We start from the raw sequence: 56,380 nt of genomic DNA, 5'->3' as shown, positions 1-56,380 counted from the left end.
TTGATGCTGGCGCGATGCACGTCCACCGTCTTCACGCTGATGTCGAGGTCCGACGCGATGCGCTTGCTGCCCTTGCCGTCGATCACGCCGCGTAGCACTTCCCGCTCGCGCGCCGTGAGCGATTCGAGGCGCTTGCGCAAATCACGCCGTTTCTGGTCGGCGGCATGACGCTGCGTGGCGAGCTTCATCGCGCGCTGCACGCGATCGAGCATTTGCTGCGAGTTGTACGGCTTTTCCACGAAATCGATCGCGCCGTTTTGCAGCGCGCGCACGGACATGGGTATATCGCCGTGTCCGCTCACGAAAATGATAGGCAACGTCGCGCCGCGCCGGTTCAGTTCCGACTGCACGTCGAAGCCGCTCGTCTCCGGCATGCGCACGTCGAGCACCAGACACGCAGGGATGTCCGGGTCGAATGCGCGCAGAAAATCGGCTGCGTTGGCAAACCCTTCCGACTTCACGCCGACCGATTCCAGCAGCCACGCGAGCGAGGTGCGCATGCCGTTGTCGTCGTCGACGATATAGATGACCGGAGCAGGTAAAGTCATCTGCTCTCTCCGCTATTGTTCGTTGCGAAGCGCTGCGAGACGCGCCCAGTGCCGCCTCGTTTCAATCTCGCGCTTTTGCAGTTGCATTACCGATCATAACCAGCCAATAAAGCCGTGAAAATGCGCATTACCCCGTAATTCTCCAATGCAATTGGAACGCACGCACGCCCGTTACGGCGATACCTGGTGAAATCTTTAGCAGGCTCGGGAACGACGCTATTACACAGGCGATTCGCGACAGTATTTTTCGCGCATTGCTTGCCGTACGCTGTGAATCACCGGCTCGCATCACACGATCAGCCATTGCACGGAAAACACACATCATGTCCGATACATCCAGCACGCTCCCCACGAACGACGCTCGCAAGGATTTTCGCCAGGCAATGGCGCATCTGTCTGCCGCCGTCAACGTGATCACCACGGCCGGTCCGTTCGGCCGCTGCGGCATTACCGCCAGCGCCGTGTGCTCCGTTACCGACGCGCCGCCCACGCTGCTCGTGTGCCTGAACCGTTCGAGCGCGATGCACGCCGCCTTCGCGGGCAACGGCCGCGTCTGCGTGAACGTGCTGCCTGGCGAGCACGAATTGCTGGCAAAGCACTTCGCCGGCCTCACGCAACTGCCCATGGACGACCGCTTCAACCTGCCGTTCTGGGACGAAGGCGAGCACGGCGTGCCCGTACTGCGCGATGCGCTGGCGAGCCTGCAAGGCGAGATCGTCGAACTCAAGGACGTTGGATCTCACTCGGTCATGTTCGTGAAGGCGACCCATATCCGCGTGCGCAGCGACGGCGACGGCCTCGTCTACTTCGACCGCAATTTCCACCGCCTGGCTCGCCCGTGCGCGGCGGCGTAACGCTCGCACCCTGGTGAAACCTTTAGGCCACTGAGGAAAGCCACCAGGGGCCCTGCCGCTCGCACGCATTTTTTTCCGGCTAAGCGGCGCGTACCCTGTTTCCATACGCAAAGGCTGGCCAGATTGCCTCGCGAAGCGACCGCAAGCGAATTCATCAGACAAAAAATATTCAAGGGCACAAGAGCGATCGCGGCACCCCGTGACAGCCGAAACACAGAAAGGAGACAAGTCAACCAAACAAGCCAGGGCCGACCCGGGCTTGCGAGAAAGCGTTCCGCCCGTCATCCTGACACCGCTTTTACCGACCAGGCGGTCAGTGAATGGTGTCCAGAATGGCCGCCAACCCGATCGGTACCGCGTTTTATTCGCAACCAACATGCAGCTCGAGAATCACACCTTTACCGACGCCGGCGAACACGCTGCGTTGCTTTCCGGCTGGGAACAGCAATATTTCCAGCTCGATTGTGGACAATTCCACGGTCGGCTTCAGCAAATCGGCGCGGACGGCATACACGTCTTCTACGAATCCGTGAATCGCCGCATCGTGCAGCAGGGCAGCACGCCCAGCGACATGCTCGTGTTCGGAATCGTGCTCGACGCGAACTCGCCGGTGACCTTCGCGGACCGCGCCGTCACCGACAACTCCTTGATCTGCGCGCGTGCGAACCGCGAGTTCGTCCTGCATTTTCCGGGCGAAGCGGAAATTGTCGGCATTGGTGTGAAGCTGTCGAATCTGCGCGATCACCCGGAGCTGGCCGCGCGCCTCGAAAGCCGCATTTCCAGCAAGACCTCCGTGATTCCGCTCACGTCCGGCGCGCGTGAGCAGTTCATCGCCTTGTGGCGTTACGTCACTGACGAGGCATTCGCACTGAACGCGTTCGCAGAGTCGGAACTGGCCCAGCGCACCGTAACCGCGCAGATCTTCGAGATGCTCGATGCCCTCGTCGAGAGCGGGATTCAGGACGACAAAGCCGATATCACGTGGATGTCGCATAGCGACGTCGTCGCCCGCGCGCACGAGATGATCATTGCGCGCCCTCTCGAACCCGTGACCGTGCATGAGCTTTGCGAATCGCTGCGGATCAGCCGGCGTACGGTGCAAACGAGCTTTCGTCTCGTGACCGGCAAATCGCCGGTGGAATACATGCGCGCGATACGCCTGAACTACGTGCGCCAGTTGCTGCGTAAATCGCCGGCCGGCGAGCTCACAGTGCGTGACGCAGCGCAGCGCTGGGGCTTTTTCCATTCGGGTCATTTCACGCAGGATTATCGCGAGCTTTTCGACGCGATGCCTTCGGATAATCGTCCGAGATAAATCGCGCCGGAGCATGCCCCGGCGCTGCCCTTCCCTGCTTACCTGTCGCGCAGATATTCCTCTACAGCCGAAGTCGCATAGTCGATCAGCACCGGCGTGAGCGTCTTTGCTGTTTCCGTATGCTTTTTCTCGTGCACCCAGCCGAGGTAGGTCGTGCTGCGCGCCGCCATGAAGAGCGGCAGTTGGCGCAACTGTGCGTCGACTAGCGGGCGATGCGCGCGATAACCCGTGACGAAGGCTTCCATCGCCGTATCGAAGTACGGCTCGCCGCGGATGAAGTAGAGCGACGTCGCCACGTCGAACAAATGCCAGCCGAAACCCGCGTCGTCGAAATCGATCACACGCACGCGCTCGCCGTCCACGAGCACGTTCTCGGGTACGAGGTCAGCGTGGATCAGGCCGAACTTCCCCGCGTCCTTGCCATAGGCGCTCAGGTCCGACCAGAGTGCCTCCCGCGCGCGCTCGAAGAGCCGCCGCTCGGGTGCATTCAATTGCTCCAGTTCCCAGAAGCGGCCCCAGAGCGGCACGCTGCCCGCGAGCCCTTCCTCGCACCAGCTATGCCGCTTGAAGCCCGCAGGGGCCCGCCACGCGCTCGTATGGTTGTGCATGCGCGCCGCGGTGCCGCCGAGCGTGTAATAACGGCCCGCCACATCGTCCTCGCCGCCGTCGAGGCCCGATTCGAGCGCGCCGAGCTGGCGACCGTCGACCCATTCGAGCACGTCGATCTGGCGACCCACCGGCAGTTCATCGCTATGCACGCGCTCGAACGGTCGCCCTGCGCGCGATTTCACCACGCGCGGCACCTCTACGCCCGCGTTCGCGAGCGCCTGCATCCACTCGAACTCCGAGTGCAGCGCAGCGTCGTCGTGATAGCCGAGCCGGTGAATGCGCAGCACCGCGCGCCGGCCATCGCGGCTGTCCACGCGAAACACCGCGTTCTCGCGGATCTTGATCGGCGCGATCACGCAGTCGCCGAGGTCCCAAAGCGCGAGCGCGTGCACGGCGAGACGTTGCAGCGCGAACGCGTCCTCCGACGCGCGCGCGTCTTCTGTACGGGTCATTGCGATCCCCTCAAAGGGCGTTGAGCACGGCGTCGAGCGCGTCGATCAGGTGGTCGGCGTTGGCCGTCGTGAAGGGCATGGGCGGCCGGATCTTGAGGATGTTGTCGTGCAGGCCGATGCGGCTGATGAGCACGCCACGTTCGCGCAGCGCGTTGACGACGCGGCGCGCCACACTGCCGGCCGGCGACTTGTCCGCACGGTCTTCGACCATTTCCACGGCGAAGAAGAGTCCGCTGCCGCGCACGTCGCCGATTGCCGCGTGGTTTTGCGCAAGCGCACGCAGACGCCCCAGCACGTATTGCCCCACGGTTTGGGCGTTCTGCTGCAGGCCTTCGTCTGCGATCACGTCGAGGACCGCCATGCCTGCCGCGCATGAGACGGGGTTGCCTGCAAACGTGTTGAAGTACATCGGATTACGCTCGGCGAAGTCTTCGATCAGCTCGCGGCGCGCCACGACTCCCGCGAGCGGATGTCCGTTGCCCATGGGCTTGCCCATCGTGACGATGTCGGGTGTCACGCCAAGCTTCTGATGTCCCCAGAAATGCGATCCGAAGCGGCCAAAGCCGCCCTGCACTTCGTCGGAGATATAGACGCCGCCCGCGCGGCGCACCTTCTCCACGGCGCGCGCGAGATAGCCCGCGGGCACGTTCGGCAAGCCCTCGCAGGAAAGGCCCGAGCACATCAACAGGCCCGCGACGCGCACGCCGTCGGCTTCGAATGCGTCGATGGCGGCCTGTACGTCTTCGGCGTAGCGATTCGCGAGTTCGTCCTCGCTCATGTTTGCGCGCTCGCGATACGGGTCGATCACGGGAATCGTGCGCACATAGCGACCGCGCTGCTGCTCCGTGGAGAGAAACGAACTGACCTGCACCACCGCCGCCGTATTGCCGTGATACGAGTGCGCCGTGCAGATAATGCCCATGTTGCCGGTGCATTCGCGCGCCATGCGCAGCGCCAGTTCGTTCGCCTCGCTGCCCGTGCAGCAGAACATCACCATCGGCAAGGAGGCATCGAAGGTCGAAACGAGGCGCTCGCCGTACGCCACGATGTTCTCGTGCAGATAGCGCGTGCTCGTGTTCAGCATCGACGCTTGCTTTGCGATGGCCTCGCTCACGCGCGGATGGCAGTGCCCCACGTGCGGCACGTTGTTATAGGCGTCGAGATAGCGCCGGCCTTCGGCGTCATAGAGCCAGACGCCTTCGCCGCGCACGAGATGCAAGGGCGTGTCGTAGAAGAGCGGCGCGCGTTTGCCGAGCACGCGGTAGCGGCGCTGCAACAGGTCTTGGTCAAGCATCGGAAGTCTCCGTGTCCGTGGCGGCGCGGCGCAGCATGCGCGCATGCGAGCGCACCGGGAAATAGATGAGGAACCAGCTCGCGACGAACAGCGCAACGCCGGACGCGATCACCTGCGCGTAAGCGCCTGACGTCATGACCCAGGCGGCGAGCGCGGGCCCCGCTGCGAGGCCGATCATCTGCATCGCCGTGGCCGCGAGCACCATGCGTCCGCTGCGGTCGAACACGGCCATCGACGAAAGCAAGGCAGGCTGCGCGACGTTCCAGAAGAAGTTGTAAATGCAAACGACCAACGCGAAGATTGCGAACGTCGTGTGCGTGGTGAGAAAGAGCAGACACAGCGAGCCGCCGAGCACGCTCACCGTGAGCGCGCGCGAGCGGCCGATGCGCGCGCCGCAAACACCGAACGCCCACGCGCCGAGCACGCCCATGAACTGCGAGAGCGTGAGCGCGTTGGCCACTTGCTGTTCGCTCAGGCCGTCGTCGGTGCCGATGAGGAAGAGATACGCCCAGACGATGCCCTGTGCCACGAAGTACAACAGCATGGCGAGCAGCGCGGAGGCTTTTGCGGGCCTGGGCAGTTCGATCGCGTTCGCATCGGTTTGCGGCGCGCTCTCCCCGCCGCGCGGCAGGTAGCGCACGAACGGCAGCACGAGGAGCGGAAACGCGGCGAAGAAGAACAGCAGCAGCTTCATGCCGCCAATCTCGAACGCGCTCGGCACGAGCCACAACCCCAGCGCGCCATAGATCATCACCCACATGACCATGTAGCCGAAGTTGCGGTCCGGGTTGGCCGTCAACCCGACCGCCGCGAAGCTGAGCGAAATGAGACCGCCCGCGCCGATTCCCACGAGGAATCGCAGCACCAGAAATACGCCGTGATCGGGCGTGAACGCCGACGCCGCATTGCCGAACGCCATCAGCAAAATCGACAGCACGATCACCGTGCGCCAGTTCACCCGCTTCGCGAAGAGCGGCAGCAGGATGGCGCTCAACGCAATGCCCCACACCTCCACCGAAGCTGCGTAACCCGCCGCGACGGCGTCGAAGCCGAGAAACTTCACGAAGCCCTCTACGACTGCGGGCTGAACGATGAACACCTCCGGCCCGACCACGCCCGCGAGTATCGCGACCCACAGGCGCGCGCGTGAGTTTGCATTCGTCTCTTCGCGCATGGCGAGGCCTTGCAGATCGGCTGGTGACGTATTCATTGTGCCTTGATCCTTGAATGGGGTTCAGTAGGCGAAGCAGACGGATTTCGTCTCGGTGTAGGCGTCGATGATCGCGCGGCCATGCTCGCGCCCCACGCCCGACGACTTGAAGCCGCCGAACGGCAGCGCGGGATCGACCATGTTGTGCGAGTTGACCCAGACGGTGCCCGCTTCCATGCGGTCGACCACACGCAGTGCCTTGTCGAGCTGATTAGTCCACACACTCCCGCCAAGGCCGTACTCGCTCGAATTCGCGGCGTTGATCGCCTCTTCGAGATCGTCGTAAGGCATGGCTACGAGCACCGGGCCGAACACCTCTTCGTTCACGAGCGAAAGCGCCTTGCGCCCTTCGTTCGCAACCACGGTCGGGCGCACGAAATAGCCCGCGCCGTCATGCGCCGCGCCGCCCGCCATGATTTCGCCACCCTGCGCGCGGCCTTCGGCGATCATGCCGACGACCTTGTCGCGATGGCGCGACGACACGAGCGGACCCATCTGCGTCTTTTCGTCGAAGCCCGAGCCGAGCACGAGGCTGTTGGCCACTTGCGCAACGCCTTCCACGATCTGCGCGTACATCTTGCGGGGCACATACAGACGCGAACCCGCCGTGCACACCTGGCCGTGGTTGAAGAAAATCGCACCGGCCGCGCCTTCAATGGCTTTGCGCGGATCGCAGTCGTCCAGCACGATCACGGGGCTCTTGCCGCCCAGTTCGAGCGACACGCGGCGGATATCGCGACCGCACTGCGCGCCGATCAGGCGGCCCACTTCGGTGGAACCCGTGAACGTCACCTTGTCGATGTCGGGATGGCGCACGAGCGCCGCGCCTGCCGTTTCGCCACGGCCGGTCACGACATTGAGCACGCCGGGCGGGAAGCCCGCTTCGAGCGCCAGCTCGGCGAGGCGGATCGCGGTGAGCGGCGTTTCCTCGGCGGGCTTGAGCACCACCGTGCAGCCGCACGCGAGCGCGGGCGCGATCTTCCACACGGCCATCAGCAACGGGAAGTTCCACGGTACGATGGCCGCGACCACGCCGACCGGCACGCGCTGGGTGGATGCGCGGTACTGCACGCCCGGAGGAAAGCTCAACGACAGATCGACCGTGCTACCTTCGATCTTCGTCGCCCAACCCGCCATATAGCGCAGCCACTGCGCGCTGCCGCCCACTTCGAGCATGCGCGAAAAGCCGAGCAGCTTGCCCTGGTTGAGCGTCTCCAGCGCCGCGAGTTCGTCGCCGTGCTGTTCGACGAGATCGGCGAGCTTGAGCAGCAGGTGCTCGCGCGCGGCGGGCGGCATGCGCCGCCATTCGTTCGATTCGAATGCGGTCTTTGCAACGGCCACTGCCGCCGAGACGTCTTCGGCATCGCCGTCGGGCACCTGAGCGATTTCGCGGCCGCTGGCCGGATCGTACACGGCGAATGTCTTGCCACTGCGTGCGGGCACGGCGCGGCCACCCACGATCATCTGGGTATGGAGGTTCGCAAGCAATTCCTCGATCTGCATCTCAGCTCCTAAGTGGTTCATTTGGCAACTACGCCATCTTTGGAAAACAGGACGGGCGAGCCGTCGTTCTTCAATACCAATGCGGTGAGCGCATCGCGGCCCGGCAATTGCTTTGCCACGAAGCCGCTCGCGCCCGCTTGTTTCACTGTCACGTAGCCGTCGAGCGCCACGCCTGCAACACTCGTTGCGCTAGCAACAAGACTGGTGATCGAGTTGCTTGCGCCGGAGGGCACGGACTGCCACGTCGCGCCGCCGTCCTGGCTCGCAAATAGATTGCCGCGCAGGCCGCCCACGTAGACCGTGTGGTCAGGCGCAACCACGCCGCTCCAGAGCGTGCCCTTGTAGCCGGTGTGCAGCGTTTGCCAGTTCGCGCCGTCGTCCGTCGACTTGAGCACGGTGCCTTGCTCGGCGGCGATATAAACGTCCTTCTCCGGTCCAGCGAACACGGAGAAGAAGTTCAGCCCGCTCTTGCCCGCGGCCGCGCTCTCGCCTGGCTGCTGCGTTTTCCAGGTGGCGCCGCCGTCGTCGGTCGTGATCAGCAGCGACCAGAGGCCCACGGCCCAGCCGTGCTTCTCGTCGCGGAACGCAATGGAAAAGAGCGGCTGGTCCACGCTGGTATCCGCGCGTTGCTCGCGCCAGTGCTCGCCGCCGTCGTCGGTGTGCAGCACGACGCCCCAATGTCCCACCGCCCAGCCGTGTTGCGCGTCGGCGAATGCCACCGAGGTGAGCGTTGCGTTGGCGGGCACGTCCTGCGCCTGGCGGAAATGCTCGCCGTTGTCGTCGGAAAGCAGGATCACGCCGCGCTCCCCGACCGCAACGATGCGCTTGCCCGCGAGCGCCGCGCCGAGCACCATCGAATGCTCCGCGTCGGCACGATGCTTCGCGGCGACAACCTTGACCGCGTTATCCGGCGCCGCGCCCGCGAACGCAGCGTGCGTGTAGTGCAGGCCTGCAAGCAATGCAAGCGTTGCGCAGGCGATCTTCGATCTCTTTGTTTGTTGCATGACGAATCGTCCTCGAGGCGGCTTAGTGACTGAAAAAACTCGAGCTCTTGACCGCCGAGCGGCGCGGAAAGAGCCGTGCGAGCCAGACCGCGAGCGCGGGCAGCGCCGTCATCGCCATCACGAGATTCACGATGAACATGAACGCGAGCAGCTTGCCCATGTCCGCCTGGAACTTGAGCGCGGAGAAACTCCATGTCGCGACGCCAACGGCAAGCGTGATGGCTGTGAAAATCGTTGCCACGCCCACCTCGAGAATCGACTGTTCGACCGCCTTCACCACGGGCATGTCATGCGAGAGATGCAGTTGCAGCCGGTTGTAGATGTAGAACGCGTAATCCACGCCGATACCGACCGCCAGCACCATGACGGGCAAGGTCGCGACCGTGAGACCAATCTGCAGTTGCTTCATGAACCAATAGCCGATGAAGGTCGCCACGGTCAAAGGCAGGCAGCACGCGACCACCGCACGCAAGTCGCGATACGCGAGCAGCACGAGCACGACGATCGCCGCGTAGACGTAGAGCATCATCGGCAGTTCGCTGCGCGCCACTTCGTCGTTGGTCGCCGCGAGCACGCCTGCGTTACCGGCTGCGAGGCGAATCGTCACGCCTTCCAGATGGTTTTCCGCGCGGTAGGCCTTCACCGCATCGATCACGCGGTTGATCGTCGAAGCCTTGTGGTCGGCCAGGAACAGGTGTACCGCGGACATCTTGCAGTCCTTCGTCATGTAGCCGCGCACCCGGTTGATTTCGGCGCTCAGCGCCGCATAGTTGGTCGGGTCGATCGGCACGACGAACATCTTCGGATTGCCTTCGTTATAGCCCTCGTTGTAAGTGCGCAGCATCTGCGGATACGAACTGACCGACACGACACCGGGCACGCGATTCATCGAGCCGACGAAGTCGTCTTCGAATATGCCGAGCCGCGGGTCGGTGCAGTCGGCCACGCGCGGGGCTTCGAACACAACCGTGAGCCAGTCGAGACCCACGTCGTAACTCGTTGCAATCGCAACGGCATCCGTATTGAAGCGCGAGTCGGCGCGCAGTTCGGGAGCGCCAGGCTGCAGCGTGCCGACCACGCGGTCGCGGCTTTGCCAAACCGCCACACCGAAAATCAACGCCGTCACGGCGAGCGTGATCGCGGCGTTACGCGGCTCCGCCACGCGAGCGAGCAGCCTCAGCCAATGCGCGCGCCGCTCGCGTGCGGCCAGCGCACGGTCCGCGTATTCCTTGGTGAAATGCAGGCAGGAAGCCACGACCGGCAGCATGACGAGGTTCGTCACGATCTTGTAGCCAACGCCGAGCGACGCCGTGATCGCCAGTTCCCGCACCATCGGAATGGGAATGAGCAGCAGCGTAATGAACGACACGAGCGCTGTGACGAGCGCGAGCGTGCCCGGAATCAGGAGGCCGCTGAAGCTGTGGCGCGCGGCCTCCATCGGGCTGCGTCCGTGCGAAAGCTCGCGCACGATGAAGTTGATCTGCTGGATGCCGTGCGAGACGCCAATCGCGAAGACAAGAAACGGCACGAGCACCGCGAGCGGATCGAGCCCGAAGCCGAGAATACGCAGCGTGCCGAACTGCCACACGAGCGAGGTGAGCGAGCACGCGATCGGCAGGATCGTGAAGCGCAGCGAACGGCTGTACCAGTACACGGCGGCGGCAGTCAGCACCAGCGCGAGCGCGCAGAAGACCAGCACGCCCGAAGCGCCGTCGGCAATGTCGCCGATCTGCTTCGCGAAGCCGATGATTTGCACCTCGTACGCGCCGTTTTCATACGGCGTGCGCAGCTTCTCTTCGAGGATGTGATTGAAGGCCACGTAGTCGAGCGCCTTGCCGTTTGCGTCGCGCTCGTTCAACTCGGCCGTCACCATCGCGCTCGTCTGGTCGCGCGAGACGAGCACGCCAACGTAGCCGCCCGCCGAGGTCGACTGGCGAATCGCGGCGATCTTCTCCGGCGTGAGGCTTTCCGGCGTGATCGTGCCGTCGATCAGCGGATCGGCGCGAAAGCCGTCTTCGGTGATCTCGTTCACGAACGAGTTAGGCGTCCAGAGTGACTGCACGCCGCCGCGATCCACGTTCGGCAGATAGCCCACGGCCTGCGTGATTTCGTAGAGCCGCGTGAGGCCCTCGCGCGTCCAGATCGTGCCGTTGCGCGCCTTGAGCACGACGGTGATGCGGTTCGCGCCCAGAAGGTCGTTCCGATATTGCTGGAAGGTCTTGACGTATTCGTGTTCGGTCGGGATCTGCTTTTCGAACCCCGCGTCCATGCGCAACTGCAGCGCGAACACGGCCATCACGACCGTGAATACGGCGATCACGCCCAGCGTGATCGCGCGATGCCCGAACAGGAACCCCTCGAGCTTGCCAACCAGACGATTCAACACATTGCGCCCCTCAAAGACTGCTGCCGATTTAGGGCGCGCGCCAACAGGGCGCGCGCGCCTGCCTGCTTAAAAATTGCGTGTTGCGAACATACCGACGAAATTGCGGTCGGCATAAGGCTGACCGACGGTGTTGTGACCACCGAAGAACGCCGTGAAGTTGATACCGGCCTGCCAGACGGTTGGGTTCTGGTTGAAGAGCAGATAGACGTTGACCGACTTCGCGCCCTGCAGGTAGTTCGCGGTGAACGTGGGCGTGTAGCCATACAGTGCGTCGGTGAACGTCACGCCCGGCGTGACCTGCCAGCCCGGAATGACCGTGCCGTCATAGGTCCAGTTGAAGTCGATCGTCGCGCCAACCGAACTCGCCGTGCCCTTCGCTGCGGTGATCGGGTAGCCGAGGCCCGAGCCATTGTTCAGCCACGTGAAGTAGCCGGCGGCGGGCGCCTGTGTGACCTGCTGGCCGTCTACCGTGCGCGTCACACCGTTCGAATTGAGGCCCGGATAGTAGATCCACGCGAGTTCCATCGTGAGCACCGCCATGTCGGCGTGCAGCAGCTTCAGGAACGGATATTCGCTTTGCGTGAGATTGAGCTGACCATTGATCAAATACTGGAGCTTCTTGCGGTCTTCCCACTGCTGGCACGTAACGCCCGACACGCCATTCGTGTTGAAGTCGAACGGGCCGCCCGCGCCAAAGCAGCCAGACAGCGCGACCGCATCGTGCGGACGATACGAAAGCTCGGTGCCGATGGCCCAATCGCCAACGCCAAAGTTCGCGCTCGCGCCGAACAACTGCCGGTTCACGAGATACTGGAACTGCTCGGTGCCATTCGCCAGCGCCGAGGCAACCGGCGCCTTGTCGGTATAGTTCTCGTAATAGAAACCGAAATTGACGTCGACGCTCTTAGGCTTGTAGTTGAACTTCACGCCGAACTGCGGGCGGTATTTGTTCGGCAGTTGCGTCGAAGTCGGAATGCCGATCGAGTTGAACGGCGGGCCCGCGTACACGCCGTTGACGAGACCCGAGTTGATACCCGCGATCGTCTGCGAATTGCCCGCATTCGGACCGGCGATCGTGCCCGCGTCGGGGCCGTTCACGTTGCCGTTGATCGTGCTGATCGTCAACGGGCCCGCGCCGCGCCCGAAAATATCGCCGGCCGACCAGTATGAGCCCACCGGCGGATAACGGTTGCTTTCCCAGTTGAACTGGTAGTAGGCCTCGGTGCTGAGTCCGGACGTGATGCCCGCCGCGAAACTGATCATCGGCTCGGGCAGCAGCGCTTGCTTGAGCTGCGTGCCGGGAATCAGCAGTTTCTGGATATCGACCGCATTCGTGGCGTTGATGCCGTTGGTCGCAAAGAAGCTTTCGCCCCAGTTGATCACCTGATTGCCGAGCCGCACGTGCGCCGAGCGGTCGTTGAGCGTGAAATCCTTCTGCACCCAGAGATCGAGCAGATCGACCGGATAGACGATCTGCGCGGCAGCGGTGCTCGACAGCGGCGTTCTGTTCGTGTCGTTCGCCACGAAGTCGTACATGGCGGTGCCGCGCACCATGAACTTGACGCCCTGGCTCGGCATCGTGAGCAGCAGCTCGCTAGTCGCGCTGACATACGTGCTGAACGGCTGCCCCTTGCGATAGTTGAGATTGCCGTCGTCGCCCGCCGCCCATTGCGCCGTGTTCGCACCCGCGCCGCAGCCGAATGCGTTCGGGTCGCCCGTGAGCGAGCAGCTCGGGTTCTTGACCCGAATGCCGCCGCCCGCCGTGAGGTTCGAAACCCACGACCCGTTGACGGCGCCGTCATCGAGCGTGAACTCGTAAGCCGCGGCCCCCTGTGACGCCATAAGCATTACTAACGAAACTGCTGCGCTGATCTTTGTTTTCGATATCACGCTTTTCCCCTGCCTGCTTTCTGCCAGGTCGAATTTGAAGGGTGACGGCGCGCTGGTGCCTGCGCGCCGTCACTGCTGGACGCTACCTTATCGCTCGCTCACGGCGCGCAGGTTCTCGGACGAGTAGAAGTCGTCCTTGAAGCGCGCATCGTTCGAGTCTTCGTACCAGCGGATGTCGGTATTCGTGCCGATGGTCGACTGGTCGGTCACGTAGCGGCCGTTGCTGAGGTCGTATTGCACGAACGGCTCGACGTCGCATGCGCCGTGCAGCTCGTACACGGGAATCGGATACGCCTCCTTGACCTTCCAGAGCTTGCCCTGGGCATCGTAGTCTTCGCCCGCCACTGCAAGGCCGCTGTCTTCGTCGATATAAAAGACCTTCTTCGTCGCCACGTGACGCACGCCGGACTTCAGCGTCGCCTCGACGACGTAGACGCGATGCAGTTCATAGCGGCGCGCTTCGGGGCTCACGCCATCGGGTTTGAAGACGTCGTCGAACTTCGCCTTGAAGTTGAACATGCCGAAGTCGTCGTACGGAATATAGATTTCCTTCTTGCCGGCCAGCTTCCAGTTGAAGCGATCGAGCTGACCGTTGAAGAGCCACGGTTCATCGACCGTATACTGGTTTTCGAAACCGATCTGCGGCGCGTCGTATGAATACGCCGGCATGCGGCGCACGCGGCGCTGACCCGTGAAGTAGTAGAACGTGTCGCTCGCCTTGTCGAAGTAATCGCGCTGCACGAGACCCTGCCCCGCAAGCGCGGCGGGCGTTTCATAGGCGAAGTAGATCGCGTAGAGCATGCCGGCCTGCTGCGGCGTCGCAGTGCCCTTCTTGCCCCACGGGAAGAACAGCGTCTGCTTCGATTCGGCCTTGATCCAGTCCGTGCTGCCCGGTCGCGGCGAGGCCGCAGTCACCGACTTCTGCCACTCCGCGCCAATGCCGCGATAGCGCGCGAGGTGGTCCCACATGGCTTCGGCACCGGTCTTCGGCGCGGGGAACGGCATGCCCGGGAGACTCGCGTTCTGCAGATCCTCGCCCGTCGAATCGAGCTTCGCCTGGGTCGCGTTGAGCGCGGTATTGGCCTGCACGAAGTCCGGCGCGCCGCATTCGCGGTGCGTCGGGTACACGTCCATGCGATAGCCCTTCTTCTGCTTGATCAACTGCACCTGGCCGGGCGTAAGGTTGTCCGCGTACTTGTCGACGTTGCTCGCGTCGATCGAGTAAAGCGGCTTCTCGCCCTTGTGCTTCCAGTAGTCGCCGCGCAGCTTGCCGTACGACCAGTCGGCGGGCGAGGCCTGCGGACCCGCGTAGGCGGGAATCCGGCCATCGGCGCTCGCACCCTTTTCCATGCCGGACGTGTCCGCCAGCGCCCCACTTGCGAGCGTGCCCAGGATGGCTGCCAGCACGGCTGCCGAACACGCTGCTCCTACCTGTGTCTTGCCTTTCATTGTCTCGATCTCCGATACCTGTTGAATCGCACGGCCACCGCGTCGCGGCTCGCCTTCTCTTTCGTTAGTACTGTTTAGCCACGGCTGTATCGCCGCTTTCGTGCATACGCTCGACGATCGCTGCGCGATGCTTCGCGACGTCGGTGAGCGCCGGCCTGCGCCGGGCTGCAATTTCATGCGCGGTATAGGGCCTGAAATCTGCGGGCCGCGTGTCCGCGTTCTTCGTATCGATCAGCCAGTTCAGAACGTTCGCCAGATCCGCGTCGCTAAGCGACGAATTCGACGCGCCCGGTACGCGCATCACGAACTCGCGCCCTTCGGGCAAGCGCACGAAATGCCCGAGTTCGTTGGCGAGCGGCGGCACCTTGCCAGGAATGGCATGAGCGTCGCCCGTGTGGCAGCCCATGCAGTTGAGCGTCCACGCCTCGCGCGCCCTGGCCGCGTCGTAGCCGGGCTCCTGCGCATGTGCGCTCGCGCCGAGCACGAGTGCACACACGGCAAGCCATGTATGGGCGCGCCGCGTCTTCATAGCCCGAGGCTCTTGAGCGTGGCTTCGCGATGCTCGCGCACCTGAGCGCCGTCCATCTGCGTGACGCGCAGCGCCTTCACCTCCGCAGCCGTGAACGGCTTGGCGCCCGCATGCTTCGCGTTCGCATCGAACACGAGGTAATTGAGCACGTTCGCGATATCCTCGTCGGATTCGCCCCGGAAGCTCGGCATCTTGAAGTTGTAGGTTTTGTCCTTGATCGCGATCTGGCCGAACATGCCGTTGAGCACCGTGAGACCAAGCTGCTTGCGCCCTTCTGCATTCGCGGCGTAGCGACCCGGCAACTCCGTGAGCGGCGGCGCGAGACCGTCCTGCCCCCTGCCGCCTGCCTGGTGGCACACGGCGCACTTCGTGTCGAAGAAGGCCTTGCCAGGCGCGAACTGCACGTTCTGCGCGAACGCTTCACCCGCCATCAGCGCGGCACCCGCCGCGCACAGCGTCATGGCCCACTTCGCGAGGCGCCGGTTGGAAATCGTCGATGTCATTGCTGCGCCACTCCGAGCAAGGCAGATACAGAGCAGTGATAGTTCGCGTTGCCGCTTGCCATGCACCAGTTGATGTCGTTGTTCAGCGAGAGCTTGTAGAGCGGCTTCTCGCGCTCGTTGCGATTGCAGAAGCAGCGCCCGCACGAGGTCTTTCCGCAGCAGTCGTTGTACGACACGATGTAATCGGTGTTGTCGTGCGGATTGCGGCAAGTGCCGATCCACGTAATGGGCGAAGGCGTCGTGCCGGGCGGGCAACTGCTCGAGGTGCCGCCGCAGCAGCTGCAAAGCCAGCCGTCGATCGCGCAGTAGCGCCAGTAGTCGCAGCTATACGGATCGTCGTTTTTACCCGCCGCCGGTGCGCTAGCTCCGCTCGCCGCGGCTGCGTTCTCCGCCGCGAACGTGCGGTCCACCGGCAACAGCGGCACGAGCGCCGAGCCGACCAGCGCACGGCCAAGCGTCGCCATGGCGCTGCGCCGCGAGCTGCGCTGTGCGACGGTACGCGCTCTCAGCTCGAAGAAGTTGTCGAACCATTTCATGCTTGTCGTCCTGTCGTTCTGTTCTTTGATGACGTGCTTCAGGCGTGCTGCTCAGCGTGGTTCGCGTGATCGTGACCAGCGTGATCCGCGTGGACGAACTCCTGCAGCGAAGCCACTCCGCGCTCCTTCGCTTCGAAGAGGCTTTCCAGGTGCTCGCGCGAATTCACGAGACCCTTTGCGCGGACCTTGCCCGACTCATCGATCAGGAGTGCATAGGGCAGCTTGCCGATCTGGTAGGCCATGCCCAGTTCCTGCGAGAGCACGTAGGGGAACTGGCTCAGGCCGAGCTTCTTGTAGAAGGCCGCGTGTTCCGTGGTGTCGCCGTCGCTGGCGAGCACGATGTCGGTGGCCGTTTCGCGTGCCTGGATCGACGGCAGCAGCGGCAGCAGTTTCTTGCACACCGGGCAGCTCGGCGAGAGGAAGAACACGAGCGTGCTGCGCCCTGCCGCCGAAATTCCGCCCACCTTGACCTGGCGGCCGTCGAGCGCGCCCAGTTCGAACGACGGACCCACGGTGCCGACCGCCGGCCCCTTGTCGATCATCAGCGCGCCGACCGGCATCATGCGTTCGTACAGAATGCCGACCTGGCGCACGAGCGCGAGCGAGATGGCGCCGAGCGCGAGCACACCGGCCCACAGCAAAGCGTTGGAGATCAACAGTGCGTTTTCCATTACGAGTTCCTCAGGTGATTCAGCTTCGGACGGTTGGCAAGCAGCACGTCCAGGGTAAAAAATGCGGCAACGGCGAAGAGCGTCGCGCTCAGCACGCTCAGGTAGTCGAACCAGACGACCACGCGAGCGCTTTGCGGCACGCAGACGAGTGCGGCAAGCACCGCCAGCAGCAGCGTGCGCGCCACGTGCGCCCAGCTGATCGAGTGGGCGTCGGGGCGATCCGACTGGCGAAAGCCATTGCAGCCGCAGTCGATATTGGTGCGCCCGCGGGCCACGTTGATGCCCAGTGCGAGCGCGAACAGCACGAAGAGCGCGGCGAGCGACGCGGCGCCGAAGCTTCGCGTAGCGGGCGCGAGGCTCGCGAGTGTTCCGCCAATTTCGAGGATCGGCAACGCGAGTGCGAACGGCGTGACGAGTGCGTCCGGCAGCAACTGGAAGCCCGCCACGGCTTGCCGCAGGTCGGACTGTCGCGTGACCTTGGGCAGCGCGAGCGTCAGGGTGATGATCGACGTGGTTGCGAGCGCAACGGTTGAGACGACCGGATCGATAACGAGACTTGAAATCATGATTCGCGCCTCGTCACGGATTGACCAGCAGCGACGATGTCGCCCCGACCTGCTTCTGAACGTGCTTGAGCTTGCCCGTTGCCGCGTCGGCCACGACCACGTCGGAAGTCGTCGTGATGCCGTAAAAGAGCGGATGCGCGTCTTCGCTGACCTGGATCGAGAGCAGCGGATCGATCTTCTGGTCCGCGAGCTTCCAGCGCGCAATACGCTTATGCGTCTTCAGGTCGAACACCCACACTTCGCTTGCCGGGTCCTTGTGCGAGCCATCCGCGCCCTGGTGCATCGCCACGAAAAGGCGCTGCGTCGGCACGTGCAGCGCGGTTTGCTGCAGGCCGCCGGGACGCCAGCCGGCCTTCGCTTCATCGGGCGTCACGAGCGCCCACGGCGTGCCGAACACGGGCGCCGGGCCGCTAAAGTCCGCAGTGCGCACCTTGCCGTTGAAGGTCGCGAACCAGTACGTATCGCCGCTGCGCGACGCGTTCACGAATGCCGGGTCTTTCGCGACATCGATGAACGGGTCCGACAATTTGCGGCTCTTTTCCTTTCCGTTCGCGAGCACGATGGTCAGCGCCTTGCCGCTTTCGCACAGCGACGTGAAGCGGTCGTTGCCCGACGGATAGGCGAGCACGCAGCCGTCCGTATCGATTTCCGAGGCGACCTGGTGCGTGGCCGTGTTGACCACCGTGACCGACGTCGCCGGCGTGATGTTCGAGACGTAAAGCCACTTGCCGTCTTTGGAAAGCGACGTGTTATACGGTGACGGTACGCTTTGTGCGTGCTTCGGCGGAATCACGACTTCGCCCGTGATTTGCAGCGTCGTGTTGTCCGTCGTTTCGACGACATCGGTACGCGTGCCATGTGAGCCGCGCGCGAAGTACGTGGTGGCGACGTAGCTCGTCTTGTGATCGGGACTGATCGCGAAGCCCGGCGCGAAGCCAGTATTGATCTGCCCAAGCAAGCGGTTGCCGTCGGCGTCGAGGACATACGTGCGCGCGTCCGTCATCGAGCTGAAGTTGACGTCCACTACGTACACCTGATGCGGGCTGTATGCCGGCATCTTCGCGATCGTCAGGTCCTCTGCCTTCTCGGCTGCGAGGACGTGAACCGCATGGGCTGCTATTGCGGCGCCGCCCGCCACAAGTAGCGCCCGTCTCCAATTTCGTAGCATCTTTTCTCCGCAAGAACATTCGTTTTGGCCTTGCAGAAAATTAGCTTTAGATAATTTTTGAAACAGCTCCCAAATCGGCAAACGATCGGCATAATTATTACGCAATTCTTACGATGCCAATGATCGGCTTACAAAATGACGTGGGGCATTTTCTTGAGGCGCTGCCTAGCAGGGATCACCCGTACACGTGCGCCGTGGCTCACGCGCTTTGATAAGTGAATTCGACAGGGGCCGCTTCCACGCCCGGCACGCAGAGTTCGAACCGCTCGCGCGCACCGTAAATGCGGGTAGGCAACAGCACGGCTTCCGCAGCGTTGATCAAGAGGAGAGCGATGTTGAGGCGCCGGTCGGTATGGCGAACGACCGCGAAGTGGTGATGCGGGAGCGCGCCGTTGAAGCGCGGGTCGGCGGCGGTGATGTCCTCGTCGTCATGCAACCCTTCGAGCCGGGCGCCAGGAACAACGCGCCAGCATTCAGGCAGACGCATAAGCACATCGGGAACGTCTCCGAAGTCGGAGATGACTGCCGCGTGCGAATTGGGCGCGCGGCGAAACCAGAGCGGTTCGCCGGTCGCTTCGACATGCAGCGCCGCGACCGGAAAAAGTAGAAGCCCGTTTTCCATGGGTAGTGAATAGCGTGAGATCCCGCAGCCTGGAGGGCCGGATGATCCCGCAAAAACACGCGCACGGCTATATCACCACGAACGGTTTGCCGATATTGGAGGTTGCCGGGCGTTGTGACGCGCGCTGCGAGGCTATGTTCGTCGTCGGAAATGACCAGGCGGGGACCGTTTTCTGCACGTATTTAAAGGCGGCGCTACACTCGCACGGTTGTCGAAAGGCCGTGCCCACGGGCCTGCGCTTTAGCCTATTCATTAGCCTCTAAAACGGAACAGCCAGCGCGCGCACGCTTCGATTGCACGATCAAGAACGACAAATCCCCACTCTCGGAGAGCCGCTCCCCATGACGACGCTAACCATCAACGGAGAAACTCACACGGTCGACGCGCCGCCCGACATGCCGCTGCTCTGGGTCCTGCGCGACATCGTCGGCCTCACCGGCACGAAGTTCGGCTGCGGCATTGCGCAGTGCGGCGCATGCACCGTGCATCTCGACGGCGAGGCCACGCGCTCGTGCGTGCTGCCGGTCGCGGCCGTTGCGGGCCGCAAGATCACCACCATCGAGGCCATCGGCGCGACCCCTGCGGGACAGAAGGTGCAGAAGGCCTGGCGCGCGATCGACGTCGTGCAGTGCGGCTACTGTCAATCGGGGCAGGTGATGTCGGCGGCGGCGCTCATCGCCGCGAATCCCAACCCGAGCGACGCGGACATCGACGCCGCCATGGCGGGGAACATCTGCCGCTGTGGCACCTATGTGCGGATTCGCGCCGCCATCAAGCAAGCCGCCAAGGAGGCCTGATATGTCACAGGGTCTCCTCGATGCGCAAAACGGCGCGCCGCAACGCAAGCAGCAAAACGCTGCAAGCGGCCAACTCTCGCGCCGCACCTTTCTCAAGCTCGGCGCGGCAGCGGGCGGCGGCCTGCTGCTTGGCATCAGCTTTTCGGCCGGCGCCCAGGGCGACAGCCAGACGCGCAAGTCGGTCGTCGGCGGCGATGCCAACGAAGCCCCGCAAGACGGCGTGTTCGAGCCGAACGCGTTCGTGCAGATCGACCGCTCGGGCAAGGTCACGCTCATCGTCCCGAAGGTAGAGATGGGGCAAGGCGTGTACACGTCCATTCCCATGCTGATCGCGGAAGAACTCGAGGTGCCGCTCGACAGCGTCACGATCGATCACGCGCCGCCCAACGAGAAACTCTTCATGGACCCGCTGCTGGGCGGCCAGCTCACGGGCGGCTCGACGTCGATCCGCTTTGCCTGGCAACCCATGCGCGAAGCGGGCGCGGCGGCGCGCAGCGTTCTGATCCAGGCGGCGGCGCAGCAGTGGCAGGTCGATCCCGCCACCTGCCACGCCAAGGCGGGCGAGGTGCTGCACGATGCGAGCGGCCGGCGCCTGGCCTACGGCCAGCTCGTCGATGCGGCCGCGCACCTGCCTGTGCCGCAGAAAGTGGCGCTCAAAGACCCGAAAGACTTCACGCTGGTCGGCAAGCCCACAAAGCGTCTCGACTCGCCGGAGAAGGTGGACGGCTCGGCGCTCTTCGGCCTCGATGTGCGCCTGCCCGACATGGTCTACGCCGCCATCGTGAACTGCCCTGTGTTCGGCGGCACGCTCGCGAAGGTCGACGACACGCACGCGAAGCAGGTTCCCGGCGTCACGCAGATTGTGAAGATCGACAACGCCGTGGCCGTGATCGGCGCGCACACGTGGGCCGCGAAACGGGGCGCGGCGGCGCTCGTCGTCGAGTGGAACGAAGGCGCGGGTGCGAACGTGTCGATGCAGCAGATCGTCGGCGATCTCGCGAGCGCCTCGCAACGCGAAGGCGCCGTGGCGCGCAAGGATGGCGACGTGCAGCAGGGGTTCGGCAACGCGAAGACGCGCATCGACGCCGTTTATCAGCAGCCGTTCCTTGCGCACGCAACGATGGAGCCGATCAACTGCACGGTCCACGTGCAGGCGAATAGCTGCGAAATATGGGTGGGCACCCAGGTGCCCACGCGCGCCGTGGATGCGGCCGTGGCCGTCACCGGCCTCAAGCCCGAGCAGGTCACGCTGCACAACCACCTGCTCGGCGGCGGCTTCGGGCGGCGGCTCGAAGTCGATGCGATCACCCAGGCGCTCAAGATCGGCAAGCAGCTCAATGTGCCGGTGAAGGTCTTCTACACGCGCGAGGAGGACATTCAGCACGACATGTACCGGCCGTACTACTACGACCGCATCTCGGCCGGGCTCGATGCGAACGGCAAGCCCGTGGCCTGGCAGCACCGCATTTCGGGTTCGTCGATCATGGCGCGCTTCGCGCCGCCCGCCTTCCAGCACGGCGTGGACCCCGACGCCGTGGAAGTCGCCGCCGACCTGCCCTACGACCTGCCGAACCAGTTGATCGAATACGTGCGCCAGGAACCGCATGCGGTGCCCACCGCGTTCTGGCGCGGCGTGGGGCCCACGCGCGGCACGTTCGTGGTGGAAAGCTTCATCGACGAACTGGCCGTGGCTGCGAAAACCGATCCGGTCACCTACCGCCGCAATCTGCTCGGCAAGTCGCCGCGTGCGCTCGGCGTGCTCGACGTGGCCACGCGCGCCGCGAACTGGGGACCGCCCATGCCCAAGGGCCAGGGGCGCGGTGTCGCGGTGATGCACGCGTTCGGCAGCTTCCTGAGCATGGTCGCGGACGTCACCGTCGACAACGGCGAGGTGCGCGTGAACCGCGTGGTGTGCGCCGTGGATTGCGGCATGGCCGTGAATCCCGAGACCATCGAGGCGCAGATCCAGGGCGGCATCGTGTTCGGCATCACCGCGACGCTGTGGGGCGAGATCACGATCGAGCGCGGGCGCGTCACGCAAACCAACTTCACCGACTACCGCATCCTGCGCATCGACCAGATGCCGGTGATCGAAGTGCACATGGTGAAGAGTGCCGAAGCGCCTGGCGGGATCGGCGAGCCCGGCACCTCGGCGGTCATACCGGCCGTGATGAACGCGATCTATGCGGCTACCGGCAAGCGTCTGCGGCATTTGCCCGTGGGCCGCCAGCTCGTGAACGCGGGCGCGTCCACGAATCAGGCTTGAGGGAGCGAACCATGACGAAAACGATCGACGCCTCCCAACGCGCCCGCGGCCCGCGCCGCGCCGCCGGCAACGGTGCAAAGCTCGCACTCGCGGCCGCCGTGACGTTCGCGTGCGTGAGCGCGCGCCCCGCCCTCGCAGCGGACGCCGCCACGATCCAGCGCGGCGCCTACCTCGCCGCCGTGGGCGACTGCGCGGCGTGCCACACGGCGCCGCACGGCAAGCCGTTCGCGGGCGGGCTGCCCATGAACACGCCGATGGGCCGCATCTACACGACCAACATCACGCCCGACCCGGACACTGGCATTGGCGGCTACACGCAGGCGGACTTCGCGCGCGCCATGCGTGAGGGCGTCGCGAAAGACGGCCACAACCTCTATCCGGCGATGCCTTACCCCTCGTACGCGAAGGTGCGCGACGAAGACGTCGCCGCGCTCTACGCGTACTTCATGCAGGGCGTGCAGCCGGTCAAGCAGAGCAACCGCGACTCCGACATCAAGTGGCCGATGAACATGCGCTGGCCGCTGAAGATCTGGAACGCCGTCTTCCTCGAGAAGGGCGCGTACCAGGACAAAGCGGGCAAGGACGTGGCATGGAATCGCGGCGCGTACCTCGTGCAGGGTCTCGGGCACTGCAGTTCGTGTCACACGCCGCGCGGCATCGGCTTCAATGAGAAGGCGCTCGACGAAAGCGGCGACGCCTGGCTCACGGGCGCTGCGCTCGACGGCTGGTTCGCCTCGAACCTGACGGGAGACCACAACACGGGCCTCGGGCGCTGGAGCGAAGCGGACCTCGCGCAGTTCCTGAAGACGGGCGCGAACCAGCACGCCTCGGCGTTCGGCGCGATGACCGATGTCGTCAACAAAAGCACCCAGGCCATGAACGACACGGACGTCAACGCGATCGCGGTGTATCTGAAGTCGCTGCCGGCCAAGGGTGGCGATGGCGGACCGGCCTATGCGTACGACGGGCAGGCAACGAAAGTGTCGCTCTCGCGCCCGGCGAACGATGCGGGCGCGCGCGTCTACACGGCGTACTGCATGCATTGCCACGGCGCCGACGGGCGCGGCTTCGCGCCGATGTTCGCGCCGCTCGCGGGCAATCCGAACGTGCTGGAGAAGGACGCGTCGTCGCTCATCAACGTCACGCTCAACGGCACCGGCGATCTCGTGATCCAGGGCATGCCCGCGCCGTACCCCATGCCCGCTTATGCAGATGTCCTAAGCGACAAGCAGATCGCCGACGTGCTCACGTTCGTTCGCGCGGGCTGGAACAACAAGGCGGGGGAAGTGGGCGCGGCAGAGGTCGCGAAGATGCGCACGAGGACGCAGGCTGCGCGCTAGGAAAGGCGTGTTGAAACGATCGCGCCGGCCATGAATGCGGCCGGCGCGATTGTCGTGAAACGATGTAGCGTTAGTGAGTGAGCGGTTGCGTCACGTCCTGGCCGAACCACTGCATGGAGATTTTCTTGAGCGTGCCGTCCTGCTTGAGCGAGGTGAGCGCGTCGTTGATCGCCTTCTCGAACTTCGGATTGCCCTTGCGGAACGGAATGGCCATTTGCTGATCGGCGCCCGGCAACACGGCGCCCGGACGCAGCGGCAGATTCGACGTCTTGATGATGTACGGCAGCATCAGGCGGTCGTCCATCGTCGCGTCGATGCGCTTCGCGGCCAGATCGCGCAGCTTCTCGGGCGCGCCGGGATACGTTTGCACGTTGATGCCCGGCACGGCGCGCGCCATCTGGTCATAGTTGGTGCCGAGCGTCACGCCGAGCTTCTTGTCGCCCTTGAATTCGTCGAGCGTCTTGAACTCGCGTTTGTCGTCGGAGCGCTGGATCAACTGCGCCGCCGAATACGTGTACGGCTGGCTGAAGTCGAGCGCCTGCTGGCGTTGCGGCGTGACGGTCACCTGATTGACGATCACATCGAACTTGCCGGCCTGCAGCGCCGCGATAATGCCGCTCCACTCGGTGGGAATGAACTCGGGCTTAACCCCAAGCTTGGCCGCCACGGCCTTCGCGACATCGACGTCGAAGCCAACGAGATCGCCCTTGCTGTCACGAGAATCGAACGGGGGATAGGTGCCTTCCAGGCCGATCTTGAGCACCCCGGCCTGTTTGACGGAATCCAGCAGGTCTTCCGCATGGGCGGAAACGGCGGTGAATCCCAGTGCCGATACGGCTAGCGCGCTAGTGAACAGGAGCTTCGTTAACTTCATTCAACTTCTCCTCTTTATGTGGATATCTGGACTGCTTCGCGATGGCACATCAGCGCCCCCCGAGGCCGCGTCGCTAGAGAATACTACGATCGGCTACGCGATCGTAGCCCGCGCAACTGAGTACTTTCCCGCGCTGTGCGGCGCCCAGAACGGGGCAAACCCGAATGCGCCTGGCACCGCGCTATCATCGGCTTTTGGCATGACTGGGTCGCGCCGGAAACCCGACTAATGGGCGTCCGGCGGTCCCCACCGATGCCTTGCGCGCGCTTCTGGTAATGTCACGCACATGCAAACGATCCTCTCCATCGAGAATCTCTCGAAAGTCTACGCATCGGGACTCCGGGCGCTCACCGACATCAATCTGGACATCCAGCGCGGCGAGATCTTCGCCCTGTTGGGGCCGAATGGCGCGGGCAAGACGACACTCATCAGCATCATCTGCGGCATCGTCAATGCGAGCGAAGGCCGCGTGCGCGTGGCCGGTCACGATATCCTCGCCGACTACCGCGCCGCGCGCTCGCTGATCGGCCTCGTGCCGCAAGAGCTGACGACCGACGCGTTCGAAACGGTCTGGGCCACCGTGTCTTTCAGCCGCGGCCTGTTCGGCAAGCCGGCCAACCCCGCCTATGTCGAGCGCGTACTGCGCGACCTCTCGCTGTGGGAGAAGCGGAACAACAAGATCATGACGCTCTCGGGCGGCATGAAGCGCCGCGTGCTGATAGCGAAGGCGCTCGCGCACGAGCCGCAAGTGCTGTTTCTGGACGAACCGACTGCGGGCGTGGACGTGGAGCTTCGCCGCGACATGTGGGAACTCGTGCGCGGGCTCAAGGCGAGCGGCGTGACGATCATCCTCACCACCCACTACATCGACGAGGCGGAAGAGATGGCGGACCGCATCGGCGTCATCAACGCGGGCAAGATCATGCTCGTCGAGCACAAGGACGTGCTCATGCGCGAGCTGGGCCGCAAGCAACTGACGTTGCAACTCGACGCTCCGCTGAGCGCCATTCCGGACGGTCTCATCGCCTGGGGGCTCGAACTGGCCCACGGCGGCACCGAACTCATCTACACCTACGACAGCGAAAACGAACGCAACGACATCATCACGTTGCTCAAGAACCTGAGCGACGCCGGCATTGGCTTCACGGACCTGCAAACGAGCCAGAGTTCGCTGGAAGACATCTTCGTGAGTCTCGTCCATAAGGACCCGGCAGCCGCTTCAGAGCCCGACTCACAGTCCACGATGGCCTCCGTCGCGGAAAACGGCAAAGGACAGGTAACCTCCCGATGAACCACTACGCAATTCGCGCCATCTACCGGTTCGAAATGGCGCGCACGCGGCGCACGCTGATGCAGAGCATTGTCGCGCCCGTCATTTCGACCTCGCTCTACTTCATCGTATTCGGCTCCGCGATCGGTTCGCGCATCAAGGAAGTGAACGGTGTGAGCTACGGCGCGTTCATCGTGCCGGGCCTCATCATGCTGTCGCTCCTGTCGCAGAGCATTTCGAACGCGTCGTTCGGCATCTACTTCCCGCGCTTCACGGGCACGATCTACGAACTGCTCTCGGCGCCCGTTTCGTACCTCGAGATCGTGATCAGCTATGTCGGCGCCGCGGCGACCAAGTCGGTCGTGCTCGGGCTCATCATCCTCGCAACCGCGGGGCTCTTCGTGCCGATCGAGATCCAGCATCCGGTGTGGATGGTGTTGTTCCTGCTGCTGACGGCCATCACGTTCAGCCTGCTCGGCTTCATCATCGGCATCTGGGCAGACAACTTCGAAAAACTGCAGATCGTGCCGCTCCTGATCATCACGCCGCTCACCTTCCTCGGCGGCGCCTTCTACTCGGTCGACATGCTGCCTACCGCCTGGAAGGTGATCACGCTGTTCAACCCGATCGTCTACCTGATCAGCGGATTTCGCTGGAGCTTCTACGGGCTCGCGGACGTCGACGTTGGCGTGAGTCTCGGCATGACCGCCGCCTTTCTCGTGGTGTTCCTCGCGATCACTGCGTGGATCTTCAAGACGGGCTACCGGCTGAAAACCTGACGTTAGCAACTGACGTTGGCTAACTCGCCGGGTGCCCGCCTCGAACTTCAGGCCGGCACCTGCCCCGGTGCGCTGTCGAGCGGGCCTTCCTGTGGGCGGTTCAGCGGGCCGTCGAACGAGCCGTCCAGAATCCGAAGCTTGTCGGTCATATCGGGAAAGCTGTGACCTGCCGCGCGAAGCTCATTGACAATCCGATGCCCAACGGCCCTGCAATGAGCGAGCGTCTCATGCAAGCGCGGTTCGGACTGAAGGCCCGTCACCGCCCGCTCCAACTCTGATGGGGATTCGCTCAGCAACGCGGGAACGACTTCCTCCGGTGGGATCAGCGAGCCGTGACTCAACAGTTGCGCGGTCCAGTCGCAACCGTACAGCAGAGTGCGCCGTTCGGCCCTGCGCGCTTCGTCCTGCTCGAGCGCGGCGAGGCTGTTGCGATTCTTCTGTATCTCGGCACGCCACGGCGCCAGAATGTCGGCGCGCAGCGCCGCTATCGCTTCGCCAAGTGCTGCGTTCTGCCCGCCCGCGACCAGGCGGCGTTCATCGAGCCGATCCACTTCGTCCCGATAGCTTTCGAGGTACGCGAGCCAGTTCAACGGCAACTCCGGCTTTTCGAAGAATGCGCGGCGCACCTCGTTGAGTTCGTTGCGAATATCCTGAAGCGCCTGGTTGTCGGCGAGTCGCGCTTCGTGAACGTCGTGGGCCGTCACCATCTGCCGGTGCAGCGGGAAAAGCGGATTGCTGTAGCGCCGCTGTAGATGCCTCTCAGCCGCGCCCGGCCGTGCGCTCCATTTCCAGTTTGGCAGCGATTTCGCGTCGAATTCGACCGCCTGGATCATCGGCCGGAAAACAGCAAGCGCTTCGTCAGTGGCGTGGCGAAAGCAGTCCGCGAGTTTGTAATCGTTGCCTTGCAGGGAGACGCCCGCATCCCCTGCATAAGGCGAGTCGGGTCGAAGCCTGAGGGTGCCCGTGGCCAGAAAGAATTCCATCGGCAATTCGACGGGAACACCTTCCAGTCTGAACGCGCGTTGATCGGCAGAAATGGCCTCGACGGAATGCGCCAGGCGATTTTCCTGATCGAGGAGCGCGTCGATCGCGTCTCCCGACGAAAGCTGCGCGGCATCGGCAAGCAGGCAAAAAGTTTCGCGCGCCATTCTCGCCGCGATGGTGCCGTGCTTCTCGGCAAACAGCCAGAACCAGAGGGCGAGCTGATAGCCCTTGACCCCATTTTGTGCGGTCGCTTCGACCTCGGGTGTGAACGCGATGCCGGGCGCTGCCCAGTTCGCGAACGGCGGTGTGCCAACGCCCTGGTACATGCTCAGGAGTTGGCGTATCGATTCATGCGTATCGGTGGGCCAGTTGCGCGCCTGTTCTTCGCGCTTCTCTGTTTTCCAGAACCTCCAGTCCATTCTGCACCTCGCAAGAGAGCAAGTATCGGTGCTACTCGCTGCGAGCGATACTTGCACACTCCGCCGAGGGCGTAAACCGGTGATGTCCGCTCTTGCCCTTTATGCTCCGCTGAGTTCGTGATGGAGAGCGACGAATTCGCGCGTGAGTTTGTGCGCGGGGTCGAGGTGAACGACGGGCTTGGCCTGCTGGTGCGATTCGCGAATCTTCACCGACGACGACAGCCGCGACGACAGCACCGGCAAGCCTTCATCCACGAGTTCGTCGACGAGCTTCTGCGGCAGGCTCGCGCGCGGCTGAAACTGGTTGATGACGATGCCTTCCACCGTGAGCGCGGCATTGTGATCCTGCTGAATCTCCTTCACGTTTTCGAGCAGCGTATAGAGCGCGCGGCGCGAGAAGTCATCGCAGTCGAATGGAATGAGACAGCGCTCGACCGCAATCAGCGCGGAGCGCGTGTAGAAGTTCAGTGCGGGCGGCGTGTCGATGTAAATCGCATCGTACATGTCGAGCTCTTTGAGCGCGTCGCGCAGCTTGTAGATCTTGTAGCGCGACTCGAGCTTGCCATGCAGCGTGTCGAGATCGGGATGCGCGGGCATCACGTCCAGATTCTCGAAGGGTGTGGAATGAATGAACGACGTGACGTCGATCGGCCTGAAGCTGAAAGTGAGCGCGGTTTCGAAGAAGTCGGCGACGTTGGGCTTCGCATCGGTGGAAGCCGCGCCGAGCAGGTACTGGCTCGAATTTGCCTGCGCGTCGAGGTCGATGACGAGCGTACGCTGGCCCTCATTCGCGCTGATGGCAGCGAGATTACAAACGATCGTTGATTTGCCTACGCCACCCTTCTGATTGAACACCACACGCCGCATGTCTTCGCTCCCCTGTTTCTCGTCAATTCAATGAGACGGATGGGGATGAGCATACCCGATGCGGCGCTGCAAAAAGATGTTTGGAGCAGGTTTTGTCGGTGCGTTGCTAGTTACGCAACCGCTTCATTTACCCTGGGCTGGCGGGTTATAACCACCACCGTCGCATGCGTAACTCGCGGTTGCTGGCAGCGCCAGGACAAGCGATACGGCCAACAGGGCTGCAAAGATGCGTCGAGCTTTCATGTGCTTGTCTCCATGGGGTCGATCATGACCCGCAGTAAGCGGTTGACGAAATCTCACTTGCGAAATCCGGTCGGCGGCGGACCGGCGTAGCCATCCCCTTTACCGTGCGCATAGCCCGCGGTCGGGCACCCTATTGTCGTCACCACCGCAACGACGACCATGAACGCGACCAGATAGGGTCTCATGGCACACCTCTGCCTGCGCACTTGATGCATTGAGGATAGATCAAGTGACTTACAGAGTGATTTCGTGTGATTACGACCTGAAATCCGCGCATACACGAGGAGGAGCGCACTCGCATCGCCAAAAAGCAAAGCGCCATTGAATGATCCGGACGCCTGAACAAGCGCGTCGGTCACCCATGGCGCACAGACTTCGAAGGTAGATGAGGAAACCCGCTTTCGCTCAGCCGAGTTTCAGTCGGCGCACGCGCAGCAGCGATCCCGCCACACACACCGCCGCGAGCACGAACAGCGCGAAGCCCCAGGCCTGTACGACTGCAAAACGCGATCCCCAGTTCATGACCATGCCCATGACGATGATCGGGCTGCAGAAGTAGCCGATGAATTGCGCAGCCGTGAACGCGCCCGTGCCGAATCCGCGCCGCGAGAACGGCATCGAGCGCAGGCCCCAGCTCACCAGCGCGGGCAGTGCGATGCCGCAGCCCAGACCGTTGATCGCGCCGCCCACCGTAAGCATGGTCTCGTCGTGCGCCGTGCCCATAGAGACGAAGCCGAGCCCGCACACGATCATCCCCAGCACGAACTGCTGAAGCACCGAGCAGCGGCTCGCGATGAACCAGCCGAAGCCAAGCGTACCCACGATGATCCCGGCGCTGTTTACCGCGTAGGCAAAGCCGATTGCGCTCGTCGAGTGCACGCCGAGTTGAACGAGCATGAACGAAAGATGCACCGGCACGATCATGAACACGAGACCGACGCCAAATGCCGCGAGGCAGATCAGCGCGAGCAGCCAAGGCCGGAATTCGGGCTCGTCAGCATCGGCGCGCGTATGGGCTTCGGGCGCAGCACCTTGCGTGTCCCAGATGAAAATCTGCACGAGCGGCGCGAGCAGCAGCGGCAGCGCATACGCGGCGAACGGCGTACGCCAGCCGTAGGCGCCCAGCATGCCGCCCATCAGGTTGAAGACGAAGGCCGAGGTCGAGGCCACGGTGACCTGCAGTGCAGCGTAACGGTCACGCTTGGCGCCCGTGAAGTAGTCGCCGATGAACGACGTACTCACGGTCATCGCGGCGGCTTCGGCGAAGCCGACCAGCGCGCGGCTCGCGAGTATCGAATGAATCGAGTCGAGATAGAGCGGCGCGGTGCCGGCGATCGCATAGAGCACCAGCGAGCCGACCAGCACGCGCTTGCGGCCGATCTTGTCGCTGACGGCGCCGATCACCATGGCCAGCGCGCCGAGCACGAGCATCGGCATGGTCACCACCACGGGCACCAGCGTTTCGATGCCGGGCACGCTCGCGAAATGCTGCTGCATTGCGGGCAGCACCGGGCCGATCACTGTGGGCGCCAGCGTGCCGCAAATCACGGTGCTGAGCAAAATGAGCGCGTGAAGTACGTTCGCTTCGCGATGCGCCGGCGCGCCGGCGCGCCTTTCCACCTGGACATGCATGAGGTCGTCTCCGATTTATTTGAAGTGGGGCACGCAGCGCTGCAATGCAGAACTGCCTGCTTCCCGTTTGTGTGTGAGACGAATGATTCCGCCCGCGACGTTACGACACAATCAGATTGCGTCGACAAGACCATTTGATGTCGTCGAATCGATGCGCCCGGCTTCGCGCCGCGCGGGCTTTAACCGCGTTGCTGGAGCGCCGCGCCGGGTGCATGGGCGCTGGCCTGTGCCTGCTCCAGCAGTACACGGCGCAACCACGCATGCGCCGGGTCGCCGTCGTTGATCGCGTGCCACTGCATCATTTCGACGAGCGGCGGCAGATCCATCGGCAGCGGCAGCACGCGCAGCGGCAGAAAATGCGCGTAAATCTTCGCGAGGCGCGTGAGCACGGTCGCAATGCGCGTCGTGCCGATGACCAGTTGCGGCAGTGTGCTGAAATTGGTGGTCGTCACCTCGATATTGCGCGAGATGCCGCGGCTCGCCAGCAGAAAGCCCTCTACGCTCGCGCTGCGGCTGTCGCCGAAGGTCGCGGCGACGTGACCCAGTTCGCCGTACTGTTCGGCCGTAAGCGTCTCGCCTACGAGCGGGTTGCCCTCCCACACTACGCAGCTGTACGTCTCCTCGAAGAGCGCCTGCGAGGGGTGATCGGGATTGACCGACACGCTCGGATAGATCACGAGATCGAGTTCACCCCGGTCCAGCCGGTCGGGCACGTCGTCGGTCATGTTGGCGATGTGCAGCGTGATACCCGGCGCCTCGCGCTGCAGGCGCTGCACCACATCGATTAGCAGTACTGTGGTCAGGTAGTCCGACGCGCGGATCACGAAGTTGCGGCGCGCCTGCGCCGGGTCGAACTCCAGTCGCGCAACGACTGTCGACTGCACGCGCAGCAGAATCTCGCGCACCGGCTGCGCAAGGCTGCGCCCGAGTGGCGTGAGTTCCATGCGCCGCCCAACCTGCATCAACAGCGGATCGTTGAAGTACTCGCGCAAACGGCCCAGCGCGCTGCTCGTTGCCGACGCGCCAATATGCAGCCGCTCACTCGCTCGCGTGACGCTGCGCGTGTCCAGCAGCGCATCGAGCGCGACCAGCAAATTCATGTCGAAGTGACCCAGTCTCATGGGGCGCACTATCCCGCGAGCATCCGATTGCATCAATGCGTGTTTCCACTAGGAATTGATGGAAGCGACAGATGAATCACCCTACAGTACGGCCATACGATTGATTCACCGGGCCGTCGCTTGCGGCGCACCCATACAAAGCCGGAGACAACCCCCATGCAGTCGGCGCCTTTCACGCAGCTTTGCGAGCCGTCCCAACCGCTGCTTCCCGCGTTGCGACCCCATCACTTCGGCGTCAGCGTGCCCGACCTCGATTCCGCTGTCGCCTGGTATGGCCGCATGCTCGGCTTCACGCTGGAGCAGCAACTCACCGTCGAGAAGATTCCGGCGCGTATCGCCTTCGTGCGCCGCGATCAATACCGTATCGAGCTCTTCGAAGTGCCGGGCGCGGCGCCCTTGCCCGACGAGCGCCGCGAGCCAAACCTCGATCTGCGCACGCACGGCAACAAGCATATGTGCTTCGAAGTGCCCGACGTGAGTGCGGCAGTCGCCGCGCTACGCGACGCGGGCGCCGACATCGCCTTCGAACTGAAGGTGGACGGCAATCCCACGGCCTTCATTCGCGACGTGAGCGGCAACCTGATCGAGCTGCTCGAACCGTTTGCGGCCGATCGCGATTTTCGCTGAATCCGCTCGCCACGTCCCTTACCTGACCTTACTTCATACGTTTACGCGCACCCGTTCCCATGACGACTTCGCATAACCCGCTGCACGGCTGGCAGGTCAACCGCAACGACATCCGCATGGTCGGCCACGATCTGCTGCGCCCCGAATGCATTCTCGCCGAGCGCGACGGTACGCTCTGGACCGCAGACGCGCGCGGTGGCGTCGTACGCATTGCACCCGACGGTACGCAAACGTTGATCGCGCAACAAAGCGAGCATACGCAGGAGCCCTCTTCGCAGGACGCGAAACAACTCATGATGGGCGGCACGCTGCCCAACGGTCTCGCCTTCGATCGCGACGGCAACATCGTGATTGCGAACTTCGGCACCGACGCCATCGAGTTGATGACGCGCGACGGCGCTTCGCGCACGCTCTATGACCGCATCGACGGCGAACCGCTCGGCAAGACCAATTTCGTGCTCACCGATACGCGCGGGCGCATCTGGTTCACCGTGACCACGCGCCAGGTGCCGTGGACACGCTCGATCAACGAAAAGACCGCCGACGGCTACGTGGGTCTGATCGACGAGCATGGCATCCGCATCGTCGCGGACGGTTTTGTCGGAACCAACGAGATTCGTCTCGACGCAAACGAGGAATGGCTCTACGTAGTGGAAACCAACGCGCGACGCATCTCGCGCCTGCGCGTGCAAGACGACGGCTCGCTCACCGACCGCGAGATCTATGGACCGCATGATCTGGGCGGCTTTCCCGATGGCTTCGCGTTCGACGCGCACGGCAATCTCTGGATCACGCTGATCCTCACCGAAAAGCTCATCGCCCTCACGCCCGAGGGCGAAGTGCTCACGCTGCTCGACGACGGCAACCCCGAAGCCGTCGCGCGATACGAAGAGCACTATCGCAACGGCACCACCACGCCCGAGCTGATGGGCGCCTGCCGCGGCACGCTCGCACCGATGATGGCGAGCCTCACGTTCGGCGGCCCCGATCTGCGCACGGTGTATCTGGGCAGCCTGGGCGGCAACACGCTCGCGAGCTTCCGCTCGCCCGTGCCCGGTCTGCCGCTCGCGCACTGGCACCTATCGGCTACGCACACTGAGTAACGACGCCTCTGAATTCGCGGCCCGCGCCGCTCCACGACTTCACCTCATTTGCACAGGTAGAACGACATGATCGAACACCTCAAGAAGGGCCAGACGGCCCAGGCCAAAGCCGACAACAACGCGCAAGTACGCATGACCGTCGAGAAGATCATCGCCGACATCGAAGCACGCGGCGAATCCGCCGTTCGTGAGTATTCCGAACGGTTCGACAAATGGAACCCCGAGAATTTCCGGCTCTCGCAGGAAGAGATTCAGGCGTGCATCGACGCGCTTTCGCCGCAGGCCATCGAGGACATCCAGTTCGCCCAGGCGCAGATTCGCCGTTTCGCGCAGATCCAGTTGCTGTCGCTGCGCGACGTGGAAGTTGAAACGCTGCCGGGCGTCGTGCTCGGCCACAAGAACATCCCCGTGAATTCGGTGGGCTGCTACATTCCCGGCGGCAAGTATCCGCTGCTCGCTTCGGCCCACATGAGCGTGCTTACTGCGAAGGTCGCGGGCGTCAAGCGTGTGATTGCGTGCGCGCCGCCGTTCGACGGCCAGCCTTCGCCGGAGATCATCGCGGCGATGGCGCTCGCGGGCGCCGATGAGATCTACGTGATGGGCGGCGTGCAAGGCGTGGCCGCGATGGCGCTCGGCACCGAACACATCGCACCCGTCGACATGATCGTCGGCCCCGGCAATGCGTTCGTTGCAGAGGCGAAACGCCAGCTTTACGGCCGCGTGGGCATCGACCTGTTCGCGGGTCCGACCGAAACGCTCGTGATCTGCGACGATACTGTGGACGCTGAGCTCGTGGCCGTCGACCTGCTCGGCCAGGCCGAGCACGGCCCGACTTCGCCCGCGTATTGCATCACGACGAGCAAGAAGATCGCCGCCGAATTGCCCGCCGCGATCGAAGCCGTGCTCGCGCGCCTCGACACCGCGCCCGTTGCGAGCGTCGCGTGGCGCGATTACGGCGAGGTCATCCTGTGCGATACGGACGAGGAAATGCTTCAGGAAGCCGAGCGCCTGTGCTCCGAGCACGTTCAGGTGATGACGCGCGACCCCGACTGGTTCCTGCAGCGCATGACGAACTATGGCGCGCTCTTCCTCGGCCATCGCACCAACGTTTCGTACGGCGACAAGGTGATCGGCACGAACCACACACTGCCGACGATGGGCGCGGGGCGCTACACGGGCGGCCTGTGGGTCGGCAAGTTCATCAAGACGCACAGCTACCAGCGCATCCTCACCGACGAAGCCTCGGTGAAGATCGGCGAAGTCTGCTCGCGGCTGTGCGCGCTCGAACACTTCTCCGGCCACAAGGAGCAGGCCGATATTCGCGTGCGCCGCCTTGGCAAACGCGATTGAGCCCGGCATGACGAAGTTCACCACCCTTTCCGGCGAGCGCCCGGTCGCGCTCGTGACCGGCGCGACGGGCGGCCTTGGCGAGCAGATCTGCCGCACGCTCGCGCAGGCAGGCTGCACCGTCGTCGCCGGCTATCGCAGCTCGGCCGAAGCGGCTCAAGCGCTCGTCGCGCAACTCGACGGCGTGGGCCATCGCGCGCTCGCCGCGCCCGTTACAGATAGCGCCGCGCTCGCGCGCCTGGCCGACACCGTCGCCACGCATTACGGCCGCTGCGATGTGCTCGTGAACTGCGCGGGCACGACACGCTTCGTCGCCCACGACGATCTCGACGGCATGCACGACGCACTCATCGACGACGTGCTCGCGACCAACGTGCGTGGCCCGTTCGCGATGGTGCGCGCGCTGCGCCCGCTGCTCGCGAAAAGCGCGCTCGCAGGCGGCGCGGTCGTCGTCAACATTTCGTCGATCGCCGCGCAAACGGCGATGGGCAGCAACGTGATCTATTGCGCTTCGAAGGCCGCGCTGGACAATCTCACGAAGTCGCTGGCGCGCGCGCTGGCCCCGCAGATTCGCGTGGTTTCGGTGTCGCCGGGACTCGTCGACACCGAGTTCGTGAAGTCGATGGACACGGCATGGCGCGACGAGCAGGCGGCGCGCACGCCGCTCGGACGCCTCGCCGATCCGCAGGAAATCGCGCAAGCCGTGCTCGCCGCTGCGCGCGATCTGCGTTTTACCACCGGCTGCGTGCTGCCTGTCGACGGCGGACGCCCGCTGCGCTAAAAGAGTCAAAACCAAAGAGACAACGAAGGAGACAGCCAACATGAAACTCGCGTCGCTCAACACCGGTCATCCCGATGGCGCCCTGATCGTCGTCTCGCGCGATCTTCAACGTGCGGTTCGCGCAGCCTCCACTGCCCCGACGCTGCGCGCTGCGCTCGATGACTGGACGCGTGCAGAACCCGCCCTGCAGACGCTTTACGACGCACTCAACGCAGGCACCGCCGCCGATGCATTCGACTTCGACGCACACGCCTGCACCGCGCCGCTGCCGCGCACGCATCAGTTCATCGACGCCTCGGCCTTCCTCAATCACGGCCGCATCATGACGCAGGCCTATCACCCGGAAAAGAAGTCTGACCCCTCGATTCCCGTGCTGATCCAGCGCCAGGCGGACGACTTCGCGGGCCCGCACGACGACTACGCCTTCCCCGACGAAGCCGACAACTGCGACTTCGAAGGCGAAGTGGGCGTGATTCTCGGCGACGTGCCGATGGGCACGCGCGCCACCGACGCGCTCGCACATGTGCGCCTCGTCACGCTGTTCAACGACGTGAGCATGCGCAAGCACCTCTTTCGCGAACTCGGCATGGGATTCGGCTTCATCCTCGCGAAGCCCGCTACCGCTTTTGCCCCCGTGGCGGTCACGCCCGACGAACTCGGCGACGCATGGCGTGACGGCCGCGTACAACTCGACCTCGAAGTCGCGCGCAACGGCGAGCGCTTTGGCGCGCCGAATGGCCGCGAGATGAGCTTCGGCTTTCACGAGTTGATTGCGTATATCGCGTACAACCGCAATCTGCGCGCGGGCATGCTGCTCGGCTCCGGCACGTTCTCGAACGCCGATTATCGAGCGACGGGTTCCGCGTGCCTCGCGGAGCAACGCGCCATCGAAACGCTGGAACACGGCGAATCGCGCACGCCGTGGCTGCAATTCGGCGAACGTTTGCGATTCGAAATGAAAGGCCGTGACGGCCAGTCGATCTTCGGCGCAATCGATCATCGTTTCGTGCAGGCGACTTACGTGCATCAACAAGCATTGGCAGAAAAGGCAGGAGCAAGCGCATGAGCGATCAATACGACATCGTCGCGATGGGCGCGGGGCACAATGGGCTCGTCGCCGCCGCGTATCTTGCGAAGGCGGGCAAGAAGGTGCTCGTACTCGAGCGCAAGGCATGGCCGGGCGGCGGCGTGAGCACGCGCGAACTGAACACGCCGGGCTACTGGCACGACGAGCATTCGAGCGTGCACATCATGATTCAGGGCAATCCGATGCTGCGCCAGGACGAGCTTGGCCTGCTTTCGGAACACGGCCTGAAGTACCACTACTCGCCCGTGCCGCATGCAACGATCTTTCCGGATCAGTCGGTGCTGTTCACGTACAAGGACATCGACAAGACCTGCGAATGCTTCGCCAAAGTCTCGCAGAAAGACGCCGATACGTACCGCGAATTCGTGAAGATGAGCCAGCAGGTCCTGCAGATGTTCATGCCTGGCCTCTACTCGCCGCCGCCTCCGCTTGGCGAACTCGTCGCGATGCTCGACCGCAGCGACGAAGGCCGCCTCATGCTCGACTACATGAATCGTGATTGCCTCGATCTCGTGAATCAACTCTACGAGAGCGACAAGATCAAGATTCATCTGCTGCGCCTCGTGAGCGAGAACCTGCAGGCGCCGAACGAACTCGGCACCGGCATGGGCGTGCTGCTGATGCCGGGCATCATTCACACGTACGGTGTATCGCAGCCCATCGGCGGCAGCGGCAAGCTGACCGAATCGCTCGTGCGCTGCATCGAATCGTACGGCGGCGAAGTGCGCTGCAATGCAGAGGTCGCGAAGATTCTGACGAGCGCGGGCCGGGCCAGCGGCGTGCAGCTTGCGAGCGGCGAAACTATCCTTGCGAAGGATGCCGTGATCGGTGCGATTCATCCGCACGTGATTCGCCGCTTCGTGGAAGGCGTGCCCGAGCCGGTGCTCAAGCGCGCGGAACGCGCCACGCTCGCGCCCTTCTCGATCATGGTGAGCCACTACGACCTCAAGGAAAACGCGCGCTATTACGCGGGCGAGGAAGTGGGTTACGCCACCATGCTCGAGTTCATGGCCACCGACAAACTCGACGATATGCTCGCCGATTTCGACGACCTCAAGCGCGGCCTCATCACCGAGCGCCGTCTGTGCGCGGGCGGAGACGAAAGTATCGGCGACAAGACGCGCGTGCCGGCTGGCAAAGGCATGTTCCATGGCATCACGTTCGCGCCGTACAGCGTGAAGGACAAGCGCTGGGCTGGCAGCCACTGGGACGAGTTCAAGGAAGAGATCGGCGACCTCTCGCTTGCGCACTACCGCAAGTTCGTCTCGAACCTCACGAGCGAGAACATCGTCGCGCGCAGCATCGTGAGCCCCGTCGATCTCGAACGCTCGAGCCCGAACAGCATGATGCGCGGCGACCTGCATGGCGTGGCGCCCTACTTCTATCAGAGCGCAGGCCATCGACCCACGCCCGACCTCGGCCAGTTCACCGTGCCCGGCGTCGAGCGCCTTTATCTCGCGGGGCCGTTCCAGCATCCCGGCGGCGGCGTATACGGCGCGGGCCGCGCAACAGCGATCAGGATGTTCGAGCAGCTCGGCATGGACTTCGGCAGCGTGGCGAAAGGCGCGCGCCAGGACAGCGGTGTACCCGCCACGGCCAACGGCGCGCATGGTCACACGGCGAAGAAGGAGGGCATGGTGCTGCGCGGCCCCGCTGACGAAGAACTGATGCATGTGGAGTCGCTCGAGCGCGTGGGCAACGAGCTCGTCATCAAGGGCAAGAGCTTCGGCACCATGCCGATGGAAGCGCGCCTCGACGCTGCTTCGGCGCGCGCCGGGTTGAAGATGCTCGGCGCTTCGCGCCTCGCCTTCCTCGCGACGCTGCCGTTTCGCAAGGGAGGCGAGCAATGAGCCATGTCGTCGTCACTGGCGCGCAGGGGTTCGTTGGGCGCGCGCTCGTCAAGCGGCTTCTTGCCGACGGCCTCAGCGGACGTGCCGTGTCGAAGCTCACGCTCCTCGATATCGGCTTCGACTCCACGCCCGCGGACGCGCGCGTGCATCAGATCGCGGGCAGCATTGCCGATCCGCAGATTCGCGGGCAGGCGTATGCATCACCCGTCGACGCCGTCTTCCACCTGGCGAGCATTCCGGGCGGCGCAGCGGAGCGCGACTACGCGCTCGGCCGCGCGATCAATCTCGACGCCACGCTCGGCCTGCTGGAAGACTTGCGCGGCCAGCCGCGAGCGCCGCGCTTCGTGTTCGCGAGCACGGTGGCCGTCTATGGCGAGAAGTTGCCAGAGGTCGTAGACGAACACACGCTGCCCGCACCGGCGCTGAGCTATGGCGCGCACAAGCTGATGGGTGAGGCGCTGGTCGCCGACGCTACGCGCCTTGGCTGGGTTCAGGGCTGCTCGCTGCGCCTGCCTGGCGTCGTTGCACGGCCAGGGGACGGGGCGGGCCTGATGTCCGCGTTCATGAGCCAGCTGTTCTGGAAGCTCGCCGCGAACGAACCGCTCACGGTGCCGGTCTCGCCCGAGGGTGTGGCGTGGTGGATTTCCGTGGGCGCGTGCGTCGACAACCTGCTGCATGCGGCGAGCGTGGATGCGGAGCGCTTCAACGCTCGCCGCAGCTATCAAATGCCGGTGCTGCGCCTCACCATTTCCGAAGTGGTCGACGCTTTGGCCGCGCGCTTTGGCAGTGAACGCAAGGCGCTCGTGACCTACGCGCCCGACCGGTTCATCGAGCGGCTCTTTGCCGCCTATCCGCCACTCTTCACGCCAGAGGCCGAGCAACTGGGCCTGCGTCACGACGGCAACGTGGACCAGCTCATCACGCGCGCAATGGCGCACTGAACATACCCTGGCTGCATCAGCACCGCAATGCGGGCGGTGTACGCAGCAAACGAAAAGGATTCCTTATCATGCAGATCGTTGGACTCGAGTACCTCGTCTTCGGCATCGACGATATGGCGGGAGCACGCCAGTACCTGCTCGACTACGGCCTCGACGAAGTCGAATACGACGCCGTGCACGGCGGCGTCTTCACCGCGCTGGACGGCACGGGCCTCGTGATGCGCGCCGCCGATGATCCGCGCCTGCCGCCGTTGCCGCCCAAAGCGGCCACGCCCAGCCTGCGCGAAACGGTGTACGGCGTGGACAACGCGAACACGCTTGCCACGATCCGCGCGCATCTCGAAGCCGAGCGCGAGGTGCGCGTAGACGAAAACGGCACCGTGCACTGTATCGACGACGCGGGCTTCGGCGTCGCGTTCATGGTTACGCAGCGCCGTCCATACGAAGCGCGCTACCTGGGCTTCAACGTGCCCGGCCAGCCGCCGGGCCGCGCGCCCAATGACTGCGCCGCGAATCCGGAAGAAGTGATCAAGCCGCGCACGCTCTCGCACGTGGTGTATTTCGTCGAAGACGTGAAAAAGGCCGAAGCGTTCTACGCTCGGCTCGGCTTCACCGTGACCGACCGCTTCAATCATCTCGGCCCCTTCATGCGCCCCGCTGGCACGCACGACCATCACACGCTCTTCATGATCGAGAGCCAGAACGATCACATGATCGGCTGCAATCACTTCACGTTCCACCTCGGCTCGTCGGGCGAAGTGCTGCAGCACGGCTGGAACTTCGTGAAGAAGGGCTACAAGAGTTTCTGGGGGCCGGGACGTCACGTGCTGGGCAGCAACTACTTCTGGTATTTCAACAGCCCGTTCGGCGCGACGATCGAGTTCGACGCCGACATGGATTTGCACGATGAAACCTGGGCGCCGCGCGCCGTCGATCCCGGCGCCGACAACTCGCAGATCTTCCTGTTCGAGGCCCGCAACAAGTGGGCGCCGGGCGAGTGAATGCGCGAGCGAAGAAACGCAAGCATGACCGCGCGCGCTGAAGAACGCCTGCTCTGCACACTCGACGACATCCCCGATGGCGGCGCGCGCGGTCTGCTGCGCGCAGGTCTCGACGACCAGGTGTGCGTGGTGCGCCAGGGAGCCGAGGTGTTCGTGTGGCTCAACGACTGCCCGCATGAGCATCGGCCCATGGAATACCGCCAGGACCGCTTTCTTTCGGGCGACGGCACGCACATCGTCTGCTACGCACATTCGGCGCATTTCGACATGCGCACGGGCCTGTGTTTCGCGGGGCCGTGCGCCGGCCAGTCGCTCGTGAAGGTGCCCGCGCGCGTGGAGAACGGCGAAGTGTGGATTGCCGCCGAACTGCCCACGATCTTCGACTGAAACACATCCACCGAATCACCACCGGACAGATATCACCATGTTCCAGTACTTTCCCACCAATTACGTGTGGAGCCTTTCCACGATGATCGCCCTCACGCACGGCGGCAACATCGGCGAGGTCGACGCCATGTGCGCGCCGCTGCGCGACGCGGCGCTGGCCGGCGACGATCCCGGCACGGTCGCATTCTACGAGGCGTGGAAGGCCGGCGCGGACAAGCTCTCCGCACTCGCCGACGACGATCTCGCGCACGGCCATTCGCTTTCCGCCGGAGAAAAATACGCACGCGCCGGCCTCTATTACGGCGTGGCCGAGCGCATGCAGGCACACGGCTTCGAAGCACGGCTCGCCATCTACCGGCGCTCGCTCGAGCAATTCGAACGCGGCCGCACGCTGGGCCGCGAGAATTGCACGCGCGTGGAAATCCCTTATGGCAACACGCATCTCGCCGCGCTTTACGTCCGTGCCGAAGGCCTGCAACCTGGCCAGCGCGCACCCGTGGTCGTCGTCATGAACGGACTCGATTCGACCAAGGAGATGCTGCAGAAGAGCGTAATGGGCACGATGTTCGCGCGACGCGGTCTTTCGGCGCTGTTCGTTGATCAGCCCGGCACCGGCGAAGCCCTGCGTCTGCAAGAGCTTCACGCCGTGCACAACACCGAAATCTGGGCGGCTCCGATTGTGGATTGGCTCGAACAACACGAGGAAGTGGACCCGCAACGCATCGGTGCGCTAGGCGTATCGCTGGGCGGCTACTACTGCCCGCGCGCGGTCGCGTTCGAACCGCGCTTTGCATGCGGTGCCGTGTGGGGCGCGAACCACGACTGGCGCGCGGTGCAGCAGGCTCGCTTGAAGCGCGAAGGTGAAAATCCCGTGCCGCATTACTGGAAGCACGTGCAGTGGGTCTTCGGCGCCAGGGATCAGGATGACTTCTTCGCCAAGGCCGAACACATGCACCTGAACGGCGTGCTCGATCGCATCCGCGTGCCGTTTCTCGTCACGCACGGTGAGAACGATCGCCAGATTCCGCTCAAGTACGCCCACGAAAGCTTCGAACAACTGATCAATAGTCCGAAGAAAGATCTTTTCATCTTCACCGACCGGGAAGGTGGCGTCGAGCACAGTTCGCTCGACAACCCGCTGAACGCCGGCAACCGCATCGCAGACTGGCTCGCAGAACAACTGGGCGGCACGCTCGCCTGAGCGCACAAACAAACAGATACGTAACGATAAATCCCGGGAGACACCATGGCACTCGTCAACAAGGTTCTGATCGTCGGAGGCGGCATCGGCGGCATGTGCGCAGCGATCCTGCTGCGCCGGCAAGGCATCGACGTCGATCTCGTCGAACTCAATCCTCAATGGGCACCCGACGGTGCGGGCATCACCATCAGCGGGCCGACGCTGCGTGCGCTGCGCGAGGTCGGCGTGGTCGATGAAGTGCTGCGCGTGGGCGGTTCGTGGCGTGCCGTCGACTTCTGCGACGCCAGCGGGCAACTCACGGCCACCGTCCCGATCGCGTCGGCATACGGCGCCGACGACCTGCCCGGCGCCGCAGGCATCATGCGCAGCGCCCTCGCCGCGATCCTCGCCGACGCAACGCGCGGCGCGGGCGCGAGTGTGCGTCTCGGCGTGAGCTTTGAGACGCTCGCGCAGGACGCCGAGGGCGTAGATGTGGTCTTCACCGACGGCAGTCGCGCGCGCTACGATCTCGTGATTGGCGCGGATGGCGTGAACTCCACGGTGCGCCGCCATGTGAAGCCGGAATTTGCCGGACCGCAGTTCACGGGCCAGGGATCGTGGCGCGCCGTGGTTCCGCGCGAGCGCGAGAACTCGACGATCTACATGGGCAAGACCACCAAGGCGGGCATGAATCCGATCAGCGCGACACAGTGCTATCTGTTCGTGCTCGACAAGCGCGAAGGCATGGACTTCATCACGCCGGAAAAGTGGCCGCAACTGCTCGCCGAACTGCTCGAAGAATTCGACGGGCCTCTTGCCGGGTTGCGCGAGGGCCTGCTCGACGGAACGCTCGAAGATCACCGCGTTTTGTACCGCCCGCTCATGGGGCATATGATCGACGGTCCGTGGCATCGCGGGCGCATCGTGCTGCTCGGCGACGCCGTGCACGCCACGACGCCGCATCTGGCCTCGGGCGCGGGCATCGCCGTCGAAGGTGCCCTCGTGCTCGCCGCCGAACTGGCGCGCCGCCACTCGCTCGAAGGCGCACTGCTCGCCTACGCGGGCCGCCACTACGATCGCGCGCGGCTCGTCGTGTCCGCTTCCGGCCGTCTGGGCGAGATCGAGCGCGCGGGCGGTTCGCGCGACGAGCACACGCGCACCATGGTCGAAGCGATCCAGGCGCTGCGCGAGCCGATCTGAAGCGGCGCAACATTGAATCTACGGAATCCGTCATGACAGCTTTCACTACGAACAACGGCCGCGTGGCCGTCGTCACCGGGGCTGCGGGGGGCCTGGGCACCGCTTTTGCCCTGCGCCTTGCCGCCGCTGGGCACACGCTCGTGCTGACCGACCGCGAGCCATGCGACACGCTCGCCGCAAACATTGAAGCCGCGGGCGGGCGAGCCATCGCCCTGCCCTGCGATTTGAGCGAGCCAGCGGATGTCGCCCGCTTTGCGGCACGCGTGCTCGATGAAGCAGGCCAGGTCGACGTGCTCGTCAATAACGCGGCCTTCATGCCGATGGCGCCTCTCGCCGCTATCACCGCGTCGCTGTGGCGGCAGATCATGACCGTCAACGTCGACGCGCCATTCCTGCTCGCGCAGGCCTTTTCCGCGGGCATGATCGAGCGCGGCTGGGGCCGCATCGTCAATCTCGCTTCGAGTACCGTGTGGGGGCCGCCGCCCGGCATGACTGCGTATGCGAGCAGCAAGATGGCGGTGATCGGGCTCACGCGCGCGTTGGCGGCCGAGCTTGGCGCGCACGGCGTCACTGTCAACGCCATCTCGCCGGGATTGACGCGTCATCCGGGCAGCGCGGCAAATCTGCCGCCTGAAGCGTTCGAAGCCGTGCGTGCACGTCAATTCATTCCGCGCACCGAAGAGCCCGATGACCTGACTGGCGCGCTCGCGTTTCTCGTTTCCGACGATGCGCGGTTCGTCACCGGCCAGGTGCTCAACGTGGATGGCGGCGGTTTCGGATTCTGACCAGGATTGAGCGAGGGGCGGCGACGCCCCTCATTCACACGCACTACGGCATTACCACGCCGTAGCACCTCCATCGACTGCGAAATCGGCGCCAGTCACATAGCGGGCCGCGTCGGAGGCGAGCCAGAGCGCGCACTCCGCAATATCGGCCGGCTCGCCAAGACGCTTCAGCATGTTCTTTTCCAGCACTTTCGCTTCGATCGCCGGATCGCGTGCGAGGTGAGCCCGCGTCGCCGCGGTGAGAATGAAACCCGGCGAAATCGTATTCACCCGGATGCCGTGAGGGGCGCCTTCCATCGCGAGCTGCCGCGTCATCGCAAGCACGCCGCCTTTTCCGGCGCAATGCGCGAGCGCCGGCGATCCGTCGAGCGCATGCCGCGCATTGGCCGATGCAAAATTCACGATCGAAGCCGCGCCGCTTTGCTTCAGAAGCGGCCATGCCGCGCGACACATCAGGAACACGATATCGAGTTCGCCCGTCAACGTGCGGCGCCACGCCTCGTAACTCATGTCCTCGATCCACGCGAACTCCGCGAATGCGGCGGCGTTCACAACGATATCGAGCGTCTGCAAATTGCCCAGGAGTCGGCCCACTTCCTCTTCGTTCACGAGATCGACGCCGCCATGCAGCTCGATGGCAGGATCGAGTCCCGAGAGTGCGTCGCGATTCAAGTCGACCGCAATGACGCGCGCGCCCTGACTGGCGAAAAGTTCCGCGCAACCGCGGCCAATGCCGTTGCCAGCGCCGGTGATCAATGCCGTCTTGCCGGCCAGTCTGCCTGTGTGGTTCATGTTGCCGTGCTCGCTAAAAGAAACAGGCGGCGCGCATGCACGATGCCGCCGCCGTTGAACAGTTTATCGCCTCGCTCAGGTTCCGATCAGGGGCTTGTGCGGCCCCTTCTCCGGGAGGCCCGCTTAGAACATGTGGGTGATCCCGATGGAGCCTCCGGTCGTGGTCCCTGTTGCGCCAAACATGGTCGAGCTTCCCAGCCCCATCGAAAGACCGATATCCTGCGTACCGTGGTTGTTCACCATGCCGAACTGGGCGTAGAGCGACGTGCGCTTCGAGAGGAAGTAATAGCCGCCTATCGACCCCAACCAGGTATGGCTGCCCGATTCATTGCGGTTGTCGGCATGCCAGAGTCCGAAGTTCACGTCGATATCCGGCCGGACCCAGTAATCGAGGCCACCACCATACACATCTTCGTTTTTCCCGCCCGCAACCTTGATCTTCGTGTACGAAGCCTTCGCGGTCAACGACCCGATGGTGTACGTCGCGCCAAGCAACTCGCCCGTGAGACCCTCGGTGGTTGGCGGCGTCGTTGACACCGTACCGCCCGCGCTCCCGTTGAAATAAGCGGCATTCAGGCCTAGCCCGGCACCGTGGTAGCTCAGATTGGCGGAATATTGACGGCCGGACTGAAAATTCCCCGCCACGCCGCCGAAGCTGAACAGCGCGCTACCTTGAAAGCCCCCGACCACCGGGCTTGTGTACGTGATGGCATTCGGGGTGAAAATGCTCGTTGCGCCCGCAGTGGTCGCGAGAAACAGCATCGAACTGCCAAAGTTCGACAGGTTGCGCGGATCCTGATAAATCAGCGACATGAAGAAGGGAGATTGCTGCAGGCCAGCGTGGACCTCACCAAACGCGCCTTTCATCCCGACGTAGGCGTCGCGGCCAAACAAGTTGCCGTTGGAGTTGTTAAAGCTGCCATTGGCGGCGGAGAAACCGCCTTCGAGCTTGAACACCGCCGAGATTCCACCGCCAAGGTCCTCAGTACCCGTCAGGCCGAATATCGACGGCATGTTGCCACTGTCATTGAAGGCGGCCAGACTTCCGCTGTTACCAGCGGTTTTGTTCATGTAGATCAAACCGGCATCCACGATCCCGTACAGCGTGACGCTACTTTGCGCATGAGCGGCACCCGCGATAATCAATCCGGAAGCCGCCGCAATTGCAGACCTGGCTACGTGCACCTTCTTCATTAACGTCTCCTTACCTGATAAATATAGTTATGGTCGTTCGCATTACTTATTATTTTTATTCGTTTGACTTTCAATGCCGCTGCGGGAGGGCCCGCGCTGGATTGGGCCATTGGCGGCCGGGCGGCTATCGGTTTGGCGCTGCCAGGTGTCTCCTCCCTTTTAGCGGCAACTCAAACCGGATTGGTTCTCGAATGTACAGAGCTTGAATGTTCACGACAATCCATTCTGGATGAAGGCAAGAATTGATCGTGTCGGAAGGTGCCACAGGCAAACCCGCGCTCACGGGCTGGCCAGACCGTCCCAGCAGAGGTATTTGACTTCGGTGAACTCGTCGATCCCCAGATGCGAGCCTTCGCGCCCGAGGCCGCTTTGCTTGACGCCGCCAAACGGTGCGACCTCGTTCGAAATCAATCCGCAATTGATCCCGACCATTCCCGCCTCGATGCCTTCCGCGTTGCGCCAGATGCGCTCGGCGTCGCGGCTGTACAAATAGGCCGCCAGGCCGTATTCGGTGTCGTTCGCCATCGCGACGGCCTCGTCGTCGGTTTCGAAACGGAACAGCGCCGCGACAGGCCCGAAAGTCTCTTCATGCGCAATACGCATCTCGGGCGTCACATTGGCGAGCACCGTCGGCTCGTAAAACCCATCGCCCAGCGGCAGGCGCCGGCCGCCGTGCAACAGCGTCGCACCCTTATTCAGTGCGTCGGACACATGTTCTTCCACTTTGCCGACCGCAGCTGCATCCACGAGCGGGCCCACTTGAACGCCGGGTTCCAGGCCGTTGCCGATCCGCAGCGCGGCAACGCGGTCAACCACACGCCGCGCGATGTCGTCGTACACGTTCGCCTGCACGAGCACGCGGTTCGCGCTGATGCACGCCTGGCCGGTGTTGCGGAATTTGGCGGCCACGATGCCGTCCGCGGCTGCATCGAGATCCGCGTCGTCGAATACGATGAACGGCGCGTTGCCGCCGAGCTCCATCGAACATTTCTTGATCGTTTCCGCCGCCTGGCCGAGCAGCACGCGGCCCACCTCGGTCGAGCCCGTGAACGTCAGCTTGCGCACCAGCGGGTGACTCGTGAGCACACCGCCAATCGAGCGCGTGTCGTTGCCGGTGACGACGCTAAACGCGCCAGCCGGCACGCCCGCGCGCTGCGCGAGTTCCGCCAGCGCGAGCGCAGTGAGCGGCGTCTGGCTCGCCGGCTTCACCACCATCGTGCAACCCGCTGCGAGCGCCGGCCCGGCTTTACGCGTGATCATCGCCGCAGGGAAATTCCAGGGCGTGATGGCCGCGCACACGCCGATCGGCTCGCGCAGCGTCACGATGCGCTGCCCCGCGCGGGCGCCCGGGATCAGGTCGCCGCGCACGCGCGTCGCTTCTTCCGAGAACCAGCGCACGAACGAAGCGGCGTAGTCGATTTCCCCGCGGGCTTCCGCCAGCGGCTTGCCTTCTTCGAGCGTAATGAGGATCGCCAGGTCTTCTTTGTTCGCGACGATCAGGTCGTACCAGCGGCGCAACACGTCGCCGCGATGTCTCGCGGTGGTGGCGCGCCACGCGCGAAACGCCTCGTGCGCCGCTTGAATCGCCGACTCGACCTCGGGCTCGCGGCAGCGCGGCAGTTCGACGAGCACGGACTGGTCCGCAGGGTTGCGCACCGCATAGCGGCCGTGCGGCGTCCCGGACAACCATTCGCCATTGATAAACGCGGCTTCGCGCCACAGCGAGGAATCGTTCAGAAGGTGTTTCATCGCGGACCTCAGCAGGGATGGCGGCCGATCATGAACTCGGCATCGGGATCGGATGTCACCGGCAGACCGGAAGCCACGAGCCCCTGGCGAAGCATCTTCATGAAGCGGTCCGGCACGCGCATCGCGGGTCCGCGCAGCGGGCCGCCATTGAAACCGGCGAGCCAGTCCTGGTACTTCCACATCGTCCGGTTCAGCACGCCCGTGCCACCCGCATAGGACTGCGCGGCCGCCCCGTTCGCGGAACGCGCCGGGTTGACCTTCCAGTACAGCGCCATCGCGTCTTCCCAGCGGCCGGCGCGCGCGAGCTCGAATGCCTTCGGGTAGTAATCGCTCATCCAGCCGGTATTGCTCGTGCCCGAGAACTGGATATCCATGAGGCTCATGAGCGGGATCGCGTCGCCTTCGATCGGGCAGCTGATCACTACCTCGTTGCGGAAATGGTGGTACATCTCACAGAGTCCGGCCGGCAGCGGAAAGCCCTGTTCCGACTTGATGGCGACGATGTTCGGGCAGGCCTCGAGAATCTGCCGCACGAGCTGCACCGACATGCCCGCGGGGTGCACGCGTTCGAAGCCCCACAGCGGGATGGGGAACAGCATGACGGCGAGATCCGTCGCGTCGCAAAACGCCTTCGTATAGTCGAAGATCTCCTGTTCCGTGGTGGGCCAGAACTGTGACGGATAGGAGAGCAGAACGATATCGGCGCCGGCTTTCTCCGCCAGCTTCACAGCCTCGATGTTTTCGGCTAGCGTGCCGAACGCGGCGTGGAAGAACAGGCCCAGCGAATCACCTGCCGTTTCGCGCGCCCATGCGGTGAATTGCGCGTTCTCTTCCGGGGTGATCGCCACCTCGCTGCACAGCAGCGTATAGCGGTAGCCGAGCTTCGTGGCCAGCTCGATGTCGTGACGGATGCCGCGCTCGTTGAGGTGCTTCAGATCGGCGCTATAGCTCGGGATCGTGACTGCGGAACAGCCGGTCAGATGCTCGCGAGCCCATGCGCGCGCGTCGCGCTTTTGATAGTTTGCCATTCGATTTTCTCCGGAGATGGTTTCTGTTATTTCGCGACGGGCGCGATGGTCGATGCGAGATGCGTTCCGGTACCGGTGAGCTGCGCGCGCGCAAAGAGCATCTCTGCGATCACGACGTCCTGCAGCGCGGATCCGACTGATTTGTAGAGCACAATGTCGCCGCTCTCGCGCCGCGCCTTCACCGAGCCGGCGGCGAGCGAGGACAGCGGCACGATCTTGCTGGCGAGGTCGATGCCGGCACGCGTGGCGGCCAGGCCATCGCCCGTGTCGTGGGCCACTTCGTCCGCGACGTCGGCAACGACACAGGCAGCGCGGCGCAGGGTCTCTTCGTCCACTTCACGCTGTTCCGGCAATGTCGAGCCAAGCGACACGACCGTGGCGCCTGCGGGCAGCCACTCGCCTTTGAGCACCGGCGTTTCGTCCCGGCTGCGGGTTGCGCAGATCACGACATCGGCGTCCTGAACGGCACTTTGCGCATCCTCGGCTACCGCGATATCGATCACGTCGAGAAACGATTCGGCGAAGCGCACACGGCTCGCTGGCGTGGGGCTGAAAACCGTCACCCGAGCAGTCTCGCGTATGGCGAGCAGGCAATCGAGTGCGCCACGCGCCTCGAAGCCCGAGCCGATCACCGCAACGCGCAAGGGCTTGGACGGCGCGAGCAGATCGACGGCGAGCGCGGCCGTTGCGGCGGTGCGCAGACCCGTAACGCGATTGCCGTCGATCAGCGCGCTCAGCGCCATCGTGTCTTGATCGAACAAGCTGATGAGGTAGCTTGCGCGGCGAGCGCGCGGGCTTGCGGCAATGAGCTTGCAGCCCATGTGCTTGCCGGAGCTGGAAACGGCGGTCAGGCTGCGCAGCCAGATGCCGTCCCCGCGCGCCATCGAGCGCGGCGGCACGGAGGCGGGAGAGACAGGAGCGGCGTACGCGCGCGAGATCGCCGCGACGGCCGTTGGCCAATCGGCCAGCGCCGCCACATCGGCGTCGCTGAGAAACAAGGTGGGAGTGGAGTCCGGCGCGGCGTCTTGCATGATGCTGGTCTCGAAGTGGATGACCAGCAAACTATAGGGATCAACCTATGCATGAGACAGCCCGCCGGATCGAAAGCAGATATCCGGCTAATCGATGGATTCAGCCGTTTGCGCCTACCGTGCGCGCCACGTGATGGATGAGGTGCTTGATCGCTTCCGTGGCACGCGTGGCGGGCCTTCTGGGCGACTCGACCAGCACGACGAAACGCTCGAGCGTAGGTTGCACGATGCGCGCGGAGGTGAGTTCGTCCCCCAGTTGACCGGGCAATACCGAAGCGATCGCAAAGCCGCCTCCCGCCGCTACCACGGCGTATTGCAGATCGACGGAATCGGCTTCCACCGCTACGTTCAGGTCCAGTCCGTGCTCCGCCGCCAGGCGATCCAGGCGCGCGCGCAGCAGATGCGGGCGGCTCGGCACGACGAGCGGCAAGCCAGAGAGCGAGGCCAATGGCACTTCCCGCACTTCCCGCACTTCCCGCACTTCCCGCACTTCCCGCACTTCCCGCACTTCCCGCACTTGCCGCACTTTCGGCGCGCCGAGTGGCGCCTCGCCGCGCGGGCCCACCAGATGCAGGGGAACGCGCGCGACAATGTGTGCATCGCCCACCGCCGACTCTTCCTCGCGCAGCACCAGCGCCATGTCGAGACGCCCTTCCCGCAGGTGCTCTTCGAGCTGGGCGCTGGCGCCTTCGGTGAAGTGCAGCCGTACGCCCGGCAAATGCGCGCGAGCCGCCGCGAAAAGCGGACCGGCATAGCGCTTGACCGCGGAAGGCAACAAGCCGATCCGCACTTCGCCAATGGGCTGGCCGCGCACGCTGCGAATGTCGTCCGCGAGCGCTTCCGCATCGGCGGTCAAGCGAGCGACGCGCGGCAGCGTTTGTTCGCCGAATTCCGTCAACTCCACGCCCCGCCCGGTGCGCCTGAATAGCCGCTCGCCGCATTGCATTTCCAGCTGCGCGATACTGCGGCTAACCATCGATTGCGGCATGTCCAGCGCGGAGGCGGCACGGCTGAAGCTGCCCGATAGCGCGACCGAAAGGAACACCGACCAGCGTGCATCCAGGATCGTCAGCGGGACCGTCCGGCGCGCGGTGCTGTCGGGCTTCACATCCTGCTTTGCCATCGGCATGCGCGGCGTGGAGTTCGGGCGCGCCCGGTGAGCCGCAGAGGAAAGACCGCTGCGGGACAAAGACGCTTCTGGGCGCGCAACCTTCGGCGCGGGACGCTGGCGCACGGCGGATTGGGCCGCCGCATCCGGTGTATGCGCATTCATTTGATGCACGAGACGCATACAGGCATCGACAACGGAAGCCGGCGGACTCGCCTTGCCGCTCTCGTAGCGGCTCACCGAGCTTTGCCTGACGCCGAGCAGATCCGCAAACGCCTTCTGGCTACGCCCGTTTCGCGCCGTTCGAATAATTTCGCCAATTGTCATTGAAGCCATTTCATCGACGTCCCGTCTTTCGCGCGCCATGCGGGGCATCGACGCCGACGCCAGGGTGCGCATTGCGCGGGGACGCGTCGCGCGCAAAAAAACCCAGGGTGCGCCCCTGGGTCATTGTGCCAAACTGCGGTCGGACCGGAAATTATGACGAATCCCTACCCGAGCGCGAACGAGTTGGAAGTTCATGAGCGCCCCCAAAACCGGCGCTGCACCTGCATGACTTCTTCCTCGACCTCGGCTACGGGCCCGATCAGGTCGACGCGCTTCTGGCAATGGTCGAAGACATAGCGCGACGACACACTCATCGTCGGGTTCTCCGCGTGATTGCCCGTGGCTTGCAGCAACCGCTCTTCCGTCATGCCGAAAACCAACCGCCCGATATTCGCCCAATAGGCCGTGCCCGCGCACATGCAACACGGCTCAACCGTCGTATAGAGCGTGCAACCCCACAGGAATTGCGGGGTAAAGTTCAGCGCGGCGATGCGCGCGAGCACCGCTTCCGCGTGATTGACGGTATCGACATTGCCCTGTTCGATCAGAACCGATTCCTGATCGGGCCCGACGAGAATGGCGCCAAACGGGTGATGGCCCAACTGCGTCGCGCGTTCCGCGACTGCGCTTGCGTGACGCAAATGGCGGACGATCTGTTCGCGCGTGGGTGCGAGCCCTTGTTCAGGGAATTGCGATGCGTTCTGTTGCGGGGAAATGGTAATGCTCAAAATGTCTCCTCCATATTGTGGCGGCGTTACTTCGGCAACGCGCCGTCTACGCCTTGCACGAACCAGTTCAGCCGCAGCAACTCGGCATCCGGCAGCGACGTGCCGGCGGCCACCTTGATCGCGCCGCTCTGATCCTTGATCGGTCCCGCGAACGGATCGAATTTACCGGAGATGATGTCGTCGCGCTTTTGTGCGAGCGCCTTTTGCGCGGCTGGCGAAACCGTTGCGGTGTTGATGTCGGCGAGATCGATGGCTTTTTCTTTGAGACCCCACCACGTTGGCGCGTTGGTCCACGTGCCGGCTTGCACCTGATCGATCAGATGAGAGTAATACACGCCCCAGTAGCTCACGCATGCGCCCAGTTGAGCATTCGGGCCGAACTGCTTCATATCGGAGTCCCAACCGAATGCGTGCACTTTCTTCTGCTCGGCAGTCTGCATCGTCGCCGTCGAATCGGTGTTCTGAATCAACACGTCCGCGCCTTGGCCGATCAGCGTTTCGGCCGCCTGCTTCTCCTTGCCCGGATCGAACCAGCTATTGATCCAGATGACCTTGACCTTCGCATTCGGATTGACCGAGCGCGCGCCCATCGTGAAGGCGTTGATGTTGCGCACCACCTCCGGCACCGGCACCGAGGCGACGAAGCCGAGTGTATTCGTCTTCGTCGTATAGCCGCCAACCAGCCCCGCGAGATAGGCACTCTGGTACGTGCGCACATCATAGGTCGCGAAGTTCGCGGCCTTCTTGTATCCGGTAGCATGTTCGAAGACGACGTCGGGGTAATCCTTTGCGGTCTTCAGTTCGAAGTCCTGAAAACCAAAACTGGAACCGACAATGATCTTGTTGCCCTTGCTCGCGAGGTCGCGAAACACGCGCTCCGAGTCGGCGGATTCGGGCACGTTCTCCACGCGCGTGACCTTGATCTTGTCGCCGAACTTCGCTTCGATCGCTTTTACACCCTGTTCGTGCGCGTAGGTCCAGCCTGCGTCACCGGGGTTGCCGAGGTAGACGAACGCGACGCCGATCGGCGCGGCGGCGCTGGCCGTGGGGATCGACGCGGCATAGGCGCCAAGCGTGGCGAATACCGTTGCCGCAACGCGCAGTGAACGCACCGCCGCGCAAGCGAATTTTGTTGCCATGAGGTCTCCGGAACAGGAATGGGAAAGTAGCGACGCGGCAGGTGTCTGCCAGTTGACGTCACGTTAGCGAAGATATTGGTCAGTCAAAATTACGGCCGAAATTTCGATTCGTTATGTGGTGCATAACTGAATGGGTATAGATGCAGGCGCAGAGGCTGGAACGCGTCGTGCTTGCCAAACCCGTTGCCCCTTCAACCTTTGCGCTCGGGAGACCTGTCATGCAAACCGCACTCGCTACTGACTTTTCGCACGTCAAGCCGCAGGACACGTCATTCACGGGCGGCGGGCTGCGCGACTTCTTCGTCTATCGAGACCTGGGTATCGCCACGGCCACGCACGGCAAGGTGGTCGCGCAACTCGTCAGGGCAAATCTTGCGCCGGAACTGGGCACGGGCTGGCACCGGCATGAGGCAGAGTTTCATATCGTCATCATGCTCAAGGGCTGGGCGCGCTTTATGTACGGCGACAAGGAAACGCTCGTCGAAGCGGGCGACTGCGTGCATCAGGCGCCGGGCATCGCCCACTACCTCTTCGATTACTCGCCCGACATGGAGTACCTCGAAATCGTGAGCCCCGCCGACTTCAAGTCGATCGACGTGGAAGCGCCATGCGCCGTGCCCACGCCCACACCGTGGCAGGCGAGCCCCGCGATGTAATGCGCTCGCCTTATTTGGGCTGCGTTTCGGCGGCGCGGCTGATTGCGCTTGCGGCATGCGCCTCGGCGTCGAGCAGTGCGCGCAAGGTCACCTGGTCGTCGCCTGGCGCCTCCGGCGCCGCGATGCGCCGCGCGCGCGGCTCATGGTCGTGAATGGTCGAACGCACCAGCGGATAGATCTGCGTGTCCCAGCGGCGGCCATTGAAGACGCCGTAGTGGCCCACGCCTGTCTGCACGTGATGCGTCTTCATATACGGGCGCAGCCCCCGGCACAGATCGTGGGCGGCGACGGTCTGCCCAACCGCGCAGATATCGTCCTTCTCTCCCTCGATGGTGAGCAGCGCGGTGCGGCGGATCGCGTGCGGTTCCACAAGACGCTCGCCTACCTTGAGTTTGCCCAATGGCAACTGGTACTCCTGGAACACCGAGCTGACCGTTTCCAGATAAAACTCCGCGGTGAGATCGGACGTGGCGAAGTACTCGCGATAGAACACGTTGAGCGCGTCGGCTCTCGTGGGATCGCCCTTCGCCCGCTCGTGACGCATCTCCGCGAACGAAGCGAGATGACGCTCCAGGTTCATCGACATGAATGCGCTGAGCTGCACGAAGCCCGGATACACGCGCCGCTGCGCGCCCGGAAAGCCGCCAGGCACCGCGCTGATCAGGTTGCGCTCGAACCACGTGATCGGCTTGCTGTTCGCGAGCTCGTTGACCTTGGTGGGATTCACCCGGCAATCGATCGGCCCCGCCATCAGCGTCATGCTCGCGGGTTGCGCGGGATCGTTATCGGCGGCCATCAGCGAGACGGCCGCGAGCGCCGCGACCGTGGGCTGGCAGATCGCCACCAGATGTGCATCGGGGCCGATCCGCCGGATGAACGACATGACGTGCTCGACATATTCGTCGAAGCCGAAGCGGCCCGCCGACAAGGGCACGTCGCGCGGGTTATGCCAGTCGGTGATATAGACGTCGTGATCGGCCAGCATGGTGCGCACAGTGCCGCGCAGCAGCGTCGCGAAGTGCCCCGACATGGGGGCTACGAGCAGCACGCGCGGCTGCGGCTCAGCGACGTCCTTGCGAAAGTGGAGTAGCGAGGCGAATGGCGTGCGCTTGACGACGGCTTCGGTCACCGGCGTACGCACACCGTCTACTTCCACGAAATCGATTTCAAACGGCGGCCGCGCGTGCGAGAGCCCGGCAAGCTCGATCTGCTCCCACCAGGCATCGAGGTAGCGCGCGTCGAATCCGTACGCGAGCGCGGGCCACGCCGCGAGCGCCGTGCGGGAGAACGATGCGGTGGCGCGCCCGAACCTCGTCAAGTCAGCAAACGTCTGGTAGGCCAGATAGGCAAGCAGGTTCATGGGCACGGCTCTCGATTGTCTTGAACGCGAGGCGTGAGAGGCAATACGTATGCCAGAAGCGTTGACTGGCACAGTGCTTGCACCCTTTTCGGGACGGCGCAGCATATGTGCGCGAGCACGCACGCCGTGGCCGGCGCGCCATGCCGAGGGCTGCAGGGCGTGAACGCTTTCGCGGCAAGCGACGGCATTGCCTTCCCGCATGCCGCAATGTAGTGCGGCGAGTCGGCGCGAGAGGTGCATGCAGGAGCGATGCGCGCATTCGGTGCATGCGCCCTCATGCACTGCACCATATCCTCACCGTCCAGGAGCCCCCATGAGTCAGACGAATACGACCCTGACGATCAGCAGCCGGAACTATTCGTCGTGGTCCATGCGCGGCTGGCTGCTTGCCAGACTCGCTGGACTCGAATTCGAAACGGTGACGGTGCCGCTCGACGACGCGGCCGCGCGCGCCGAACTGCTGCTGCTCTCGCCTTCCATCCTCGTGCCTTGCCTGCGCCACGACGGCATTACGGTCTGGGACACGCTCGCGATCTGCGAATACCTCAACGAGATTCAGCCGCAGGCGCAACTGTTGCCCGCGGACCGCACGGCGCGCGCGCATTGCCGCTCGGTTTGCGGTGAAATGCATTCGGGCTTCAGCGCATTGCGCTCCGCATTGCCGATGAACCTGCGCGGCCACTTTCCGAACTTTCGCGTCTGGTCGCGCGCGCAGGACGACATTGGGCGTATCCTGACGATCTGGCGCGCATGTCTGCAAAGGTATGGCGGTCCCTGGCTTTTCGGTGAGATCGGCGCGGCGGACGCGATGTACGCGCCGGTCGTCACGCGCCTGCTCACCTATGACGTGCCGATCGACCCCGACATCGGCGACTACTGCATGCGCGTGCTCAAGCAGCCTTACGTCGCCGAGTGGATCGCGGCGGCCCAGTCGGAAACCGAAGACATCGACGAACTCGATATGGAGTTCTGAGCGTCACCGCGCACCAACATCGGGCACGACAGCCGGCTGCCGGCATCGGCATGGAAGTTGCAGCACCCCATACGAGCTCGATTACCGAAAGTAAGAAGAATCAGCGCAAAAAAGCAGCGGACGGAAAAACGGACATGACGCAAACATTCTTCAACGAGATGTTCGAGTACGGGGAATTCGACGTTCGGGGCCTGGCCGCCACGGCGTTCGCGCAGGCAGGCGAGCCGCGCGCCCATTACCGCGAATTCTTCGCCTGGATGAGCAGCCAGAGCGAACAGCAGATGCTCAAGAAGCGCGCCGAAGCC

Annotated in this window: 53 protein-coding genes (2 of these 53 running past the window's edge); 22 read left to right on the top strand and 31 right to left on the bottom strand. The window is 63.9% G+C overall.

Annotation, left to right across the window (positions count from 1 at the left end; all coding sequences use genetic code 11):
• Positions 1-548, bottom strand: the 5' portion of a protein-coding gene (locus VSR72_RS01295; protein ID WP_342950597.1) for a response regulator. 88 nt of this gene lie to the left of the window's left edge; the window shows 548 of its 636 coding nt (coding positions 1-548); its start codon is at positions 546-548; the stop codon falls past the left edge of the window.
• Positions 549-871: 323 nt separating this feature from the next.
• Here VSR72_RS01295 and hpaC point away from each other — a divergent pair, with 323 nt between their 5' ends.
• Positions 872-1,402, top strand: coding sequence for a 4-hydroxyphenylacetate 3-monooxygenase, reductase component (gene hpaC / locus VSR72_RS01290; protein ID WP_342950596.1), 531 nt, complete (start codon positions 872-874; stop codon positions 1,400-1,402).
• Positions 1,403-1,778: 376 nt separating this feature from the next.
• A complete protein-coding gene (locus VSR72_RS01285; RefSeq protein ID WP_342950595.1) occupies positions 1,779-2,717 on the top strand; it encodes a helix-turn-helix domain-containing protein in 939 nt (312 codons plus the stop codon).
• A gap of 38 nt (positions 2,718-2,755) precedes the next feature.
• Here VSR72_RS01285 and VSR72_RS01280 read toward each other — a convergent pair whose 3' ends face one another.
• From VSR72_RS01280 to VSR72_RS01210, 15 genes are all read right to left on the bottom strand, one after another.
• On the bottom strand, positions 2,756-3,778 hold the full coding sequence (locus VSR72_RS01280) for a phosphotransferase (RefSeq protein WP_342950594.1): 1,023 nt from the start codon (positions 3,776-3,778) through the stop codon (positions 2,756-2,758).
• Between the two features lie 10 nt (positions 3,779-3,788).
• A complete protein-coding gene (locus VSR72_RS01275) occupies positions 3,789-5,072 on the bottom strand; it encodes an aminotransferase class III-fold pyridoxal phosphate-dependent enzyme (protein ID WP_342950593.1) in 1,284 nt (427 codons plus the stop codon).
• Positions 5,065-6,282 (bottom strand): MFS transporter, encoded by a 1,218-nt coding sequence (locus VSR72_RS01270; RefSeq protein WP_342950592.1) that lies wholly within the window; start codon positions 6,280-6,282, stop codon positions 5,065-5,067. The genes VSR72_RS01275 and VSR72_RS01270 overlap by 8 nt, the downstream gene beginning before the upstream one ends.
• Positions 6,283-6,306: 24 nt before the next feature.
• On the bottom strand, positions 6,307-7,785 hold the full coding sequence (gene styD / locus VSR72_RS01265; RefSeq protein WP_342950591.1) for a phenylacetaldehyde dehydrogenase StyD: 1,479 nt from the start codon (positions 7,783-7,785) through the stop codon (positions 6,307-6,309).
• A 17-nt stretch (positions 7,786-7,802) separates the two neighbouring features.
• The gene (locus VSR72_RS01260; protein WP_342950590.1) at positions 7,803-8,789 is read right to left on the bottom strand and encodes a YCF48-related protein; all 987 of its coding nucleotides are present in this window, start codon (positions 8,787-8,789) and stop codon (positions 7,803-7,805) included.
• A gap of 22 nt (positions 8,790-8,811) precedes the next feature.
• Positions 8,812-11,175: an efflux RND transporter permease subunit gene (locus VSR72_RS01255; RefSeq protein WP_342950589.1), complete on the bottom strand. Its 2,364-nt coding sequence runs from the start codon at positions 11,173-11,175 to the stop codon at positions 8,812-8,814.
• Between the two features lie 66 nt (positions 11,176-11,241).
• The gene (locus VSR72_RS01250) at positions 11,242-13,062 is read right to left on the bottom strand and encodes a DUF1302 domain-containing protein (RefSeq protein ID WP_342950987.1); all 1,821 of its coding nucleotides are present in this window, start codon (positions 13,060-13,062) and stop codon (positions 11,242-11,244) included.
• Positions 13,063-13,152: 90 nt separating this feature from the next.
• A complete protein-coding gene (locus VSR72_RS01245) occupies positions 13,153-14,514 on the bottom strand; it encodes a DUF1329 domain-containing protein (RefSeq protein ID WP_342950588.1) in 1,362 nt (453 codons plus the stop codon).
• 64 nt (positions 14,515-14,578) lie between these two features.
• Entirely contained in the window at positions 14,579-15,043 is a 465-nt protein-coding gene (locus VSR72_RS01240; protein ID WP_342950587.1) for a cytochrome c, read from the bottom strand.
• A complete protein-coding gene (locus VSR72_RS01235) occupies positions 15,040-15,474 on the bottom strand; it encodes a cytochrome c (protein WP_342950986.1) in 435 nt (144 codons plus the stop codon). The genes VSR72_RS01240 and VSR72_RS01235 overlap by 4 nt, the downstream gene beginning before the upstream one ends.
• A gap of 68 nt (positions 15,475-15,542) precedes the next feature.
• Positions 15,543-16,082 carry a methylamine dehydrogenase light chain gene (locus tag VSR72_RS01230; RefSeq protein ID WP_342950586.1) on the bottom strand — a complete coding sequence of 180 codons (540 nt, stop codon included), beginning with the start codon at positions 16,080-16,082 and terminating at the stop codon, positions 15,543-15,545.
• 38 nt (positions 16,083-16,120) lie between these two features.
• Complete coding sequence (gene mauD, locus VSR72_RS01225; RefSeq protein WP_342950585.1) at positions 16,121-16,753, bottom strand: methylamine dehydrogenase accessory protein MauD; 633 nt, start codon at positions 16,751-16,753, stop codon at positions 16,121-16,123.
• Positions 16,753-17,319 carry a MauE/DoxX family redox-associated membrane protein gene (locus tag VSR72_RS01220; protein ID WP_342950584.1) on the bottom strand — a complete coding sequence of 189 codons (567 nt, stop codon included), beginning with the start codon at positions 17,317-17,319 and terminating at the stop codon, positions 16,753-16,755. Before VSR72_RS01220 ends, mauD begins: the two co-directional genes overlap by 1 nt.
• Before the next feature lie 13 nt (positions 17,320-17,332).
• Entirely contained in the window at positions 17,333-18,487 is a 1,155-nt protein-coding gene (locus VSR72_RS01215; RefSeq protein ID WP_342950583.1) for an amine dehydrogenase large subunit, read from the bottom strand.
• Between the two features lie 199 nt (positions 18,488-18,686).
• Positions 18,687-19,109 (bottom strand): hypothetical protein, encoded by a 423-nt coding sequence (locus VSR72_RS01210; protein ID WP_342950582.1) that lies wholly within the window; start codon positions 19,107-19,109, stop codon positions 18,687-18,689.
• 341 nt (positions 19,110-19,450) lie between these two features.
• Here VSR72_RS01210 and VSR72_RS01205 point away from each other — a divergent pair, with 341 nt between their 5' ends.
• The 3 genes from VSR72_RS01205 to VSR72_RS01195 are packed head-to-tail and all read left to right on the top strand — an operon-like array spanning position 19,451 to position 23,512.
• Positions 19,451-19,906, top strand: a complete 456-nt coding sequence (locus tag VSR72_RS01205) for a (2Fe-2S)-binding protein (protein ID WP_342950581.1) — start codon at positions 19,451-19,453, stop codon at positions 19,904-19,906.
• Position 19,907: 1 nt separating this feature from the next.
• Positions 19,908-22,172 (top strand): xanthine dehydrogenase family protein molybdopterin-binding subunit, encoded by a 2,265-nt coding sequence (locus VSR72_RS01200; RefSeq protein WP_342950580.1) that lies wholly within the window; start codon positions 19,908-19,910, stop codon positions 22,170-22,172.
• Between the two features lie 11 nt (positions 22,173-22,183).
• Complete coding sequence (locus VSR72_RS01195) at positions 22,184-23,512, top strand: cytochrome c (RefSeq protein ID WP_342950579.1); 1,329 nt, start codon at positions 22,184-22,186, stop codon at positions 23,510-23,512.
• Between the two features lie 70 nt (positions 23,513-23,582).
• On the opposite strand, the gene VSR72_RS01190 is transcribed toward VSR72_RS01195, so the two are convergent.
• Positions 23,583-24,386, bottom strand: coding sequence for a transporter substrate-binding domain-containing protein (locus VSR72_RS01190; RefSeq protein ID WP_342950578.1), 804 nt, complete (start codon positions 24,384-24,386; stop codon positions 23,583-23,585).
• 286 nt (positions 24,387-24,672) lie between these two features.
• Between VSR72_RS01190 and VSR72_RS01185 the strand changes: the two genes are divergently transcribed.
• Complete coding sequence (locus VSR72_RS01185) at positions 24,673-25,677, top strand: ABC transporter ATP-binding protein (protein WP_342950577.1); 1,005 nt, start codon at positions 24,673-24,675, stop codon at positions 25,675-25,677.
• Entirely contained in the window at positions 25,674-26,435 is a 762-nt protein-coding gene (locus VSR72_RS01180; protein ID WP_342950576.1) for an ABC transporter permease, read from the top strand. Before VSR72_RS01185 ends, VSR72_RS01180 begins: the two co-directional genes overlap by 4 nt.
• Positions 26,436-26,482: 47 nt before the next feature.
• On the opposite strand, the gene VSR72_RS01175 is transcribed toward VSR72_RS01180, so the two are convergent.
• From VSR72_RS01175 to VSR72_RS01155, 5 genes are all read right to left on the bottom strand, one after another.
• Positions 26,483-27,838 carry a tryptophan leader peptide gene (locus VSR72_RS01175; RefSeq protein WP_342950575.1) on the bottom strand — a complete coding sequence of 452 codons (1,356 nt, stop codon included), beginning with the start codon at positions 27,836-27,838 and terminating at the stop codon, positions 26,483-26,485.
• 99 nt (positions 27,839-27,937) lie between these two features.
• Entirely contained in the window at positions 27,938-28,705 is a 768-nt protein-coding gene (locus VSR72_RS01170; RefSeq protein ID WP_342950574.1) for a ParA family protein, read from the bottom strand.
• Between the two features lie 296 nt (positions 28,706-29,001).
• Positions 29,002-29,133: a hypothetical protein gene (locus VSR72_RS01165; protein ID WP_342950573.1), complete on the bottom strand. Its 132-nt coding sequence runs from the start codon at positions 29,131-29,133 to the stop codon at positions 29,002-29,004.
• Positions 29,134-29,353: 220 nt separating this feature from the next.
• The gene (locus tag VSR72_RS01160; RefSeq protein ID WP_342950572.1) at positions 29,354-30,580 is read right to left on the bottom strand and encodes an MFS transporter; all 1,227 of its coding nucleotides are present in this window, start codon (positions 30,578-30,580) and stop codon (positions 29,354-29,356) included.
• 179 nt (positions 30,581-30,759) lie between these two features.
• Positions 30,760-31,701, bottom strand: coding sequence for a LysR substrate-binding domain-containing protein (locus VSR72_RS01155; protein WP_342950571.1), 942 nt, complete (start codon positions 31,699-31,701; stop codon positions 30,760-30,762).
• A 156-nt stretch (positions 31,702-31,857) separates the two neighbouring features.
• On the opposite strand from VSR72_RS01155, the gene VSR72_RS01150 reads away from it, so the two are divergent.
• From VSR72_RS01150 to VSR72_RS01095, 12 genes are all read left to right on the top strand, one after another.
• Positions 31,858-32,328 (top strand): VOC family protein, encoded by a 471-nt coding sequence (locus VSR72_RS01150; RefSeq protein ID WP_342950570.1) that lies wholly within the window; start codon positions 31,858-31,860, stop codon positions 32,326-32,328.
• Between the two features lie 59 nt (positions 32,329-32,387).
• Complete coding sequence (locus VSR72_RS01145; RefSeq protein WP_342950569.1) at positions 32,388-33,431, top strand: SMP-30/gluconolactonase/LRE family protein; 1,044 nt, start codon at positions 32,388-32,390, stop codon at positions 33,429-33,431.
• Between the two features lie 66 nt (positions 33,432-33,497).
• Positions 33,498-34,781, top strand: coding sequence for a histidinol dehydrogenase (hisD, locus tag VSR72_RS01140; RefSeq protein WP_342950568.1), 1,284 nt, complete (start codon positions 33,498-33,500; stop codon positions 34,779-34,781).
• A 7-nt stretch (positions 34,782-34,788) separates the two neighbouring features.
• Entirely contained in the window at positions 34,789-35,559 is a 771-nt protein-coding gene (locus VSR72_RS01135) for an SDR family oxidoreductase (protein ID WP_342950567.1), read from the top strand.
• 40 nt (positions 35,560-35,599) lie between these two features.
• Complete coding sequence (locus VSR72_RS01130) at positions 35,600-36,625, top strand: fumarylacetoacetate hydrolase family protein (RefSeq protein WP_342950566.1); 1,026 nt, start codon at positions 35,600-35,602, stop codon at positions 36,623-36,625.
• Positions 36,622-38,496, top strand: coding sequence for an NAD(P)/FAD-dependent oxidoreductase (locus VSR72_RS01125; protein ID WP_342950565.1), 1,875 nt, complete (start codon positions 36,622-36,624; stop codon positions 38,494-38,496). The genes VSR72_RS01130 and VSR72_RS01125 overlap by 4 nt, the downstream gene beginning before the upstream one ends.
• On the top strand, positions 38,493-39,437 hold the full coding sequence (locus tag VSR72_RS01120; protein ID WP_342950564.1) for an NAD-dependent epimerase/dehydratase family protein: 945 nt from the start codon (positions 38,493-38,495) through the stop codon (positions 39,435-39,437). Before VSR72_RS01125 ends, VSR72_RS01120 begins: the two co-directional genes overlap by 4 nt.
• 68 nt (positions 39,438-39,505) lie before the next feature.
• Positions 39,506-40,438 (top strand): VOC family protein, encoded by a 933-nt coding sequence (locus tag VSR72_RS01115; RefSeq protein WP_342950563.1) that lies wholly within the window; start codon positions 39,506-39,508, stop codon positions 40,436-40,438.
• A gap of 24 nt (positions 40,439-40,462) precedes the next feature.
• Entirely contained in the window at positions 40,463-40,825 is a 363-nt protein-coding gene (locus tag VSR72_RS01110) for a Rieske (2Fe-2S) protein (protein ID WP_342950562.1), read from the top strand.
• A 37-nt stretch (positions 40,826-40,862) separates the two neighbouring features.
• A complete protein-coding gene (locus VSR72_RS01105; RefSeq protein ID WP_342950561.1) occupies positions 40,863-42,026 on the top strand; it encodes a prolyl oligopeptidase family serine peptidase in 1,164 nt (387 codons plus the stop codon).
• Between the two features lie 45 nt (positions 42,027-42,071).
• On the top strand, positions 42,072-43,205 hold the full coding sequence (locus VSR72_RS01100) for an FAD-dependent oxidoreductase (protein WP_342950560.1): 1,134 nt from the start codon (positions 42,072-42,074) through the stop codon (positions 43,203-43,205).
• A 32-nt stretch (positions 43,206-43,237) separates the two neighbouring features.
• Entirely contained in the window at positions 43,238-43,990 is a 753-nt protein-coding gene (locus VSR72_RS01095; RefSeq protein ID WP_342950559.1) for an SDR family oxidoreductase, read from the top strand.
• Positions 43,991-44,041: 51 nt separating this feature from the next.
• Here the strand turns inward: VSR72_RS01095 and VSR72_RS01090 are convergent, their stop codons facing one another.
• The 8 genes from VSR72_RS01090 to VSR72_RS01055 form a co-directional block, all read right to left on the bottom strand.
• Positions 44,042-44,782 carry an SDR family NAD(P)-dependent oxidoreductase gene (locus tag VSR72_RS01090; protein WP_342950558.1) on the bottom strand — a complete coding sequence of 247 codons (741 nt, stop codon included), beginning with the start codon at positions 44,780-44,782 and terminating at the stop codon, positions 44,042-44,044.
• Positions 44,783-44,905: 123 nt separating this feature from the next.
• Positions 44,906-45,976 carry a porin gene (locus VSR72_RS01085; RefSeq protein ID WP_342950557.1) on the bottom strand — a complete coding sequence of 357 codons (1,071 nt, stop codon included), beginning with the start codon at positions 45,974-45,976 and terminating at the stop codon, positions 44,906-44,908.
• 279 nt (positions 45,977-46,255) lie between these two features.
• Positions 46,256-47,725 (bottom strand): NAD-dependent succinate-semialdehyde dehydrogenase, encoded by a 1,470-nt coding sequence (locus VSR72_RS01080; protein WP_342950556.1) that lies wholly within the window; start codon positions 47,723-47,725, stop codon positions 46,256-46,258.
• A gap of 8 nt (positions 47,726-47,733) precedes the next feature.
• On the bottom strand, positions 47,734-48,753 hold the full coding sequence (locus VSR72_RS01075) for a dihydrodipicolinate synthase family protein (RefSeq protein WP_342950555.1): 1,020 nt from the start codon (positions 48,751-48,753) through the stop codon (positions 47,734-47,736).
• Positions 48,754-48,779: 26 nt separating this feature from the next.
• Complete coding sequence (locus VSR72_RS01070) at positions 48,780-49,784, bottom strand: NAD(P)-binding domain-containing protein (protein WP_342950554.1); 1,005 nt, start codon at positions 49,782-49,784, stop codon at positions 48,780-48,782.
• Between the two features lie 100 nt (positions 49,785-49,884).
• Positions 49,885-51,258: a LysR substrate-binding domain-containing protein gene (locus VSR72_RS01065; protein ID WP_342950553.1), complete on the bottom strand. Its 1,374-nt coding sequence runs from the start codon at positions 51,256-51,258 to the stop codon at positions 49,885-49,887.
• 152 nt (positions 51,259-51,410) lie between these two features.
• Entirely contained in the window at positions 51,411-51,947 is a 537-nt protein-coding gene (locus VSR72_RS01060) for a nucleoside deaminase (protein ID WP_342950552.1), read from the bottom strand.
• Positions 51,948-51,973: 26 nt separating this feature from the next.
• The gene (locus tag VSR72_RS01055; protein ID WP_342950551.1) at positions 51,974-53,086 is read right to left on the bottom strand and encodes a BMP family ABC transporter substrate-binding protein; all 1,113 of its coding nucleotides are present in this window, start codon (positions 53,084-53,086) and stop codon (positions 51,974-51,976) included.
• Positions 53,087-53,304: 218 nt separating this feature from the next.
• Between VSR72_RS01055 and VSR72_RS01050 the strand changes: the two genes are divergently transcribed.
• Complete coding sequence (locus tag VSR72_RS01050; protein WP_342950550.1) at positions 53,305-53,742, top strand: cupin domain-containing protein; 438 nt, start codon at positions 53,305-53,307, stop codon at positions 53,740-53,742.
• Between the two features lie 10 nt (positions 53,743-53,752).
• Here VSR72_RS01050 and phaZ read toward each other — a convergent pair whose 3' ends face one another.
• Positions 53,753-55,102, bottom strand: coding sequence for a polyhydroxyalkanoate depolymerase (gene phaZ / locus VSR72_RS01045; protein ID WP_342950549.1), 1,350 nt, complete (start codon positions 55,100-55,102; stop codon positions 53,753-53,755).
• A gap of 313 nt (positions 55,103-55,415) precedes the next feature.
• On the opposite strand from phaZ, the gene VSR72_RS01040 reads away from it, so the two are divergent.
• Positions 55,416-56,075, top strand: a complete 660-nt coding sequence (locus tag VSR72_RS01040; protein ID WP_342950548.1) for a glutathione S-transferase family protein — start codon at positions 55,416-55,418, stop codon at positions 56,073-56,075.
• Positions 56,076-56,209: 134 nt separating this feature from the next.
• Positions 56,210-56,380, top strand: the beginning of a protein-coding gene (locus tag VSR72_RS01035; RefSeq protein ID WP_342950547.1) for a circularly permuted type 2 ATP-grasp protein. It continues 1,302 nt past the right edge of the window; the window shows 171 of its 1,473 coding nt (coding positions 1-171); it begins with the start codon at positions 56,210-56,212; the stop codon falls past the right edge of the window.

Source organism: Paraburkholderia sp. JHI869 (assembly GCF_038900775.1).
Classification (GTDB): Bacteria; Pseudomonadota; Gammaproteobacteria; order Burkholderiales; family Burkholderiaceae; genus Paraburkholderia.
Note: the sequence above shows the minus strand (reverse complement) of the source record. Positions and strands in the feature narration are given on the sequence as shown.

What these genes read in the sequence shown, in the direction of transcription:
- hpaC (WP_342950596.1), top strand. Translation starts at nt 872, where the DNA reads ATGTCCGATACATCCAGCACGCTCCCCACGAACGACGCTCGCAAGGAT.
- VSR72_RS01285 (WP_342950595.1), top strand. Translation starts at nt 1,779, where the DNA reads ATGCAGCTCGAGAATCACACCTTTACCGACGCCGGCGAACACGCTGCG.
- VSR72_RS01280 (WP_342950594.1), bottom strand. Translation starts at nt 3,778, where the DNA reads ATGACCCGTACAGAAGACGCGCGCGCGTCGGAGGACGCGTTCGCGCTG.
- VSR72_RS01275 (WP_342950593.1), bottom strand. Translation starts at nt 5,072, where the DNA reads ATGCTTGACCAAGACCTGTTGCAGCGCCGCTACCGCGTGCTCGGCAAA.
- VSR72_RS01270 (WP_342950592.1), bottom strand. Translation starts at nt 6,282, where the DNA reads ATGAATACGTCACCAGCCGATCTGCAAGGCCTCGCCATGCGCGAAGAG.
- styD (WP_342950591.1), bottom strand. Translation starts at nt 7,785, where the DNA reads ATGCAGATCGAGGAATTGCTTGCGAACCTCCATACCCAGATGATCGTG.
- VSR72_RS01260 (WP_342950590.1), bottom strand. Translation starts at nt 8,789, where the DNA reads ATGCAACAAACAAAGAGATCGAAGATCGCCTGCGCAACGCTTGCATTG.
- VSR72_RS01245 (WP_342950588.1), bottom strand. Translation starts at nt 14,514, where the DNA reads ATGAAAGGCAAGACACAGGTAGGAGCAGCGTGTTCGGCAGCCGTGCTG.
- VSR72_RS01240 (WP_342950587.1), bottom strand. Translation starts at nt 15,043, where the DNA reads ATGAAGACGCGGCGCGCCCATACATGGCTTGCCGTGTGTGCACTCGTG.
- VSR72_RS01235 (WP_342950986.1), bottom strand. Translation starts at nt 15,474, where the DNA reads ATGGCGGGTGAAGCGTTCGCGCAGAACGTGCAGTTCGCGCCTGGCAAG.
- VSR72_RS01230 (WP_342950586.1), bottom strand. Translation starts at nt 16,082, where the DNA reads ATGAAATGGTTCGACAACTTCTTCGAGCTGAGAGCGCGTACCGTCGCA.
- mauD (WP_342950585.1), bottom strand. Translation starts at nt 16,753, where the DNA reads ATGGAAAACGCACTGTTGATCTCCAACGCTTTGCTGTGGGCCGGTGTG.
- VSR72_RS01220 (WP_342950584.1), bottom strand. Translation starts at nt 17,319, where the DNA reads ATGATTTCAAGTCTCGTTATCGATCCGGTCGTCTCAACCGTTGCGCTC.
- VSR72_RS01215 (WP_342950583.1), bottom strand. Translation starts at nt 18,487, where the DNA reads ATGCTACGAAATTGGAGACGGGCGCTACTTGTGGCGGGCGGCGCCGCA.
- VSR72_RS01210 (WP_342950582.1), bottom strand. Translation starts at nt 19,109, where the DNA reads ATGGAAAACGGGCTTCTACTTTTTCCGGTCGCGGCGCTGCATGTCGAA.
- VSR72_RS01205 (WP_342950581.1), top strand. Translation starts at nt 19,451, where the DNA reads ATGACGACGCTAACCATCAACGGAGAAACTCACACGGTCGACGCGCCG.
- VSR72_RS01200 (WP_342950580.1), top strand. Translation starts at nt 19,908, where the DNA reads ATGTCACAGGGTCTCCTCGATGCGCAAAACGGCGCGCCGCAACGCAAG.
- VSR72_RS01195 (WP_342950579.1), top strand. Translation starts at nt 22,184, where the DNA reads ATGACGAAAACGATCGACGCCTCCCAACGCGCCCGCGGCCCGCGCCGC.
- VSR72_RS01190 (WP_342950578.1), bottom strand. Translation starts at nt 24,386, where the DNA reads ATGAAGTTAACGAAGCTCCTGTTCACTAGCGCGCTAGCCGTATCGGCA.
- VSR72_RS01185 (WP_342950577.1), top strand. Translation starts at nt 24,673, where the DNA reads ATGCAAACGATCCTCTCCATCGAGAATCTCTCGAAAGTCTACGCATCG.
- VSR72_RS01180 (WP_342950576.1), top strand. Translation starts at nt 25,674, where the DNA reads ATGAACCACTACGCAATTCGCGCCATCTACCGGTTCGAAATGGCGCGC.
- VSR72_RS01175 (WP_342950575.1), bottom strand. Translation starts at nt 27,838, where the DNA reads ATGGACTGGAGGTTCTGGAAAACAGAGAAGCGCGAAGAACAGGCGCGC.
- VSR72_RS01170 (WP_342950574.1), bottom strand. Translation starts at nt 28,705, where the DNA reads ATGCGGCGTGTGGTGTTCAATCAGAAGGGTGGCGTAGGCAAATCAACG.
- VSR72_RS01165 (WP_342950573.1), bottom strand. Translation starts at nt 29,133, where the DNA reads ATGAGACCCTATCTGGTCGCGTTCATGGTCGTCGTTGCGGTGGTGACG.
- VSR72_RS01160 (WP_342950572.1), bottom strand. Translation starts at nt 30,580, where the DNA reads ATGCATGTCCAGGTGGAAAGGCGCGCCGGCGCGCCGGCGCATCGCGAA.
- VSR72_RS01155 (WP_342950571.1), bottom strand. Translation starts at nt 31,701, where the DNA reads ATGAGACTGGGTCACTTCGACATGAATTTGCTGGTCGCGCTCGATGCG.
- VSR72_RS01150 (WP_342950570.1), top strand. Translation starts at nt 31,858, where the DNA reads ATGCAGTCGGCGCCTTTCACGCAGCTTTGCGAGCCGTCCCAACCGCTG.
- VSR72_RS01145 (WP_342950569.1), top strand. Translation starts at nt 32,388, where the DNA reads ATGACGACTTCGCATAACCCGCTGCACGGCTGGCAGGTCAACCGCAAC.
- hisD (WP_342950568.1), top strand. Translation starts at nt 33,498, where the DNA reads ATGATCGAACACCTCAAGAAGGGCCAGACGGCCCAGGCCAAAGCCGAC.
- VSR72_RS01135 (WP_342950567.1), top strand. Translation starts at nt 34,789, where the DNA reads ATGACGAAGTTCACCACCCTTTCCGGCGAGCGCCCGGTCGCGCTCGTG.
- VSR72_RS01130 (WP_342950566.1), top strand. Translation starts at nt 35,600, where the DNA reads ATGAAACTCGCGTCGCTCAACACCGGTCATCCCGATGGCGCCCTGATC.
- VSR72_RS01125 (WP_342950565.1), top strand. Translation starts at nt 36,622, where the DNA reads ATGAGCGATCAATACGACATCGTCGCGATGGGCGCGGGGCACAATGGG.
- VSR72_RS01120 (WP_342950564.1), top strand. Translation starts at nt 38,493, where the DNA reads ATGAGCCATGTCGTCGTCACTGGCGCGCAGGGGTTCGTTGGGCGCGCG.
- VSR72_RS01115 (WP_342950563.1), top strand. Translation starts at nt 39,506, where the DNA reads ATGCAGATCGTTGGACTCGAGTACCTCGTCTTCGGCATCGACGATATG.
- VSR72_RS01110 (WP_342950562.1), top strand. Translation starts at nt 40,463, where the DNA reads ATGACCGCGCGCGCTGAAGAACGCCTGCTCTGCACACTCGACGACATC.
- VSR72_RS01105 (WP_342950561.1), top strand. Translation starts at nt 40,863, where the DNA reads ATGTTCCAGTACTTTCCCACCAATTACGTGTGGAGCCTTTCCACGATG.
- VSR72_RS01100 (WP_342950560.1), top strand. Translation starts at nt 42,072, where the DNA reads ATGGCACTCGTCAACAAGGTTCTGATCGTCGGAGGCGGCATCGGCGGC.
- VSR72_RS01095 (WP_342950559.1), top strand. Translation starts at nt 43,238, where the DNA reads ATGACAGCTTTCACTACGAACAACGGCCGCGTGGCCGTCGTCACCGGG.
- VSR72_RS01090 (WP_342950558.1), bottom strand. Translation starts at nt 44,782, where the DNA reads ATGAACCACACAGGCAGACTGGCCGGCAAGACGGCATTGATCACCGGC.
- VSR72_RS01085 (WP_342950557.1), bottom strand. Translation starts at nt 45,976, where the DNA reads ATGAAGAAGGTGCACGTAGCCAGGTCTGCAATTGCGGCGGCTTCCGGA.
- VSR72_RS01080 (WP_342950556.1), bottom strand. Translation starts at nt 47,725, where the DNA reads ATGAAACACCTTCTGAACGATTCCTCGCTGTGGCGCGAAGCCGCGTTT.
- VSR72_RS01075 (WP_342950555.1), bottom strand. Translation starts at nt 48,753, where the DNA reads ATGGCAAACTATCAAAAGCGCGACGCGCGCGCATGGGCTCGCGAGCAT.
- VSR72_RS01070 (WP_342950554.1), bottom strand. Translation starts at nt 49,784, where the DNA reads ATGCAAGACGCCGCGCCGGACTCCACTCCCACCTTGTTTCTCAGCGAC.
- VSR72_RS01065 (WP_342950553.1), bottom strand. Translation starts at nt 51,258, where the DNA reads ATGGCGCGCGAAAGACGGGACGTCGATGAAATGGCTTCAATGACAATT.
- VSR72_RS01055 (WP_342950551.1), bottom strand. Translation starts at nt 53,086, where the DNA reads ATGGCAACAAAATTCGCTTGCGCGGCGGTGCGTTCACTGCGCGTTGCG.
- VSR72_RS01050 (WP_342950550.1), top strand. Translation starts at nt 53,305, where the DNA reads ATGCAAACCGCACTCGCTACTGACTTTTCGCACGTCAAGCCGCAGGAC.
- phaZ (WP_342950549.1), bottom strand. Translation starts at nt 55,102, where the DNA reads ATGAACCTGCTTGCCTATCTGGCCTACCAGACGTTTGCTGACTTGACG.
- VSR72_RS01040 (WP_342950548.1), top strand. Translation starts at nt 55,416, where the DNA reads ATGAGTCAGACGAATACGACCCTGACGATCAGCAGCCGGAACTATTCG.